At 72.7% G+C, this 56,637-nt stretch carries 52 protein-coding genes and 2 riboswitches (1 of these 54 running past the window's edge); of the genes, 31 read left to right on the forward strand and 21 right to left on the reverse strand.

Annotated elements, in window-relative coordinates:
* Positions 1-55: 55 nt before the first annotated feature.
* Both ACFWU6_RS06685 and ACFWU6_RS06690 read left to right on the forward strand, forming a co-directional pair.
* The gene (locus tag ACFWU6_RS06685) at positions 56-736 is read left to right on the forward strand and encodes a hypothetical protein (protein ID WP_383802616.1); all 681 of its coding nucleotides are present in this window, start codon (positions 56-58) and stop codon (positions 734-736) included.
* Between the two features lie 125 nt (positions 737-861).
* Positions 862-1,077: a DUF6458 family protein gene (locus tag ACFWU6_RS06690; RefSeq protein ID WP_383802618.1), complete on the forward strand. Its 216-nt coding sequence runs from the start codon at positions 862-864 to the stop codon at positions 1,075-1,077.
* A 36-nt stretch (positions 1,078-1,113) separates the two neighbouring features.
* Here the strand turns inward: ACFWU6_RS06690 and ACFWU6_RS06695 are convergent, their stop codons facing one another.
* Together ACFWU6_RS06695 and ACFWU6_RS06700 are read right to left on the reverse strand one after the other, a co-directional pair.
* Entirely contained in the window at positions 1,114-2,232 is a 1,119-nt protein-coding gene (locus ACFWU6_RS06695; protein ID WP_383978953.1) for a glycosyltransferase, read from the reverse strand.
* Positions 2,229-2,768 carry a WcaF family extracellular polysaccharide biosynthesis acetyltransferase gene (locus ACFWU6_RS06700; RefSeq protein ID WP_383978956.1) on the reverse strand — a complete coding sequence of 180 codons (540 nt, stop codon included), beginning with the start codon at positions 2,766-2,768 and terminating at the stop codon, positions 2,229-2,231. The genes ACFWU6_RS06695 and ACFWU6_RS06700 overlap by 4 nt, the downstream gene beginning before the upstream one ends.
* A gap of 95 nt (positions 2,769-2,863) precedes the next feature.
* On the opposite strand from ACFWU6_RS06700, the gene ACFWU6_RS06705 reads away from it, so the two are divergent.
* On the forward strand, positions 2,864-4,372 hold the full coding sequence (locus ACFWU6_RS06705) for a hypothetical protein (RefSeq protein WP_383802624.1): 1,509 nt from the start codon (positions 2,864-2,866) through the stop codon (positions 4,370-4,372).
* A 27-nt stretch (positions 4,373-4,399) separates the two neighbouring features.
* On the opposite strand, the gene ACFWU6_RS06710 is transcribed toward ACFWU6_RS06705, so the two are convergent.
* From ACFWU6_RS06710 to ACFWU6_RS06720, 3 genes are read right to left on the reverse strand one after another with little or no spacing between them, the layout of a single operon-like run.
* Positions 4,400-5,629, reverse strand: a complete 1,230-nt coding sequence (locus tag ACFWU6_RS06710) for a hypothetical protein (protein WP_383978959.1) — start codon at positions 5,627-5,629, stop codon at positions 4,400-4,402.
* Positions 5,626-7,365, reverse strand: coding sequence for a lipopolysaccharide biosynthesis protein (locus ACFWU6_RS06715; protein ID WP_383802627.1), 1,740 nt, complete (start codon positions 7,363-7,365; stop codon positions 5,626-5,628). The genes ACFWU6_RS06710 and ACFWU6_RS06715 overlap by 4 nt, the downstream gene beginning before the upstream one ends.
* The gene (locus tag ACFWU6_RS06720; protein WP_383802728.1) at positions 7,362-8,567 is read right to left on the reverse strand and encodes a glycosyltransferase family 4 protein; all 1,206 of its coding nucleotides are present in this window, start codon (positions 8,565-8,567) and stop codon (positions 7,362-7,364) included. The genes ACFWU6_RS06715 and ACFWU6_RS06720 overlap by 4 nt, the downstream gene beginning before the upstream one ends.
* Positions 8,568-8,739: 172 nt before the next feature.
* Here ACFWU6_RS06720 and ACFWU6_RS06725 point away from each other — a divergent pair, with 172 nt between their 5' ends.
* Complete coding sequence (locus ACFWU6_RS06725) at positions 8,740-9,228, forward strand: adenylyltransferase/cytidyltransferase family protein (protein WP_383802730.1); 489 nt, start codon at positions 8,740-8,742, stop codon at positions 9,226-9,228.
* Here the strand turns inward: ACFWU6_RS06725 and ACFWU6_RS06730 are convergent.
* Both ACFWU6_RS06730 and glgX read right to left on the reverse strand, forming a co-directional pair.
* Positions 9,209-9,931, reverse strand: coding sequence for a CDP-alcohol phosphatidyltransferase family protein (locus ACFWU6_RS06730; RefSeq protein ID WP_383802629.1), 723 nt, complete (start codon positions 9,929-9,931; stop codon positions 9,209-9,211). The genes ACFWU6_RS06725 and ACFWU6_RS06730 overlap by 20 nt on opposite strands.
* 207 nt (positions 9,932-10,138) lie before the next feature.
* Positions 10,139-12,277: a glycogen debranching protein GlgX gene (gene glgX / locus ACFWU6_RS06735; RefSeq protein WP_383979068.1), complete on the reverse strand. Its 2,139-nt coding sequence runs from the start codon at positions 12,275-12,277 to the stop codon at positions 10,139-10,141.
* Between the two features lie 436 nt (positions 12,278-12,713).
* On the opposite strand from glgX, the gene ACFWU6_RS06740 reads away from it, so the two are divergent.
* From ACFWU6_RS06740 to ACFWU6_RS06770, 7 genes are all read left to right on the forward strand, one after another.
* Positions 12,714-13,934 (forward strand): Ig-like domain-containing protein, encoded by a 1,221-nt coding sequence (locus ACFWU6_RS06740; RefSeq protein ID WP_383979071.1) that lies wholly within the window; start codon positions 12,714-12,716, stop codon positions 13,932-13,934.
* A 139-nt stretch (positions 13,935-14,073) separates the two neighbouring features.
* Positions 14,074-16,281, forward strand: a complete 2,208-nt coding sequence (locus ACFWU6_RS06745) for a choice-of-anchor A family protein (RefSeq protein WP_383978962.1) — start codon at positions 14,074-14,076, stop codon at positions 16,279-16,281.
* A 253-nt stretch (positions 16,282-16,534) separates the two neighbouring features.
* Complete coding sequence (locus tag ACFWU6_RS06750) at positions 16,535-17,773, forward strand: Ig-like domain-containing protein (RefSeq protein ID WP_383978965.1); 1,239 nt, start codon at positions 16,535-16,537, stop codon at positions 17,771-17,773.
* A 140-nt stretch (positions 17,774-17,913) separates the two neighbouring features.
* Positions 17,914-18,681 carry an enoyl-CoA hydratase/isomerase family protein gene (locus tag ACFWU6_RS06755; protein WP_383978968.1) on the forward strand — a complete coding sequence of 256 codons (768 nt, stop codon included), beginning with the start codon at positions 17,914-17,916 and terminating at the stop codon, positions 18,679-18,681.
* A 242-nt stretch (positions 18,682-18,923) separates the two neighbouring features.
* The gene (locus ACFWU6_RS06760; protein ID WP_383978971.1) at positions 18,924-19,436 is read left to right on the forward strand and encodes an ATP-binding protein; all 513 of its coding nucleotides are present in this window, start codon (positions 18,924-18,926) and stop codon (positions 19,434-19,436) included.
* 401 nt (positions 19,437-19,837) lie between these two features.
* Positions 19,838-20,626, forward strand: a complete 789-nt coding sequence (locus tag ACFWU6_RS06765) for a polysaccharide deacetylase family protein (protein WP_383802641.1) — start codon at positions 19,838-19,840, stop codon at positions 20,624-20,626.
* Complete coding sequence (locus tag ACFWU6_RS06770) at positions 20,623-21,801, forward strand: YncE family protein (protein ID WP_383802642.1); 1,179 nt, start codon at positions 20,623-20,625, stop codon at positions 21,799-21,801. Before ACFWU6_RS06765 ends, ACFWU6_RS06770 begins: the two co-directional genes overlap by 4 nt.
* 83 nt (positions 21,802-21,884) lie before the next feature.
* Here ACFWU6_RS06770 and ACFWU6_RS06775 read toward each other — a convergent pair whose 3' ends face one another.
* Together ACFWU6_RS06775 and ACFWU6_RS06780 are read right to left on the reverse strand one after the other, a co-directional pair.
* A complete protein-coding gene (locus tag ACFWU6_RS06775; RefSeq protein WP_383978974.1) occupies positions 21,885-23,144 on the reverse strand; it encodes a cytochrome P450 in 1,260 nt (419 codons plus the stop codon).
* Positions 23,125-23,916: a tRNA-dependent cyclodipeptide synthase gene (locus ACFWU6_RS06780; protein ID WP_383978977.1), complete on the reverse strand. Its 792-nt coding sequence runs from the start codon at positions 23,914-23,916 to the stop codon at positions 23,125-23,127. The genes ACFWU6_RS06775 and ACFWU6_RS06780 overlap by 20 nt, the downstream gene beginning before the upstream one ends.
* Positions 23,917-24,171: 255 nt before the next feature.
* On the opposite strand from ACFWU6_RS06780, the gene ACFWU6_RS06785 reads away from it, so the two are divergent.
* Entirely contained in the window at positions 24,172-24,384 is a 213-nt protein-coding gene (locus tag ACFWU6_RS06785) for an EF-hand domain-containing protein (RefSeq protein ID WP_383802648.1), read from the forward strand.
* Positions 24,385-24,445: 61 nt separating this feature from the next.
* Here ACFWU6_RS06785 and ACFWU6_RS06790 read toward each other — a convergent pair whose 3' ends face one another.
* The 10 genes from ACFWU6_RS06790 to gcvT all read right to left on the reverse strand — a co-directional run bounded on the left by ACFWU6_RS06790 (position 24,446) and on the right by gcvT (position 33,350).
* A complete protein-coding gene (locus ACFWU6_RS06790; RefSeq protein ID WP_383802650.1) occupies positions 24,446-25,003 on the reverse strand; it encodes a PadR family transcriptional regulator in 558 nt (185 codons plus the stop codon).
* An 81-nt stretch (positions 25,004-25,084) separates the two neighbouring features.
* Entirely contained in the window at positions 25,085-25,906 is an 822-nt protein-coding gene (locus ACFWU6_RS06795) for an ATP-binding cassette domain-containing protein (RefSeq protein WP_383802652.1), read from the reverse strand.
* Positions 25,903-26,652: a cobalt ECF transporter T component CbiQ gene (gene cbiQ, locus ACFWU6_RS06800; protein WP_383802654.1), complete on the reverse strand. Its 750-nt coding sequence runs from the start codon at positions 26,650-26,652 to the stop codon at positions 25,903-25,905. The genes ACFWU6_RS06795 and cbiQ overlap by 4 nt, the downstream gene beginning before the upstream one ends.
* 3 nt (positions 26,653-26,655) lie before the next feature.
* Entirely contained in the window at positions 26,656-26,988 is a 333-nt protein-coding gene (locus ACFWU6_RS06805; RefSeq protein ID WP_383802656.1) for an energy-coupling factor ABC transporter substrate-binding protein, read from the reverse strand.
* Positions 26,985-27,683, reverse strand: coding sequence for an energy-coupling factor ABC transporter permease (locus ACFWU6_RS06810; RefSeq protein ID WP_383802658.1), 699 nt, complete (start codon positions 27,681-27,683; stop codon positions 26,985-26,987). Before ACFWU6_RS06810 ends, ACFWU6_RS06805 begins: the two co-directional genes overlap by 4 nt.
* Positions 27,684-27,711: 28 nt before the next feature.
* A riboswitch (cobalamin riboswitch) is annotated at positions 27,712-27,907 on the reverse strand.
* Between the two features lie 254 nt (positions 27,908-28,161).
* Positions 28,162-28,695: a hypothetical protein gene (locus tag ACFWU6_RS06815; protein ID WP_383978980.1), complete on the reverse strand. Its 534-nt coding sequence runs from the start codon at positions 28,693-28,695 to the stop codon at positions 28,162-28,164.
* A gap of 133 nt (positions 28,696-28,828) precedes the next feature.
* On the reverse strand, positions 28,829-30,211 hold the full coding sequence (locus ACFWU6_RS06820; protein WP_383802662.1) for an L-serine ammonia-lyase: 1,383 nt from the start codon (positions 30,209-30,211) through the stop codon (positions 28,829-28,831).
* Between the two features lie 264 nt (positions 30,212-30,475).
* Complete coding sequence (gene glyA, locus ACFWU6_RS06825; RefSeq protein ID WP_383802664.1) at positions 30,476-31,732, reverse strand: serine hydroxymethyltransferase; 1,257 nt, start codon at positions 31,730-31,732, stop codon at positions 30,476-30,478.
* A 17-nt stretch (positions 31,733-31,749) separates the two neighbouring features.
* Positions 31,750-32,133 (reverse strand): glycine cleavage system protein GcvH, encoded by a 384-nt coding sequence (gene gcvH, locus ACFWU6_RS06830; protein WP_383802666.1) that lies wholly within the window; start codon positions 32,131-32,133, stop codon positions 31,750-31,752.
* Positions 32,134-32,234: 101 nt separating this feature from the next.
* Positions 32,235-33,350, reverse strand: a complete 1,116-nt coding sequence (gene gcvT / locus ACFWU6_RS06835) for a glycine cleavage system aminomethyltransferase GcvT (protein ID WP_383978983.1) — start codon at positions 33,348-33,350, stop codon at positions 32,235-32,237.
* 140 nt (positions 33,351-33,490) lie between these two features.
* A riboswitch (glycine riboswitch) is annotated at positions 33,491-33,594 on the reverse strand.
* Positions 33,595-33,790: 196 nt separating this feature from the next.
* Here gcvT and ACFWU6_RS06840 point away from each other — a divergent pair.
* The 11 genes from ACFWU6_RS06840 (at position 33,791) to ACFWU6_RS06890 (ending at position 45,833) form a co-directional block, all read left to right on the forward strand.
* Positions 33,791-34,456 carry an AAA family ATPase gene (locus tag ACFWU6_RS06840; protein ID WP_383802670.1) on the forward strand — a complete coding sequence of 222 codons (666 nt, stop codon included), beginning with the start codon at positions 33,791-33,793 and terminating at the stop codon, positions 34,454-34,456.
* 82 nt (positions 34,457-34,538) lie between these two features.
* Positions 34,539-35,273 carry an enhanced serine sensitivity protein SseB gene (locus ACFWU6_RS06845; protein WP_383978986.1) on the forward strand — a complete coding sequence of 245 codons (735 nt, stop codon included), beginning with the start codon at positions 34,539-34,541 and terminating at the stop codon, positions 35,271-35,273.
* Between the two features lie 83 nt (positions 35,274-35,356).
* Positions 35,357-36,097 carry an enhanced serine sensitivity protein SseB C-terminal domain-containing protein gene (locus ACFWU6_RS06850; protein ID WP_383802674.1) on the forward strand — a complete coding sequence of 247 codons (741 nt, stop codon included), beginning with the start codon at positions 35,357-35,359 and terminating at the stop codon, positions 36,095-36,097.
* Between the two features lie 442 nt (positions 36,098-36,539).
* Positions 36,540-37,535 (forward strand): ABC transporter permease, encoded by a 996-nt coding sequence (locus ACFWU6_RS06855; protein WP_383802676.1) that lies wholly within the window; start codon positions 36,540-36,542, stop codon positions 37,533-37,535.
* A gap of 74 nt (positions 37,536-37,609) precedes the next feature.
* Positions 37,610-39,388, forward strand: coding sequence for an ABC transporter substrate-binding protein (locus tag ACFWU6_RS06860; protein WP_383978988.1), 1,779 nt, complete (start codon positions 37,610-37,612; stop codon positions 39,386-39,388).
* An 85-nt stretch (positions 39,389-39,473) separates the two neighbouring features.
* Entirely contained in the window at positions 39,474-40,472 is a 999-nt protein-coding gene (locus ACFWU6_RS06865; protein WP_383802680.1) for an ABC transporter permease, read from the forward strand.
* On the forward strand, positions 40,469-41,563 hold the full coding sequence (locus ACFWU6_RS06870; RefSeq protein ID WP_383978991.1) for an ABC transporter ATP-binding protein: 1,095 nt from the start codon (positions 40,469-40,471) through the stop codon (positions 41,561-41,563). The genes ACFWU6_RS06865 and ACFWU6_RS06870 overlap by 4 nt, the downstream gene beginning before the upstream one ends.
* Complete coding sequence (locus tag ACFWU6_RS06875) at positions 41,560-42,678, forward strand: ABC transporter ATP-binding protein (protein ID WP_383978994.1); 1,119 nt, start codon at positions 41,560-41,562, stop codon at positions 42,676-42,678. The genes ACFWU6_RS06870 and ACFWU6_RS06875 overlap by 4 nt, the downstream gene beginning before the upstream one ends.
* A gap of 267 nt (positions 42,679-42,945) precedes the next feature.
* Positions 42,946-43,602 carry a trimeric intracellular cation channel family protein gene (locus ACFWU6_RS06880; RefSeq protein WP_383802686.1) on the forward strand — a complete coding sequence of 219 codons (657 nt, stop codon included), beginning with the start codon at positions 42,946-42,948 and terminating at the stop codon, positions 43,600-43,602.
* A gap of 70 nt (positions 43,603-43,672) precedes the next feature.
* Positions 43,673-44,530 carry a thioesterase family protein gene (locus tag ACFWU6_RS06885; RefSeq protein ID WP_383802687.1) on the forward strand — a complete coding sequence of 286 codons (858 nt, stop codon included), beginning with the start codon at positions 43,673-43,675 and terminating at the stop codon, positions 44,528-44,530.
* A 139-nt stretch (positions 44,531-44,669) separates the two neighbouring features.
* Positions 44,670-45,833 carry a cysteine desulfurase family protein gene (locus ACFWU6_RS06890; RefSeq protein ID WP_383802689.1) on the forward strand — a complete coding sequence of 388 codons (1,164 nt, stop codon included), beginning with the start codon at positions 44,670-44,672 and terminating at the stop codon, positions 45,831-45,833.
* Positions 45,834-45,900: 67 nt separating this feature from the next.
* Here the strand turns inward: ACFWU6_RS06890 and ACFWU6_RS06895 are convergent, their stop codons facing one another.
* Positions 45,901-46,596 carry an N-acetylmuramoyl-L-alanine amidase gene (locus ACFWU6_RS06895; RefSeq protein WP_383802691.1) on the reverse strand — a complete coding sequence of 232 codons (696 nt, stop codon included), beginning with the start codon at positions 46,594-46,596 and terminating at the stop codon, positions 45,901-45,903.
* A 68-nt stretch (positions 46,597-46,664) separates the two neighbouring features.
* Here ACFWU6_RS06895 and mnmA point away from each other — a divergent pair, with 68 nt between their 5' ends.
* Entirely contained in the window at positions 46,665-47,798 is a 1,134-nt protein-coding gene (gene mnmA / locus ACFWU6_RS06900) for a tRNA 2-thiouridine(34) synthase MnmA (RefSeq protein WP_383978997.1), read from the forward strand.
* A gap of 11 nt (positions 47,799-47,809) precedes the next feature.
* Here the strand turns inward: mnmA and ACFWU6_RS06905 are convergent, their stop codons facing one another.
* Complete coding sequence (locus tag ACFWU6_RS06905) at positions 47,810-48,733, reverse strand: NADP-dependent oxidoreductase (protein WP_383802695.1); 924 nt, start codon at positions 48,731-48,733, stop codon at positions 47,810-47,812.
* A 124-nt stretch (positions 48,734-48,857) separates the two neighbouring features.
* Here ACFWU6_RS06905 and ACFWU6_RS06910 point away from each other — a divergent pair, with 124 nt between their 5' ends.
* From ACFWU6_RS06910 to ACFWU6_RS06940, 7 genes are all read left to right on the forward strand, one after another.
* Complete coding sequence (locus tag ACFWU6_RS06910) at positions 48,858-49,832, forward strand: GlxA family transcriptional regulator (RefSeq protein ID WP_383979000.1); 975 nt, start codon at positions 48,858-48,860, stop codon at positions 49,830-49,832.
* 89 nt (positions 49,833-49,921) lie between these two features.
* A complete protein-coding gene (locus tag ACFWU6_RS06915) occupies positions 49,922-50,266 on the forward strand; it encodes a DUF1330 domain-containing protein (RefSeq protein ID WP_383802699.1) in 345 nt (114 codons plus the stop codon).
* 1 nt (position 50,267) lies between these two features.
* Positions 50,268-51,212 (forward strand): hypothetical protein, encoded by a 945-nt coding sequence (locus ACFWU6_RS06920; protein WP_383979003.1) that lies wholly within the window; start codon positions 50,268-50,270, stop codon positions 51,210-51,212.
* A gap of 43 nt (positions 51,213-51,255) precedes the next feature.
* Complete coding sequence (locus tag ACFWU6_RS06925; RefSeq protein WP_383979006.1) at positions 51,256-51,945, forward strand: SDR family oxidoreductase; 690 nt, start codon at positions 51,256-51,258, stop codon at positions 51,943-51,945.
* A complete protein-coding gene (locus ACFWU6_RS06930) occupies positions 51,942-52,925 on the forward strand; it encodes a methionine synthase (RefSeq protein WP_383802705.1) in 984 nt (327 codons plus the stop codon). Before ACFWU6_RS06925 ends, ACFWU6_RS06930 begins: the two co-directional genes overlap by 4 nt.
* A 30-nt stretch (positions 52,926-52,955) precedes the next feature.
* Positions 52,956-55,157: an NAD-dependent DNA ligase LigA gene (gene ligA / locus ACFWU6_RS06935; RefSeq protein ID WP_383979009.1), complete on the forward strand. Its 2,202-nt coding sequence runs from the start codon at positions 52,956-52,958 to the stop codon at positions 55,155-55,157.
* Positions 55,158-55,543: 386 nt separating this feature from the next.
* On the forward strand, positions 55,544-56,637 hold the 5' portion of the coding sequence (locus ACFWU6_RS06940) for a putative bifunctional diguanylate cyclase/phosphodiesterase (RefSeq protein WP_383802708.1). Its footprint extends 1,090 nt past the window's final position; the window shows 1,094 of its 2,184 coding nt (coding positions 1-1,094); the start codon lies at positions 55,544-55,546; the stop codon falls past the right edge of the window.

Genomic DNA, 56,637 nt, shown 5'->3' on the forward strand with positions numbered 1-56,637 from the left:
CTTCCCGGCCGGGCCCCGCACCCCTGTCCCACCCAGCAAGTACGGGAGCCATCCGATGTACCGACGCCCCGCAGCGGCTGCTGTTCTGCTGGCCGCCGCACTCACGCTGACCGCCTGCAGTTCCGGCGGCGACAAGGCCGGCTCCGGTTCGCAGGCGAAGGCGAAGCCGCCGGCCTCGTCGGCGGTCCCCGACCCGGCGGACACCCCCGCGACGGCGGAGGCCCCGCCCGAGGCCAAGCCGACGGGCTCCATGCTCCCGGACGCCCGGCTCACCCCGAAGACGGGCAGCTTCACGGCGCAGGAGAAGAAGTACCTGAGCGGCCGCGTGCCGGAGAAGATGGACCCGGCCGCCGTCCTGCAGACCGGACACGAGTCCTGCCAGCGGGTGGAGCGCACCGCGAAGCGGGACAAGGACGCGGCCGTCGGGTCCGTCATCGCCGGGGAGATCGCCGGCGCCAAGGACGCGATCAACCTGCTGTGCCCGGAGCAGAAGCCGATCCTCGCGGCGGCCGAGAAGGGCTTCCCCGAAGGCCCCCGGACCTCGCCGGCGCCCGGCACGTACCGCGCGCTGACGCAGGCCGCGAACTGCACGTGGGAGGCGAAGGGCAAGGACGGCTCCGTCCTGGCCTCCGGCCCGGAGACCCCGCCCAAGGCGGGGGAGAAGACCACCGCGACGGTCCCGGGCGGCACCGCCACGTTCAACTCGACGGGCTGCTACGCCTGGGTGCCCGCGTAGCCCGCGCGCCCCACGGACGCCCCCGCAGCCAACTACCGGCCCGCGGGGGCGTTTTCGCGTCCGGACCGGGGGTACCCGCGGAGCCAGAGCGCGAAGACGACACCGACTTTTCGGAGGCGAGCCCTATGACCGGCCTTGGTGGCTGCATCGGTCTGATCGTGGTGGGGGCGATCCTCACCTTCGCGACCGACTGGGAGATGGAGAGCGTCGACGTCGACCTGGTCGGCCTGATCATGATGGCGGTGGGCGCCATCGGCCTCGCCGTGTACACGAGCGTCCTCAAGCGCCGCCGCACCCTGGGCGCCGTCCCGGTGGTCGAGGAGCGCCGGGACGTCATCTGACGAACCGCGGCACCCGAGGAACCGCGGCGCGGGCCGTCAGCCCCGAAGGGCTCCCTCGTACACCGGCAGCAGGGTGTCCAGGACCGAGTCCATCGAGAAGGACCCGGCCGCCAGGGTGCGGGCCGCCGCCGACGCCTTGCGGTTCGCGGCCGGCTCCAGCAGCGCCAGGACCGCCGCCGCCACGCCCGCCGGGCCGGGCGCGACCGCATGACCCGCGCCGGCCGCCGCGATCTCGCGGGCCAGGCCGTTGGAATGGGTCACCACCGCGGGAACGCCCACGGACAGCGCCTCCAGCACCGACATCGGGAACGGCTCGTCCACGGACGGCAGTACGTAGACGTGCGCGCGCCGCAGCTCCCGCAGCACGTCCCGCCCGCTCAGCGCCCCGGGGACGTGGACCCGGTCCGCCAGCCCCAGCTCCGCGATCCGGCGCAGCACGGCGGCCCGCTCGCCCTCGTCGGGGCCGGCCACGACGAACTCCGCGCCCGGGTGCGCCGCCAGGACCGCCGGGACGGCGTCCACGAAGTCCACCGGCCGCTTGCGGGCCTGCAGCCGCGCCGCGTACAGGATGCGCGGCGGCCCCTCCAGGGGAGGCCGCTCCTCCTGCGCCGGGGTGCCGTTGACGAGTCGTACGGCGCGGGCGAGCGGGGCGCCGGCCACCGCGTCGAGGCCCTCGCGCTCGTGCGGGGTCAGGTACAGCACCGCGTCCGCGGCACGCAGCAGCCGGCGTACCGCCACCGCGTCGAGCACCTTGGCCAGCAGCCGTCCGCTCGGGTCCACCATGCCGTGGGTCTGGAGCACCAGCGGCTTGCCGGCCCGCAGGGCCGCCAGCGCCACCGGCAGGGTCACCAGGTCCCGCGCGAGGTGGACGTGGACCACGTCCGCCTCCCGCACCAGGCGGCCCGCCGAGGCGAGCAGCGCCGGGGACGTGATCCCGCTGAAGCCCAGGGGCAGCAGCCGGCGTGCGGGGAAGAGCCTGGCGGGAACCCCCTCGACCTCGGTCGGCCAGGGCTCCTCGAAGCCCTCGCCCAGAGCCAGCAGCCGGGCCTCGTGGCCGCGGGACCGCAGCCCCTTCGCCAGGTTCAGGGCGACCCGGACCGGCCCGCCGAAGGCGTGCGAGGGGGAGTGCAGGGTGACGGCGTGCAGGACTCTCACTTGGGCTCCTCCACCGGGCGGCGACGCCCGTCCTGGGTCTGCAGGGTCAGCTCCGGCAGGTCCTTGTGCACGACGGCCCCCGCGCCCGCGACCGCGCAGCGGCCCAGGGTCACCCCGGCCAGGACGGTCGCCCGGACCGCCACCCACGCGCCGTCCCCGACGGTGATCGGGGCGTTGCGGTAGCGGAAGTCGGCGGCCCGGTGGTCGTGCGAGCCGGTGCACAGCATCGCCTCCTGCGAGAGGCACGCGTGCGAACCGATCACCACCGGCTCCAGGTTGAGCAGCCAGACGCCCTCGCCGATCCAGGTGTGGTCCCCGACGGTGAGCTTCCACGGCCACAGCACGCGCACGCGGTGCCGGATCAGCACGCCCTCGCCGATCTTCGCGCCGAAGGCCCGCAGCAGCGCCACCCGCAGCCGTGCCGGGCAGAACCAGCTCGTGAACAGCGTGTTCATCACGGCGAACCAGAGCGCCTGGGTCAGCAGCCCGCGCCCCTTGTCGTATCCGGCCAGCGTGAAGGCAGGAAGATCCCGCACCCGAGTCCCCTTCGTCCACCCCCGACGGCGCCTCCCCGTGCGCCGACGGCTCAGACTAGACTGCGCCCGGATCAGGCACGTCGGGCGGGGGCGCAGTGGCAACGGACATACGCAGGCCCGCCGTCGCGCCCGTGGCGCACCCCGCCGAGGACGAGGCCCAGTGGGGCAGGGTCACCACCCCGCGCACCCTGCTCTCCCGTGCCCTGTCGGTCCCGCTGGCCCTCGGGTTCACCGTCTTCCTGCCGCTCTTCGTCGCCGTCCAGACCGGCGACGGCCAGCGCGACGCGGCCTTCTGGCTCCAGCTCCTGCTCACCATGTACGCGGGGGCCCGGCTGTCCGCGATGGTGCTCACCAGCCGCCGCAAGCTGCTCCAGGGCTCCTTCTGGCTCTTCGTCTACATGGCCATGGGCGTCGCGCCCCTCGCCCAGGCCGTCCTCGGCCGGGTGCCGACCCCCGTCGTCGGCCCGCGCTCGGACCTGACCCTCGCCATCGGCCTGGTCCTGATCGGCTGCCTCGCCTTCGACGTGGGCGTCCTGCTCGCCCGGCACCGGCCCACCGTCCGCGCCGCCGGCTCCCGCAAGGAGCAGCGCCCCGTCATGGCCCACCGGCGGCGGCTGCAACTGCTGACGGTCCTGTCCTTCGTGTGCAGCGCGGCCTTCGTCGTGAAGCTGGGCGGGCCCGCGGTCTTCTTCTCCAGCCGCCAGGAGATCATCGCGGGCATCGAGGAAGCGGGGCTGTCCAGCGACGGCCAGGCGAGCCAGGCCCTGCTGCGCGGCTTCGGCACCGTCCCGGCGCTGCTCTCCCTGCTGCTCTACACGCGCTGGCTGATCACCTCGAAGTTCGCCCGCCGCAAGGTCTCGATCATCGTGACCTGGTGCGCGCTGGCCGCGCTGAACCTGGTCGTCAACAACCCGATCTCCAACCCCCGCTACTGGTTCCTCACCGTCATGTTCGCGCTGCTCTTCACCGTCTTCCCGGTGAGCGCCGCGATGTACCGGGTGGCGCTGTCCATGGCCGTGGTGATCGCGCTCCTGGTCTTCCCCTTCGCGGACCGCTTCCGGTACGACGAGAAGAACTACAAGCCGGTCGAGACCACGTCCTTCCTGGAGCCGATGGCGCTCAAGGACTACGACCAGATCGGCATGTTCGCCAACACCATCACCTACGCCGAGTCGGGCCCCGGCCACTCCTACGGGCGCCAGCTCGCCGGATCGGTCTTCTTCGCGGTGCCGCGCTCGATGTGGCCCGGCAAGGCACGCGACACCGGTGTGATGGTCGGCCAGTGGATGGGCACGGTGAACACCAACCTCTCCTCCCCGATCTGGGCGGAGCTGTGGATCGACTTCGGCCCGCTCGGCATGACGGCCGGGCTGCTCGGCCTGGGGTACGCCGCCGCCCGCGTCGACCGCCGGTACGCCAAGCGCGCCACCCGCCGGTCCCCACCGGGCAGCCTGATCTCCGTGGTGGTGCCGCTGGTCGCCGGCTACTCCTTCATCCTGCTGCGCGGACCACTGCTCCAGGCCTCGGGCCGCGTGGCCATCGCGGCCATCTGCCTCGCGCTGGTGGCCACGTACCGCCAGGACAAGGGCACCACCCTGCGCTGAGGGCCTGCCGCGCCCCGGGGGCGGTGCTCAGGCGCGGGTGACGGACCGGTCCGGTCCGGCGGCCGGTACGGGGACCTCCAGCCGGGCCGCGCGGAGCCAGCCCGCGGCCGCCTTGGCGGCGGAGCCCAGCGCCAGCCCCCAGGCGGCGCCGACGACCCCCCACAGGGCGTAGCCGCCCAGCAGCAGGCCCACCGAGAGCAGCGAGAACACCACCTGCAGGGACAGCGTGGCCTTCGGGTTGAGCACCCGCAGGGTCAGCAGGGCGCAGGTGCCGAGCCCCATGACCGCGTACTGGGCGCCCGTGGCCGGCAGCAGCGCGGACGCCGCCTGCCAGGTGTCGCCGAGCAGCGAGGAGCCCACCCGGTCGGGGAGGGCGTACAGCACGGCGCCCCAGCCGGCCCCCAGGAACGCGAGCACGCCGCCCAGGAGCGCGGTGAGCCGGATGACGCCCCGCTTGCCCGCGGCCCGGCCCACCACCGGCGGTCCGAAGGCGCCGGCCGAGGTGAACAGCACGTTCAGCGGCCCGAAGAGGGTCGTCGCACCCCGCAGCGCTCCGACGGCCAGCGGGGTCGCGAAGACGCCGAGGCCGAGCACGGCGAGCTGGCTGGAGCCGTTGCCCACCGCGAACTCCACGGCGAACCGCTGTCCGAGGTGTCCGCGGCGCAGGTACGGCCGCAGGTCGGCGCGCACGCCCCGGACGTACGGGCGCAGCAGCCACAGCCCGAGCGCCAGCGCCGGCAGTGCGGACAGGCCCCACACCAGGACGAGGCGCCCCGCGGAGGCCCCCCGGGGCTGCAGCGCCAGCGCCGCCAGGACGCACACCAGCCGCAGCGCGTCGGCGGCCAGGGCCCGTTCGGGAGCGCGCAGCGCGGAGAAGCAGTACCGCAGCCCGTCCTGGAGCAGCACCGCCGGCAGCACGAGGCCCAGGCAGAGGAAGGCCCGTCCGGCGGCGCCGGGGAGCACCAGTCCCACCAGGGCCAGCAGTGCGCCCGCCACCGCAGAGGCGGCCGCCGTGAAGCCGACGGCGGACCGGCAGACCGCGCCGAGGCCCGCGCCCTTCTCCAGGACCACGCTCTGGCCCACGTAGGCCATGTTCAGCCCGAGCAGCACGCTGAACGCCACGTACACCATCGAGAAGTCGGCGAAGCCGGCCGCCGAGGAGAGCCGGGCGGCCAGCACCAGCACCAGGATGTTCGTGGCGCTGGACGCCGCCTGGTCCAGGACCGACGCGACCGCCGAGAGGCCGCGCCGGCTCACCGCCGGCCCGTGCGGACGGTGCGCAGGGCGACCGTGTCGGTGCCGTCACCGGGGATGTGCTGCTCGGCCTCGGCGACCTCGTACGGGATCGGCTGGGGCTCCGGCCGCGGCGCGGGTCCGGCGGGGGCGTCCGGGCCCGGACCGGCCGAGCCGCCCTTGCCCTTGCGCTTCTCGCCGGGCAGCGGCGCGTGCAGCACGGCGCCGAGGACGGTGCCGCCGGCGCCGCTGATCAGCTCGCGGATGCGGGACAGGTCGGTGCGGTGCACCGCCCGCGGGTCGCAGACGACCAGCACCCCGTCGACGCGGTCGACCAGGGCGAGGGCGTCGGCGTAGGAGAGCACCGGCGGCGCGAGCACGATGACGGTGGAGTTGGGGGAGTCGGCCTCGGAGATCAGCTGGGTGGCGCGGGCCGAGGTCAGCGCGCGGGGCACGTTGCGCGCCCGCTCGCCGGGGATCAGGTCGAAGGAGCCGGACTCCCCGGCGTCCACGACGAGCTGGCGCCCGTCGGGCCACTCGGAGTCGCCGTGGCGCCCGGTCGGCTTGCCGCCCGGGGTCCGGCTCCAGCGCGGCCGGCCGCCGGCGTCCGTCGGCAGCTGGCTGGCCAGGACCGGGGTGCGCAGGTCGGCCTCGATGAGCAGGACGTCCTTGCCGGTCTCCGCGAAGGAGGCGGCCAGGTTCACGGCGACCGCCGCGGCCGTCTCGCTGCTGCCGCGCGGGGCGACGACGAGCAGCCGGCGCCGGTCGGCGAAGCGGGCGTCGTAGGCGAGCCGGAAGGCCACCGAGCGGTACTCCTCGGCGAGGCGCGGATCGGCCTCGCCGGCCGCCAGCAGCGGTCCGCCGCCGGTCTTGTCCCGGGGCAGGTAGCCCAGTACGGGTGCCCGCAGGGCGCGGGCCACGTCGCCCTCGGAGCGGGGCGCCGGGTCGAAGACGAGCCGGACCCAGGCGGCGAGCAGGCCGAGCGCGAGGCCGACGGCCGCGCCCAGCGCGAGCGACATCAGGATGCCGGGGCCGTCGGTCGAGGTGGGCGCGGTCGCGGCGCTGGTGACCCGGCCCGGCGTCATGTCCAGGGCCTGGAGCTTGGTGATCTTGCCGTTGTAGCCGCCGACCTCGCTCTGCAGGTCCGTCTTGCTGGAGGTGGCGGCGTCGCGCGCGGCGCCCGCGGGCATCCGCGCGATCTCCTTGGCCAGCTCGTCGAGCTGCTTGGCGACCGGGTCGCGCTGCTCCTGGTAGCCCTTGACCATCTTGTCGCGGGTGGCGTCGAGGGACTCCTGCCGCTTGAGCAGGTAGGCGCCGGTCATCGCGTTGGCCCGCTTCGCGGCCTCCTTGGGGGAGGACGCGGTGTAGGTGAACCGGAGCACCATGGTCTGCGGCGGGTTGGTCACCTGGAGGCCGCTGCGCAGGGCGCCGAAGTCCTTGGCGGACACGCCGAGCTTCTTCGCGGCCTCGTTGGCTATGGAGGAGCTGAGCGCGACCTGCCGCTCGGAGCCGATGTTGATCGCCTTGTCGGGGGCGAGGCTCGGGTTGAACGGGTCGTCGGTCGGGGCGCGCAGCACCACGTCGGCGGTCGCGACGTAGGTGTCGGCCGTGGACACGCCGAGGTAGACGCCGCCCAGCAGGCCGATCCCGATGCCCGCGCCGATGAGCCTGCGGTAGCGCAGGAGCTGGCGGAACTGGTCTCTGAGGAGGTCGGGCTCGTCGTCGGCCGGGGCCGCTGCCGGGCGGTTCGTCTCGATCACGTCCGGGGACCCCCAAGTGCTTCGTCTATCAGTGCGTCGATGCGGGCCAGGCCCGCCTCGCGGCTCAGGTGCGCCGCCACGTGGCGGGGCCCGGCCGCGCCCAGCGCGTCCGCGCCGTCCGGGTCCTCGGCCAGGGCCCGTACGGCCTTCAGCAGGGCGCCGGGGTCCTCCGGCGGTACGAGGACCCCTGCGCCCGAACGTTCCACCTCCTGGGCGGTCCCGCCCTGCGCCGCCACGGAGGCGACGACGGGCCGGCCGGCCTGGAAGTAGGAGGTGAGCTTCGACGGCACGCTCATGTCCAGTACGGCGGCGTGCTGCGTGACCGCCAGAACGTCCGCCGCCGCGAGGATATCCGGGAACTCGCCGTCAGCGGCAGGGGGGATGATGTCAAGGTTCGGTACGTCGGCCGCGAGGTCGGCGAGGGCCGAGCGCTGGCTGCCGTCGCCCATCAGGACGAACCGGACGTCGGGGTCCAGCCGGGCGGCGCCGACGAGGACTTCCAGCCCCTGCTTGAGGCCCATGTTCCCGGAGTGCAGGACGACCGTCTGGCCGGGGGCCCAGCCCAGGTGGCGGCGGGTCTCCCCGCGCGGCTTGGTCGGCACCGCCACGTGGGACCAGTTGGGCACGAGGCGGATCTTCGCGGGGTCCACGCCCATGCCGACGACGCGGTCCACGAAGGTCTCGTGGATGACGCCGACGAGGGTGGCCCGCTTCAGGGCGTAGGCCTCGGCGCGGCCCGCCACGGCGGCCGCCTTGTCGCCGCCGCTGATCCCGCTCTGTGCGGCGGCGGCCCCCATCAGGTCCTGGACGACCGGGACGTACGGGACCTTCCACTTCGCCGCGAGCCGTGCGGCCAGGACCCCGCCGGCCAGGCTGGGCATCTGGGCCAGGACCGCGTCCGGCTTCGGCATCCGCGGCGGAGCCACGGCGCCGTGCAGCAGAATCGATCCTTCGAAAAGCGCCCGCTTCACGGCGGTCTGACGCGCCGGCACGGTGTGCGCACGCCGGTGCACACGCACCCCGGCGCGCTCCTCCGTGCGCCGGAGCGCCCCCCTGTACTCCGGTTCGAGCGACCACGCCGGGTAGTGCGGCATGCCCGCCAGGACGTGAGTCTCGTGGCCGAGATCCGCCCAGTGCTCCGCGATCTGCGTCGCGTACGGGCCGATGCCCGCGTGCTCGGGAGCGTAATTGGTGGAAACCAGCAGCAGGCGCCGGTGACCGGATCTGGACACTGAGCGTCCCCTCTTCCCCTGGATGATGCGCACGTCACCCTATTCGTTCACCGACACGGTGGGGAACGTGCACGCTATTGTCTGCTGATCCGCCACACCGGGGGGTGTGGTCGCTGGGGGGTAACAGATGACGGAGCAGGACATGTCCGACGTTGGCGCGTCTACGCGCAGGCCGTACCGGGTCGGCTATGCGCCAGGTGCGTACGATCTGTTCCATATAGGACATCTCAATATCCTCCGGCACGCCCGGAGCCGCTGCGACTACCTCGTGGCCGGGGTGGTCTCCGACGAGATGGCGGAACTGGCCAAGGGGCGCCGCCCGATGATCCCGCTCGTCGAACGGCTGGAAATCGTCCGCAGCGTCAAGTACGTCGACGCCGCCTTCGTGGAGACGGTCCCGGACAAGGTGGAGACCTGGAAGCAGGTCCGCTTCGACGTGATCTTCAAGGGCGACGACTGGCGCGGCACGCCCAAGGGCGAGCGCCTGGAGAAGGACTTCGCCGTCCACGGGGTCGACGTCGTCTACTTCCCGTACACGGTGCACACGTCCAGCACCCAACTGCGCCGGGCACTGGACGCGCTCGCCGAACCCCTCGGGGGCCCGGCCCCCCTCACCGCGGAACGGCGCTGAGCTCCCGGTACCACTTCGCGAGGAACGCCAGCAGGAACAGCACGGCGGCCGCGCCCAGAACCGCGTAGCCCCAGCGGAACAGCTCCCCGCCGCCGAGCAGCAGGAAGACCAGGCAGAACACCCCGTAGTCCACGGGCAGCAACGCCACCGCGCGCACGGTCGACGGCGCGGCGGCGGGGCTCCCCGGAGCCGGCTTCGGCTTGAGCTTCTCGGTCAGCAGCCCGCCGAAGAAGGTGACGACCGCGGCGAACTGGAAGGCCAGCGGCACCAGCAGCCAGCCGGCCGAGCCCGTCCCGTACTCGGCCGGGAACCGGTGGAAGGCGATCAGTACGCAGGTGTGCAGCGCGGTGAGCTTGGCGCAGTCCACGACGTGGTCGAGCCACTCGCCGGCGGCGCTGCCGCCCCCGCGCAGCCGCGCCAGCTGGCCGTCGGCCGAGTCGAAGGCGAAGCCGAGGGCGAGCAGGGCCCAGACGGCCGCCCCCAGTCCCCAGGAGGGCGCGACCAGCGCGACCGCCGCGGCGCCGGCGAAGCTGAGGGCGGCGCTGACCAGGGTCACCTGGTTCGGGGTGAGCCCGAGCGCGTACGACCCGGCGGCGAGGTAGCGCCCGGCGGGCCGGTTGGCGAACCTCGAATACAGCGACACCCCCTTCGCCGGCTTCTGCGCCCCGCGCAGCTCCCTCAGCGCGGTCCCGACACTCGCCATGCGTACCCCTGACCTCCTCGATGGCACGCGTGTGCAGGTGCACGCGTGTACGACGGCCACATCATCGCAGGGCCGCCGGCGGGCCCCGCTCCCGATCCCGCACCGCGTCCGGAAGCCGCCGCGGGACGGCCCGGAGCGGTCCCGGCCCACCCCGGGCCCGGCTCCCGAGCCCGGCTCACCCCGAGCCCGGCTCACCCCGGTTCCGGCTCAATCCGCCACCCGGAACAGCAGGACCGACCGGGCCGGGACGGTGAGGACCTCCCCGCCCCGGTGGCAGGTGCCGGGGGCCGCCTCCTGGCCCTCGCACGAGGTGTCCAGCACCAGCTCGTACCGTTCGGCCCACGGAGCCCCCGGCAGGATCCAGTGCGCCGGCCGGTCGCCGACGTGCAGCAGCATCAGGAAGCTGTCGTCCGTCACCTGCCGGCCCCGCTCGTCGCGGCCCGGGATGTCCCGCCCGGAGAGGTACATGCCCAGCGCGGCCGCCGGCGCGTACCAGTCCCGCTCCGTCATCTCCTCGCCCGCCGGGGTGAACCAGGCCAGGTCCCGCAGCCCGTCCGCCCCCTGCGGACGCCCCGAGAAGAACGCCCGCCTCCGCAGCACCGGGTGGGCGTGCCGCAGGGCGATGAGCCGCCGGGCCAGGGCGAGGAGCTGCTGCCACGACGGCTCCTCCAGCAGCGACCAGTCCACCCACCCCGTCTCGTTGTCCTGGCAGTACGCGTTGTTGTTGCCGCCCTGGGTACGGCCGAACTCGTCGCCCGCGACCAGCATCGGCACCCCCGTGGACAGCAGCAGGCTCGTCAGCAGGTTGCGCAGCTGCCGCCGGCGCAGCGCGGCGATCCGCGCGTCGTCCGTCTCGCCCTCGGCGCCGCAGTTCCACGACCGGTTGTCGTTGGTCCCGTCCCGGCCCGCCTCGCCGTTGGCGTCGTTGTGCTTGCGCTCGTACGTCACCAGGTCGCGCAGGGTGAAACCGTCGTGCGCCGTCACGAAGTTCACCGAGGCGTACGGCCGCCGCCCGCCCCACGCGTACAGGTCGCTCGACCCCGACAGCCGGTACCCGAGGTCCCGCACGTCGGGCAGCGCGCCCCGCCAGAAGTCCCGTACGGCGTCCCGGTAGCGGTCGTTCCACTCCGTCCACAGCGGCGGGAACGCCCCCACCTGGTAACCGCCCGACCCCACGTCCCAGGGCTCGGCGATCAGCTTCACCCGGCGCAGCACCGGATCCTGGGCGATCACCGCGAGGAAGGGGGACAGCATGTCCACGTCGTGCATGGAGCGGGCCAGGGCCGCCGCCAGGTCGAAGCGGAAGCCGTCCACCCCCATCTCGGTGACCCAGTAGCGCAGCGAGTCCGTGATGAGGCGCAGCACGTGCGGGCGTCCGGCGTGCAGGGTGTTCCCGCAGCCCGTGTAGTCGGAGTAGCGGCGCTGGTCGTTCTGGAGGCGGTAGTAGCCCCGGTTGTCGATGCCGCGCAGCGAGAGCGTGGGGCCCAGCTCGCCCGCCTCCGCCGTGTGGTTGTAGACCACGTCGAGGATGACCTCGATCCCGGCCGCGTGCAGGGCCTTGACCATCCGCTTGAACTCGCCGACCTGCTGCCCGGCCGTGCCGCTCGAGGAGTACCCGGCGTGCGGGGCGAAGTAGCCGACCGAGTTGTAGCCCCAGTAGTTGCGCAGCCCCCGGCGCAGCAGGTGGTCCTCGTGCGCGAACTGGTGCACCGGCAGCAGCTCCACCGCCGTCACGCCCAGGCCCGTCAGGTGCTCGATCGCCGCGGGGTGGGCCAGCCCCGCGTAGGTGCCGCGCAGCTCCTCGGGGACACCCGGATGGCGCATCGTGAAGCCGCGCACGTGCAGCTCGTAGATCACCGAGTCGGCCCACGGGGTCTTCGGCCGGACGTCGTCCGCCCAGTCGTCGTCATCGTGGACGACCACCCCCTTCGGGACGAACGGCGCCGAGTCGCGGTCGTCGCGGACGGTGTCCGCGATGTACTGCTGCGGCCAGTCCCGGACGTGCCCGTACACCTCCGGCGGAAGGGTGAAGTCGCCGTCCACCGCCCGTGCGTACGGGTCCAGGAGCAGCTTCGCCGGATTGTGCCGGGCGCCCGTCCACGGGTCCCAGCGGCCGTGCACCCGGAACCCGTAGCGCTGCCCGGGGCGCACGCCCGGCAGGAAGCCGTGCCAGATCTCGTGCGTGAGCTCGGTCAGGGGGCAGCGGGTCTCGGCCCCGTCCCCGTCGAACAGGCAGACCTCCACGGCCTCCGCGCCCTGCGCCCACAGCGCGAAGTTGGTGCCCGCCGTCCCGCCCGGACCGGTGTGGAAGCGGGCCCCCAGGGGGTGGGAGGACCCGGGCCACACGGGTGGGCCGGGACGCCCGGGGGCGGTGGCCGCCGCGCCCCTGGCCCGGGTGTCCGGCTGCGTGCCCGGCCTCCCGTTCGCCCTCCCGTTCGCCGTCCCGTTCGGCTGTCCGCCCGGCTGTCCGTCGGGCTGTCCGTCGGGATGGCTCTCGGGATGCGGTGCGGGTGCGGTCCGGCCGCCGCTCCGTACCGTGCCCACGCCGTCCGCGGCGTTCCCGACGGCTTCCACCGCCTCTTGCTCGGCTGCGCTCGACACTGCCCGCCTCCACGGCTCCTGGGACCCGGCGGGGGTGGGGGAGAGTGCGGCCCCGGCGTCCCGGCCCGGGCCCGCCCCCGTCTGGTCCTTCCCACTGTTCTGCCCGGAGTGTTCTGCCCGGAACGTGGCCCGCGCTCACGTTTCCCCCGGAGGAAACGGTCGTTGGAGGGACGTGACACTTCTGACGAGGCGGGCAGTGGCGGGCTTGGCGGCCGTGGCGGCATGGGCGGGCCTGCTGGGCGGCCTGGCCGGATGCACCGGGGACGGCAGGTCGCCCATCGAGATCGAGCTGCCGGGAAAGCCGCGGACGCCGGACGACGCGATCCGGATCACGCCCGAGGACAACGCCGAGGGGGTCCGGGCCGACGGACGGCTGGCGGTCACCGTGCCCGAGGGCCGGCTGGAGCGGGTCGTGGTCACCAAGGTCGAGGACGCCCAGGAGGAGCGGGTCCCGGGCTCCATCGCCGCCGACGGGCTCAGCTGGAGCCCCGACCCCGCGGCCGGCCGGCTCGCGCTCGCGGCCAAGTACACCGTGGACGCCGTGGCCCTGGACGGGCACGACCGCCGCCAGGCCCGGCACACCACCTTCACCACCTACGTCCCCGAGGAGCGCTTCATCGGCTACTTCAAGCCGGAGCACCGCTCCACCGTCGGCACCGGGATGATCGTCTCCTTCAACTTCAACCGCTCCATCGCACGGCGCACGGAGGTGGAGCGGGCCATCACCGTGACCTCCGTGCCGCCGGTGGAGGTCGTCGGGCACTGGTTCGGCGACGAGCGCCTCGACTTCCGGCCCAAGGCGTACTGGAAGGCCGGCACCGTGGTCACGGTGAAGGTGAACCTCCGCGACGTCGAGGGCGCCCCCGGGTCGTACGGCATCCAGGACAAGACGATCACCTTCACCGTGGGCCGCTCCCAGATCTCCACCGTGGACGCGGCCGCCCACACCATGGAGGTCCGCCGGGAGGGGGAGCTGCTGTCCACCGTGCCGATCAGCGCGGGCGCGCCCAAGACCACCACCTACAACGGGAAGATGGTGGTGATGGAGATGTTCGACGTCACCCGCATGAACGGGCAGACCGTCGGCTTCGGCGGCGAGTACGACATCCCCGACGTCCCGCACGCCATGCGGCTCACGTCCTCGGGGACCTTCCTGCACGGCAACTACTGGCTCAGCCCGGACACCTTCGGCTCCTCCAACATGAGCCACGGCTGCGTCGGCCTGCGCGACGACAAGGGCGGCGGCTCCGACACCCCGGCCGGCTGGTTCTTCGACCGGACGCTGATCGGGGACGTGGTCGAGGTCGTGAACTCGCAGGACAAGGTCGTGGCCGCGGACAACGGACTGGGCGGCTGGAACATGTCCTGGGCGGACTGGGTGGCCGGCTCCGCCCTCGGCTGAGCGGGTCCGTGCGCTCATACGAGTGATTCGTGTGATCGCAATGCCGTAGCGCACGAGTGTCCTCGCGGTGGCCCGCCGGGCCCTGCCCCCAGCCTGTCACAGCACATCAGGCCAGGCGGCAGGCAACGGACGGAGCGTCATGTCAGCTAGGAAATGGGCCCTCGGGGTGGCGATCGGAGCCGTGCTGGCGGCTTCGGCGCCCACGGCCCTCGCAGCGGGCCCCGGCGCGGGCCCCGGCGCCGGTCCGGCCGCCGGCCGGCCGGCGGCGGCCCCGAGGGCGCTGCTGCCCGGCGGGCTCGGGCCGTGCGTCCCCGCACCCCCGGACGTCTGCCCGGACCCGTACCCGCCCATCGGCAGCAACGGCGTCCCCGCCGGCCGGGACAACGGCATCAACATCTTCGTCGGTGGCGACTTCCGGGTCCGCGAGCGGGCCTCGGAGGCCGAGGGCCGCCTCGTCGTCCTCGGCGGCTTCGACCAGGACAAGGCCGCCGGCGCGGACAGCCGCTACAACGTCGGGATCGTGGGCGCCGGTTCACTGGTGCCGCCGCCGGCCGGAGCGGACTTCCTCACCACCGGCGGCGACGTCACCGTCGCCGCGGGCGAGCGGCTGCTCGCCGACGGGGGCGTGGTCCGCCACGCCGGCACCGTCACGGGCACCGTGACCGGCACCCTCCGGCCGGACCCCGACGCGGTCGCCCCGTACGCCGCCCTGCGCGACCGGCTCAGCGCCGCCAGCGAGTGCTACGCCCGCGTCGACGGGCAGCCGCGCCCATCGACGGGAACCGCCGTCAACAGCGGCTTCGCGACGGTCTTCCGCGGCGACGGCACCTCCCGGCTCCAGGTCTTCACCGTCGACGCCGACCTGGTCGGAGCCCGCGGCGTCCAGCAGGGCATCACCTTCGAGCGGATTCCGCCCGGCGCGACGATCCTGGTCAACGTCCTCGGCACCGTCCGCACCGTCAACACCTACAGCGGCGGCATCTCCGACGACGACCCGCTCAACGCCCACCGCGACCGGCTGCTGTGGAACTTCCCGGACGCCACGACGGTCGACCTGAACGGCACGGGCCAGTTCCAGGGCAGCTTCCTGATGGGCGAGCAGGCCTCGCAGACCACGGTCCGGCTGCCCGGGATCAACGGCCGGTTCTTCACCACCGGCTCGGTCACCCACACCGGCGTCCCCGGGGCCGGCGGTGGGCAGGAGTTCCACGCGTACCCCTTCAACGGGGACCTGCCCGCCTGTGGACGGCCGCCCGTGACGACGGGTCCGGTCTCCGTGCTCAAGCGCGACGAGACGGGCGCGCCGCTGGCGGGCGCCGTGTTCGAGCTGTGGCGGGAGTCGAACGGCGCCCCGGGGCTGCAGACGGAGGGCGCGGCGCCGGACACCCGGGTCGCCGAGTGCACCACCGCGCGCAGCGGCGTCTGCGAGCAGCGGGCCGAGCCCGGCACGTACTACTGGCGCGAGACGGCCGCCCCCGACGGCTACGCACTGCCGGCCGACCCGGTCCACCGGCTCACCCTGACCGAGGAGAACGCCGCGGCCGGGGTTTGGGTCCAGGCGGACAACCAGCGCGTCCCCGTACCCGGGGCGGAGGTGCTGCTGCGCAAGACGGACCGGGAGACCGGCCGGCCGCTGGCCGGGGCGACGTTCGAGCTGTGGCGGGAGGAGAACGGCCGCGACGGGCTGCAGACGGACGGCCGGGACCCGGACGCCCGGCTCGCCGACGGGACCTGCACGACCGACGCCCGGGGCACCTGCACGGTCCAACTGCCGATCGGCGCGACCTACTACTGGCGGGAGACCGCCGCCCCGGCCGGCTACGACCTGCCGGCGGATCGGGTCACCGCGTTCACGCCGGGCCCAGGCGACGTGGCCGAGGGCCTCACGCTCACGGTCGCGAACCGCAGGACCCCGGTGCCGCCCGTGGACGGGGGCTCGATCCAGGTACTGAAGAAGGACGCGAAGACCGGGCGGCCGCTGCGCGGAGCGGTCTTCGAGGTCTGGAAGGAGGCCAACGGCACCGCGGGCCTGCAGACCCGGGGCATCAACGCGGACCGCAGGGCCCAGCCCGGCTGCGCCACCGACCGGCGGGGCTCCTGCACCTTCGACGGGCTGGAGGAGGGCGCGTACTACCTGTTGGAGACGGACGTCCCCGAGGGCTACGTCCTGCCCCGCGACCGGGTGACCGGGCCGCTGGTGCTGGACGGGCGGACCCCGGACGGACGGCTCGTGGCCACGGTCCGCAACGAGCGTGACGACCACGGCGAGCACGGCAAGGGAGGCAAGGGCGGGAAGGGCGGCAAGGGAGGCAAGGGCGGCGGGCAGGGCCACGGCCCCCGCGGCTGATCCGCCTCCGCGTCCGGGTGTGCCGGCGGAGTGACCCGCCCACCCCGCCGGCGCACCCGCGCGGCGGCCCTGGCAGTCACGGCCCGCCGGGACCCCAACCAGGCGGGCGGCTGCCCCGTCCGCTCGCCCCCTCCCGTCCCAAGCCGGGCGGCTTCCGGCACTTGGGACGGAACGGTGACAAGACCGTGCCTTTTCGTGATTCACCCGTGTGATTTCCTGTCGACATGCGCGCGACTGTCCGCGCGCGGGGGACATGGGGAGAACACGAGTGAACCTGCAGCCGATACGCGGCCGGGGCCGCACCGGCCTGCCGGCCCTTCTGCTGGGTGCGGCCCTGCTGTTCACCACCGCGTGCAGCGGCGGGAGCGGCACCGGGGGGAGCGGCGGCGGCGGTGACGCCGGCGGCGGCGCGAAGACCGGCACCGAGGCGTCCAAGGCCGTGGTGAGCATCAAGCCGGACGACGGCGCCAAGGAAGTCGCCACCAGTGGCGTCCTGAAGATAACGAGTACGGGCGGCAAGCTCTCCGCGGTGACGGTCGCCGACACCAAGGGCAACGCCGTCGAGGGCAAGATCGGCGCCGACGGCGCCAGCTGGGAGCCGGGCCGGCACCTGGCCTCCGCCACCGAGTACAAGGTGCACGCGGTCGCCAAGGACGAGGCGGGCCGCGAGTCGGCCAAGGACACCACCTTCACCACCCTCACCCCCGCGAACACCTTCATCGGCCAGTACACGCCCGAGGACGGCTCGACCGTCGGCGTGGGCATGCCGGTCTCGGTCACCTTCTCCCGCGGCATCACCAACCCCGAGGCCGTCGAGAAGGCCATCACGGTGACGGCCGAGCCGTCCGTGCCGGTCGAGGGCCACTGGTTCGGCAACGACCGCATCGACTTCCGGCCCGAGAAGTACTGGGCCGCGGGCACCAAGGTCACCGTGAAGCTCGCCCTCGACGGCGTCGAAGGCCGCCCGGGCGTCTACGGCAAGCAGACCCGTACGGTCAACTTCACCGTCGGCCGCTCGCAGGTCTCCACGGTCGACGCGAGCGCGCACACCATGGAGGTCGTCCGGGACGGCCAGGTGCTCAAGAACGTCCCCATCACCGCGGGCGCCCCGTCGACGACCACGTACAACGGACAGATGGTCATCAGCGAGAAGTACAAGGTGACCCGGATGAACGGCGCGACCGTCGGCTTCGGCGGGGAGTACGACATCTCCGACGTCCCGCACGCCATGCGGCTGTCCAACTCGGGCACCTTCGTCCACGGCAACTACTGGGCCTCGTCGGGCACCTTCGGCTCGGAGAACGTCAGCCACGGCTGCATCGGACTGAAGGACGTCCGCGGCGCCGGCGACAACGGCCAGCCGGCCGCGTGGTTCTTCAACGAGTCGCTGATCGGCGACGTGGTCGTCGTGAAGAACTCCAAGGACAAGCAGATCGCCCCGGACAACGGCCTCAACGGCTGGAACATGGACTGGGCGGAGTGGATCAAGTAGTCGCCCCGGCGGCGTCCCGCGGGCGCTCCCGCCCGTAGTTCCGGGCGGCCCGGTGCTGTGACACACGGCACCGGGCCGCTTCGCGTGCTGTGCCCCGTCCGGGGGAGACCCCCGGGCCCCCGGCCCCTAATCTGGCCCCCATGACCATCTCTCTCGAAGTCTCCGAAGGCGTCGGCACCATCCGTCTGGACCGGCCGCCGATGAACGCCCTGGACATCGCCACCCAGGACCGGCTGCGCGAGCTCGCGGTGGAGGCCACCGACCGCGCCGACGTCCGCGCGGTGGTCCTCTACGGCGGTGAGAAGGTGTTCGCGGCCGGCGCGGACATCAAGGAGATGCAGTCGATGGACCACGCGGCCATGGTCGCGCGCTCCCGCGGGCTGCAGGACGCCTTCACCGCCGTGGCCCGCATCCCCAAGCCGGTCGTCGCGGCCGTCACCGGCTACGCGCTGGGCGGGGGTTGCGAGCTGGCGCTCTGCGCCGACTACCGGATCGCCGCCGACAACGCCAGGCTCGGCCAGCCCGAGATCCTGCTCGGCCTGATCCCGGGTGCCGGCGGCACCCAGCGGCTGTCCCGGCTCGTGGGCCCCTCCCGGGCCAAGGACCTCATCTTCACCGGACGCATGGTCAAGGCCGACGAGGCGCTCGCCCTGGGCCTGGTCGACCGGGTCGTCCCGGCCTCCGAGGTGTACGGGCAGGCGCACGCCTGGGCCGCGAAGCTGGCGCAGGGCCCGGCCCTGGCGCTGCGCGCCGCCAAGGAGTGCGTGGACGCGGGCCTGGAAGCCGACATCGACACGGGCCTGACGATCGAACGCACCTGGTTCGCGGGCCTGTTCGCCACCGAGGACCGCGAGCGCGGCATGCGCAGCTTCGTCGAGGAGGGCCCCGGCAAGGCGAAGTTCGTCTGAGCGAGGACCGCCCGTCCTCCCTGCGGGTGGATTAGCCAGGCCTTAAGGGAGCCTTAAGCCCACCTGGTGATCCACTCGCTGTGATCGTCGCAGTGCGCTGCGTCAACACAGGTCAGGGCGGGTCTCGCAGGCCTCCGTTTGCCGAACGCATATGACGGGACACCCTTCGGAATCAGCGATTCCGGGGGGTGTTTTCCTGCGGAACGGCCCGGGGCGGCGACGCGGCCGTCCATGATGGGTGCATGGCGGGCCTTGAGGGTGTGGAACAGCCGCGGCAGCGCAGCGGCGCTTCCGCCGTGCGGCTCACGGCGGCTCTCGAGGAGCAGCAGGGCCTCGACGCGGTGGAGTCGCACGGGAATCCGGCCGAGGCGGAAGTGACGCTGCCGTCCATGCCGGAGTCGGCCGGGACGGCCCGCCGGCTCGCCCAGTGCGTGGTGATCCGCCTGTGGGGCCTCTCGCCGCAGGTCGCCGAGCACACCGTCCTGCTGGTCTCGGAGCTCGTCGGCAACGCGGTCCGGCACACCGGGGCCCGCTCCTTCGGCTTACGCATGCTGCGGCGGCGCGGCTGGATCCGGGTGGAGGTGAGCGACCCCTCGCGCGGGCTCCCCTGCCTGATGCCGGTCCACGAGCTGGACACCACCGGCCGCGGCCTCTTCCTCGTCGACAAGCTGTCCGACCGCTGGGGCGCCGACCTGCTGCCGCGGGGCAAGATCACCTGGTTCGAGATGCGGGTCGCCGACCGGCAGAACCCCTGACTCCCCGGTGCGGCCGAACCCCTCCCCGAAACGCCCGAAGCCCCCGGCTCGCCGTGGTGGGCGGTGTGGGGGCTTCATGGGTGCGCCGAGGATCGAAGGGGGTGTGATCCTCGGCGTGCAGACTTCGCTCGGGTCAACGGGAAGCCGTGGTTCCGACTATGGCAGACGAGGCCGCCAACACCAAAAGTCCCTACTCGGACATAAGTGTGCAAATCATAAGACTTTCTAGCTAAATCCTAGGTGAGGTGGGCCACTCGCCTCGTAATCAGCGAATAAATATCGACCGTTGTGCGTGATTCGTTGATCGAATAGCGAACGGAACCTCCTGTCGCCCGTTCGGCCCGAGGTCCCGAATTGGGTCAATCATTACCAACCGTGCCATCCACCCCTTAAATGGGCAGGTGCACTCACCTCCAGGCCGCCGCGCGGCCCTGCGCGCAGCCGGTCTCGGGGCGGTCGGTGCCGCGGCGGCCGGACTCGCCTCCGCCTGCGGCCCGGGCCGCCCCGCCCCCGCGCCCTCCGCCCCGCCCCCCGGACCGGCGCGCGCCGCCACACCGGCCCGCGCGGCTCCCCGCCGGTTCGCCGGACAGCCCGTCGAAATCGCCCACGGGTCCCGCGACCGCGACCGCGTCGCCCTCACCTTCCATGGCAACGGCGACCCGGCGACCGGCCGGGCCGTGCTGGCCGAGGCGGAGCGGGCGGGCGCGCGGGTGACCGTACTGGCGATCGGCGGCTGGCTCGACACGCACCCGGACATGGCGCGACGCGTCCTGGACGGAGGCCACGAACTCGGCAACCACACCCAGCGCCACCTCGCGATCAACGACATGGCCGAGGCCGAGGCCTATGCCGAGATCACCGGCTGCGCGCAGCGCCTCAAGCGGCTCACCGGCTCCATCGGCACCTGGTTCCGGCCCTCCCAGACCCAGCACGCGACCCCGCTCGTCCAGAAGCTGGCCCAGCGGGCCGGCTACCCCCACGTCCTGTCGTACGACGTGGACTCCCTCGACTTCACCTCGCCCGGCGCCGCGGCCGTCATCCGCAACGTCACCGGGACGATCCAGGGCGGATCGGTGGTGAGCCTGCACTTCGGCTACGCGGACACGGTCGACGCGCTGCCGCCCCTCCTCGAAGAACTCGCGCGCCGAAAACTGCGCGCGGTGACCACCACGGAGCTGCTGACCCCATGACCCCCACCCGCCTTACCCGGAAGGCCGCCGTGCTGCTGGCCGGTCTGGTCCTCGCCGCCCTGGCCGGCTGCGGATCCGCCGACAAGGGCCCCGCCGAGGCCCTCGGCTCCAAGGGCCCCGCCGAGCCCGTCAAGGCCGTCCCGCCGGGCCTGCCGGGCATGCCCCCGGTCCTCGACCCGAAGGACGTCTACGCGGCGAACCGTCCGGGCCGGCTCTCCCCGGTGGTCAAGGACTTCCCGTCCCGGGTCTACGTGCCGAACACCGGCTCCAACACGGTGTCCGTCATCGACCCGGTGACCTACCAGGTCATCGACACCATCCCGGTGGGGGTCCAGCCCCAGCACGTGGTCCCCTCCTGGGACATGAAGACCCTGTGGGTCAACAACAACCGGGGCCACACGCTCACCCCGATCAACCCGGCCACCGGCGAGGCCGGAAAGCCCGTCGAGGTGCACGATCCGTACAACCTCTACTTCACGCCGAACGGCAAGTACGCGATCGTCATGGCCTCGCTGGACAAAGAGCTGGTCTTCCGCGATCCGCACACGATGGACCGGGTGAAAACCGTCCCGGTGACCTGCTTCGGCGTCAATCACGCGGACTTCTCCGCCGACGGCCGCTACTTCATCGTGAGTTGTGAGTTCTCCGGGGAACTGCTCAAGGTCGACACGGAGAAGATGGAGGTCGTCGGCCAGCAGAAGCTGCCCTTCGAGGGCGCGATGCCGCAGGACGTCAAGGTCTCCCCGGACGGCAAGACCTTCTACGTCGCCGACATGATGGCGCACGGCATGTGGGTGCTCGGCGGCGACACGTTCGAGACGCCCAAGCTGCTGCCGACCGGAAAGGGCTGCCACGGCCTGTACGTGAGCCGCGACTCCAAGGAGATGTACATCTCCAACCGCGGAGAGGGGACCGTCTCCGTCTTCGACTTCCCGCGGAACAAGCTGACCAAGAAGTGGGAGCTGCCGGACGGCGGCAGCCCCGACATGGGCGGCGTCTCCGCCGACGGCAAGGTGCTGTGGCTCTCGGGCCGCTACGACTCCGAGGTCTACGCGATCGACACCACCACCGGCAAGCAGCTGGCCCGCATCCCGGTCGGCGGCGGCCCGCACGGGCTCGCCGTCTACCCGCAGCCCGGCCGCTACTCGCTCGGCCACACCGGCATCTTCCGGTAGGCCGGGCACGGCGGTGCCCCGGGAGCTCGCACAGCCCCCGGGACACCGCCGCCCGCCCCCGCCCGCCGGCGGGTGGCCGTCCGCTACCAGGCGACCGGCAGTCGCTCGGGCAGCCGCTTGATGAAGCCCGTACGCCAGACCAGGTTCTCCGCCGGCACCGCGAGGCGCAGCCCCGGCAGCCGCTCGACCAGCACCTCCAGCGCGATCTCGGCGTGCGCGCGGCCCAGGGCCGAAGCCGGGCAGAAGTGCCGGCCCGCGCCGAAGGCGAGGTGGGCGTTGCGGCTCTTGCGCTCCAGGTCCAGCTCCTGCGGGTTCTCGAAGGCCTCCGGGTCGAAGTTGGCCCCCTCCAGCAGGACGAGCACCAGCTCGCCCTCCTTCACCAGGACGTCGCCGACCCGGACGTCCTCCGTCGCGATGCGCGGCAGGCCGTCGCCGACCGACAGGTTCCAGCGCAGCAGCTCGTCGACGGCCGCGCCCATGCGCTCCGGGTGTGTGCGCAGGTACCCGATCAGCTCCGGCCTCTGGAGCAGCGCGAGGACCGCGAGCACCAGGAACGCGGAGGTGGAGACGGCGCCCGCCCCGAAGAGCGAGACGGCGACGGTCGCGAACATCTCGTCGGTCAGGTGCGCCGACTCCGGGTCCTGCTCCCTGAGCCCGGCGAACGTGCCGAGGAGCCCCGTACGCTCCTCGGCCTCCAGCGCGAGCTGGGCCCTCAGCTGCCCGGCGAAGTAGCCGACGTCCTTGTACCAGTTGAGCGCCGAGTCGGCGAACGGTTCGCGCGCGGTCATGAACGCGACGTCCAGCCCCGACATCAGCCGGCGCCAGTCCTCGAAGGGCACCCCCAGGACCAGGGCGTGCAGCGCCGCCGAGAAGGGGTCGGCGAACCCCGCCCGGAGGTCGGCCGGAGCGCCCTCGGCGACCAGCTGGTCGAGGAGCTCGCCGGCCTGGGCGCGCAGCCGGCCCCGCAGGCCCCTCTGGCGCGGATTGAGGGCCTTCATCACGGCGTTGCGCAGGCCCGCGCTGTTGATGTTCCCCATGTTGTCGACGACCTCGGGCGGGATCGTCAGCGCGTACTGGCGCGGGACGCCGGGGTTGGCCGTGTCCTTGAGGCTGAACCGCTCGTCCTCCAGCACCTGCCTGGCCAGCGCGTAGCTGCTGACCAGCCAGGCCGGGTCCCCGGTGAGGGTGCGGACCCGGGCCACCGGCGCCGTCTCGCGCAGCCGGGTGCACTCCTCGGGCAGTACGTCGCCGCGCCGGGAGAGCGGGAAGTCGAGGAGGGGCTGCCGCTCGGGGCTCTCCCGGCCGTCCCGGCTCTCCCGGCCCTCAAGCTGCTCGACGCTCATCGACGGTCCCTTCGGTCGGTGCACTGTCCTGCGGTGCGCTGCTGCGGTCAGCCGTGTCCGGTGCCGGTGCCGGAGCCGCCGCGGCCTCCGGCCGTACGACGGCGTACGCCTGGTTGCGGGTCGCGCGCAGGCCCCCGCCGCGCGCGAAGAGGACGTCCGTCAGCGGCATCCTGACGTGGTAGGCCGCCACCGAGGACGGGACGTCGAGAATGCTCGGAGTGTCCACGAAGAACGGCAGCTCGGCCGCCATGTAATCGAAACAGACCTGCAACTGCGCGTCTGTGATGGATTCACCTTCCGGTACCTTGGAACCGACGAAGTGCAGCGCCATTTCCTCGCAGCCCTTGCGGAAGTCGTCGTCGGTCTCCAGAAAATGCAGCACGCGTCGGTGCAGGAGTTGGTAGACGGGGTTCGACTGGAACTCCGAAAGTGCCCTCACGCGGATATCTGCCTGAGGAGGTCCTGATTCCTCCACGCCCTTGAGAATCCGTCGCCGTACCGCCTTTATCTCCTTCGCGGCGCGTTTCTGCGCGTGTTCCCGGGAGTAGCCGAAAGCGGCGAACATCCGGTCCACGTGCAGATCTGCGTAGACGAAGTCAACCTGCGCGAAGCGGGTCGTGGCCCACTGGGCGAGACTCGTGATGCGCTCGGAGCTGAAGTAGCTGTTTCCGGGACTCACTCCGATGAGCACGTGGTCGCCGTCTTCCCAGATATGGCGGCAGGTGCGGGTGAAGGGCAGAACTTCGAATGATGCGTCAGCTGTGATCGTCACCTGTGTGATCGCCCTTGTTGCCGCATGTCCCTGGGAGCCCTGCGCTCCCGGTGTGGCGGCAATGTCAGTACGTTATGCCGTGGTGCCGGAGCGTGACAAGGGCGGGCCGGATTTCTTGGCCGGAATTCTCGTTTCCGCCTTACGGAAGGGTAATTTAAATATCTTTCTGCCGCTCGAACGGGACCCCCGGCGGAAGGTGCCCCGGACGGCCGCTACCCTGGGCCGGTCAACAAGCACCAAGAAGGGGTGGACCCAGTGGCGGACATCGAGAGCGCGCGGGCGACGTTCAGCAAGTTCGACGTGAACGGTGACGGCTTCATCACGGCCGACGAGTACAGCGCGGCCATGAGGGCGATGGGCGACGCCTACGTCACCGGCTCCGTCGCGGACGCCGTCGTCGCCTCCAAGGACGCGAACCGCGACGGCCTGCTGAGCTTCGACGAGTTCTGGGCCGCCCTGAACAAGTAGGACCGCAAGGACCGCACCGGCTCCCTGCGCGCCCTGCCCCGCCTGCCGGGGCGGGGCGCCGTCAGTCCCCGGGGCGGGGAGGGTCCTCCATCGCGCCGACCTCGGCCAGCGCCTCCTCCAGCCAGGTCAGCCAGAAGGTCTCCAGGGCGATCCCGCCGTGCAGGACGAGCCGGCGCAGCCGGTCCTCCACCGCGTCGCGCCCCGGCGGGAAGTCCCGCTCCTCGATGGCCTCGTACTGCTCCAACTGGCGTCGGTGCAGCTCCAGATGGCGTCGCAGCTCGGGGCCGAGCCCCTGGGGCCCCACGACCCCCGCGGCGCGGATGCGCAGCAGCAGCGGGTCGCGCACCGGCTTGGGGTCCTGGCTCTCGCCGATCCACCGGGCGAGCTCCGCGCCGCCGGCCGGCAGGACCTCGTACTCCTTCTTCTGCCCCCGCACGGGCACCTCGGCGGGCAGCTCCCGGATCAGGCCGGACTCCTCCAGCCGGCCCAGCTCGCGGTAGATCTGCTGGTGCGTCGCGGACCAGAAGTACCCGATCGACCGGTCGAACCGCCGGGTCAGCTCCAGCCCCGACGAGGGCTTTTCGAGCAGGGCCGTGAGGATGGCGTGCGGGAGCGACATGGCGCCATCCTAGGTTTGCCCCGGCCGCGGCAGCGCCCGCCCCGGCATCCGCCCCCGCGCGGGGCGCCGGGCGCGCCCCCGCTACCGCCAGGCGGCCAGCGCCTCCGGGAGCCGCGGCCCCGGGGCGTCCGCGGCGAGGAACCCGTGCGCGCGCAGGAAGGCCGCCACCGCCGGGGACCAGGCCTGGCGCAGGCCCGCCGAGGCCAGCAGCGCCGGATCGGACAGGAGCGCCGGCGCGGGGCCCGTGCGGATGCCCGACGGGGTCAGGACGGCCGCGTCGTCGGCCCACCGGACCGCCAGCTCCACGTCGTGCGTGGCCATCACCACCGTGGTGCCCGAGCGGCGCAGGCCCGCCAGGACCTCCAGCAGCCGCTCCTGGCCGTCCGGGTCCAGCCCGGCCGTCGGCTCGTCCAGGATCAGCACGCGCGGGGCCATCGCCACCGCCCCCGCGATGGCGGCGCGCTTGCGCTGCCCGTACGAGAGCAGGTGCGTCGGGCGGTCGCGGAGCGCGGTGATGTCCAGGGCCGCGAGCGCCGCGTCGACCCGGGCGCGGACCTCGGCGGCCGGCAGGCCGAGGTTCATCGGGCCGAAGGAGACGTCCTGCTCCACCGAGGCGGCGAACAGCTGGTCGTCCGGGTCCTGCACGACCAGCTGGACCGCCGTGCGCAGCCGGGTCAGCCCGGCGCGGTGGTACGCCACCTCGGCGCCGTCCAGGAGCAGTGCGCCCGAGCCCGGCCGCAGGCCCCCGCTCAGCAGCCGCATCAGGGTGGTCTTCCCGCTGCCGTTGCGGCCCAGCAGGACCAGGGCGCGGCCCTCGGTGATCGCGAAGTCCACGCCGGAGAGCACCTCGGGCCCGTCCTCGTAGGCGTAGCCCGCTCCGGCCAGTTCCACCAAGGGCGTCACAGGTACAGCTCCTTCAGTACGAGGGTCGCGGCGACCAGGGAGGTCAGCAGGGCGGCGGTCCAGGCCAGGAACCGCCAGGACAGCGCCGACTCGGGGACCAGCACCCGCAGCGTGCCGTCGTAGCCCCGCCCGGCCAGGCCCGACTGGAGCCGCGCCGCCCGGTCGAAGGCCCGTACGAACGACGTCGCGGCGAGGCCGGCCACCGAGCGCCAGGCCGCGGCCCGGCCGGTGTTCCCCAGCCGGGCCGCCTGCGCCTGGCGGATGCGGGACTGGGAGTCGAGCAGCAGGAAGCCGATCCGGTACATCACCAGCGCCACGTCCACGACCGGCGCCGGCACCCCGGCCCGGACCAGCCGCGGCAGCACGTCCGAGACGGGGGTGGTGAAGGCGAACAGCAGCAGTCCCAGCGAGGCCGCCGAGGTCCGCAGCAGCAGCTCCACCGCCTGCCGGGGCCCGTCCGGGGCCATCGAGACCCACCCGGCCGGGCCGCCCACGGCGAACAGCAGCGGCAGGGCGCCCGTGAAGCAGAACCCGAGCGGGAGGCGGAAGGCCCGCCACAGGCGGCGCCCCGGCACCCCGGCGGGGCCGAGGAGCACGGCGAGGGTGGCCGCGGCGACCAGCGGTCCGCCGGGCCATGGAGGCAGGCACACCGCCGTGACCGTCAGCCCCACCCCGAGCAGGGCCTTCTCCAGCGGATGGCGGCGGCGCCAGCGGCTGCCGTGCGCCGCCGCGTCGATCGGCAGCACCGGCTACGACTCCGCGCCCTTGCCCGCGGTGGCCGCGGCGGCGGCGCCCTGGCGGCGGCCCGTGCGGACGCCGAAGTAGTAGGCGAGCACGCCCGCGCCGAGCGCCGCCTGCAGGGCGAACAGCGCCGACTCGATCTCCCCTGAGGGGGGTTCGTACAGCGGCGAGAACCAGGGCTCGTAGTCCGGCTTCAGCTCGCTGATCGCCGACTCCGCCTGCGCGTCGGCGCCCGCGAACGGCTCCTCCTTGCCCTCGCCCAGCCCCAGCGCCAGCGGGAGCACGGCCAGCGCCGCCACCAGGAGCAGCAGCAGGGTGTTGATCTTCGCGTTGCGGCTCATCGGGCGGTCGCCTCCTGCTGGGCCTTGCCGGGGGTCAGCTTCGCGACACCGAGCCGGACCAGGTCCGTCTTGCTGGACTGCATCAGCAGCCGCATGACGAGCACGGTCAGCAGGCCCTCGCTCACCGCGAGCGGGATCTGGGTGAGCGCGAAGATCTCGCCGAACTTCACGAGCGAGCCGGCGAACCCGGACGCCTGGTCGGGGAAGGCCAGCGCCAGTTGGACGGAGGTCACGCAGTAGGTGATGAGGTCGGCGAAGAAGGCGCCGCAGAAGACCGTCACCATCAGCGGGACGCCCCACGCGCGCAGCAGGCGGTAGACGCCGTACCCCGCCCAGGGCCCGGCGATCGCCATCGAGAAGACGTTGGCGCCGAGGGTGGTGAGCCCGCCGTGCGCCAGCAGCAGCGCCTGGAAGAGCAGGGTGATCGTGCCGAGCACCGCCATGATCGGGGGCCGGAAGAGGATGGCGCCGAGCCCCGTTCCGGTGGGGTGGGAGCAACTGCCGGTGACCGAAGGGATCTTCAGGGCGGACAGGACGAAGGTGAACGCCCCGGACGCACCGAGCAGCAGGGTGCTCTCCGGGTTGGCCTTGACCTCGCGGGTCAGGGCGCGGACCCCGTGTACGACGAAGGGAGCGGACGCGGCGCCCCAGGCGACCGCGTGCAAGGGGGGTAGAAACCCCTCGGCAATATGCATGAGTAGGGAGACCTCTCCAGCACCTCGTGGATGGACGACGCGCCTCGGCCGGTCTCCTGGCTCACGGGTGCTGATGCCCGGACTCCGCCTTCCCGGGGCCGAGCGGTCACCCGCGTGGTCCCAGTGGCTTCCCGCAGGAGTGGAGCCGGACTTCCCGATCACAGTGGCGAGGGCCGCACCGGTTTTCCACCGGTTTCCCGAACACCAAGGCCCGCTGACCCTAGTCGGCCGCGCGGACCGGTCACAACCCGGCCCTGACGCGCCGGGCGGGGACCGCATTCCGCTTGACGGCGACGGACCGTCGCCCGACCGCCACCGTGCGCATCAACCACCCCGGCCGGGCGGGGGGTTCGGCGTGTTCCGGACTCGCCGGGGGACGCGCCGCGGGCCGCGGGCGCCGTTCCGCAGCGGCGTCCGCGGCCCGGAGCGGGCGCGGCCCGGGGGAGCCGCCGGGCGGCACCCCCGGGCCCCGTCCCGCTCAGCACACGTTGGGGTGCGCGATGTCCAGGACCAGCCGCTCGGGCGAGTGCAGGACGGTGGTGGAGTAGGCGGGCTTGGTGTCGAAGGCGGCGCCGAAGGTCACGTAGCCCTCGTAGTCGCCGGTCAGGGCGACGCCCTTGAGCTTGCTGAGGTAGATCTTCTGCAGGCGCGGGCCCTGGTAGACGTTCTGGCCCGCGTCGTCGTGCCCGGCGGCCGGGTTCAGGCGGACTTCCAGGAAGTACTTCCCGGCCAGCGGGACCGGCTTGCCGGACCCGTCGTAGAACAGCTGGGAGACGGGCGTGACGGTGACCCCGGGGACGTAGCCCTGGAGGTCGATGACGAGCCGGTCGTACGTGCAGTGGCCGCCCCAGCGGGCGTTGACGACGAGCGGCGTCTGGGTGCGGGCGGCGGCCTGTGCGGCGGAAGCCGGCGCGGCCAGGGCGATGCCGGCGGTGAGCAGGGCGCCGGTGGCCAGGGCCACGAGCTGCCGGCGGCGCAGACGAAGTGACGGACGTGGACGTGGGTGGTTCATGGCGTCCCCCCGATTCTCCAGAGACGGGGACAGAACTGTCACTCCCGAGGACGCCGCCCGGCCGCGGACGGTTCCCTGCGAGGGGCGCACGCGGCCGGGCCCGCCCTGCGGGGAGGGCGGGCCCGGGTCCGGATCAGCACTCGATGACGTTGACCGCGAGGCCGCCGCGGGCGGTCTCCTTGTACTTGACCTTCATGTCCGCGCCGGTCTCCTTCATGGTCTTGATGACCTTGTCGAGGGAGACCTTGTGGGAGCCGTCGCCGCGCATCGCCATCCGGGCCGCGGTGACGGCCTTGACCGCCGCCATGCCGTTGCGCTCGATGCACGGGATCTGCACCAGGCCGCCGACCGGGTCGCAGGTCAGGCCGAGGTTGTGCTCCATGCCGATCTCGGCCGCGTTCTCCACCTGCTCCGGGGTGCCGCCGAGGACCTCGGCGAGGGCGCCGGCCGCCATCGAGCAGGCCGACCCGACCTCGCCCTGGCAGCCGACCTCGGCGCCGGAGATCGAGGCGTTCTCCTTGAACAGCATGCCGATGGCGCCCGCCGCGAGGAGGAAGCGGACCACGCCGTCCTCGTCCGCGCCCGGCACGAAGTTCATGTAGTAGTGCAGGACCGCCGGGAGGACGCCGGCCGCGCCGTTGGTGGGGGCCGTCACGACCCGGCCGCCCGCCGCGTTCTCCTCGTTGACGGCCATCGCGTAGATCGTCGCCCACTCGCTGCGGTGCTGCAGCGGGTCCCCCTCGGTGCGCAGCTGGCGCGCCGTGGAGGCGGCCCGGCGCTTGACCCGCAGGCCGCCCGGGAGGATGCCCTCGCGGGACATGCCGCGCGCGACGCAGGACTGCATGACGCGCCAGATCTCCAGCAGGCCCTCGCGGATCTCGTCCTCGGTGCGCCAGGCCTTCTCGTTCTCCAGCATCAGGGACGAGATCGACAGGCCGGTCTCGTTCGCCAGGCGGAGCATCTCGTCACCGGAGCGGAAGGGGTACTTCAGCACCGTGTCGTCGAGCTTGATCCGGTCCTCGCCGACCGCGTCCTCGTCCACGACGAAGCCGCCGCCGACCGAGTAGTAGGTCTTCTCCAGCAGCGGGGCGCCGGCGGAGTCGTAGGCGAAGAGGGTCATGCCGTTCGCGTGGTAGGGGAGCGAGCGCCGGCGGTGCAGGATCAGCTGGTTCGGCTCGTCGAAGGCGATCTCGTGGACATCGCCTATCTCCGCACCGAGCAGGCGCAGCCGCCCGGTCTGCCGGATCCGCTCGACCTCCGCGTCGGCCGTCTCCACGTTCACCGTGCGGGGGGAGTGGCCCTCCAGGCCCAGGAGCACCGCCTTGGGGGTGCCGTGGCCGTGCCCGGTCGCGCCGAGGGAGCCGAACAGCTCGGCGCGGACGGACTCGGTCTGGGCGAGGACGCCGTCCTTCTTCAGCCGGGTCACGAACATGCGCGCCGCCCGCATGGGGCCGACGGTGTGGGAGGAGGACGGGCCGATGCCGATGGAGAAGAGGTCGAACACGGAGATGGCCACTGGCGGACTCCCTTGTCTGCTCGTGGGGTGGGAGGGGGCAGGAGGTGGGATTGGGCGGATTTTGTCCGGCAGTCGAGCGTAACGCGTGCAGATGAACGATTCGTCTGCCGGAGGGGGCGGCGGGCTTGCCGTCGTGCGTGCGTCAGCTCACGTTCCGCCTCTCCGGCGCCGGGCCGCGGGGGCCGCGGGTCCGCGGCGGGGCTCCGGCCATGGGAAGGGCCCGGTCCTGCGCGGGAGCAAGGCCGGGCCCTTCGGAGGCGCTCCCTAGAGGGAGGGGTACAGCGGGAACTTCGCGGCGAGCGCGGAGACGCGCGCCTTCAGGGCCTCGCTGTCGTACGCCGGCTTCAGCGCGGCCGCGATGATCTCGGCGACCTCGGTGAAGTCCTCGGCGCCGAAGCCGCGCGTGGCCAGGGCCGGGGTGCCGATCCGCAGGCCCGAGGTGACCATGGGCGGCCGCGGGTCGTTCGGGACGGCGTTCCGGTTGACCGTGATGCCGACCTCGTGCAGGCGGTCCTCGGCCTGCTGGCCGTCCAGCTCGGAGTTGCGCAGGTCGACCAGGACCAGGTGGACGTCCGTGCCGCCGGACAGGACGGAGACGCCGACCTCGGTGACGTCGGGCTGCACCAGGCGCTCGGCGATGATCCGGGCGCCCTCCAGGGTGCGCACCTGGCGCTCCTTGAAGTCCTCCGAGGCCGCGATCTTGAACGAGACCGCCTTGGCCGCGATCACGTGCTCCAGCGGGCCGCCCTGCTGACCCGGGAAGACCGCCGAGTTGATCTTCTTGGCCAGCTCCTGCGTCGACAGGATGACACCGCCGCGCGGACCGCCGAGGGTCTTGTGCGTGGTGGTGGTGACGACGTGGGCGTGCGGCACCGGGTTCGGGTGCAGGCCCGCGGCGACCAGGCCGGCGAAGTGCGCCATGTCGACCATCAGGTACGCGCCGACCTCGTCCGCGATGCGGCGGAAGGCGGCGAAGTCCAGCTGGCGCGGGTAGGCGGACCAGCCCGCGACGATCAGCTGCGGCTTGGACTCCTTGGCGAGGCGCTCGACCTCGGCCATGTCCACCTGACCGGTCTCGTCGACGTGGTACGGGACCACGTTGTAGAGCTTGCCGGAGAAGTTGATCTTCATGCCGTGGGTCAGGTGACCGCCGTGGGCCAGGTTCAGGCCCATGATCGTGTCGCCCGGCTTCAGCAGCGCGAACATCGCGGCGGCGTTCGCCTGCGCACCCGAGTGCGGCTGGACGTTCGCGGCCTCGGCGCCGAACAGCGCCTTGATGCGGTCGATCGCGATCTGCTCGACGACGTCCACGTGCTCGCAGCCGCCGTAGTAGCGGCGGCCCGGATAGCCCTCGGCGTACTTGTTGGTCAGGACCGAGCCCTGGGCCTCCATGACGGCGACGGGAGCGAAGTTCTCCGACGCGATCATTTCCAGGGTCGACTGCTGGCGCACGAGCTCGGCGTCGACGGCGGCGGCGACGTCCGGGTCGAGCTCGTGGAGGGGGGTGTTCAGTACAGACATCGAAATCCCCTGGGGTGTCAGTTGTCGGAGTGGGTGAGCGCGGCGTACTCCTCGGCGGAGAGCAGGTCGGCCGGCTCCTCCGCGACGCGCACCTTGAACAGCCAGCCGCCCTCGAAAGGAGCCGTGTTCACGAGCGCCGGGTCCTCCACGACGTCCTGGTTGGACTCGACGATCTCGCCGGTGACCGGGGAGTACAGGTCGCTGACCGACTTGGTCGACTCCAGCTCGCCGCAGGTCTCGCCCGCGGTCACCGTGTCGCCGACCTCGGGGAGCTGGGCGTAGACGACGTCACCGAGCGCGTTGGCCGCGAACTCCGTGATGCCGACCGTCGAGACGCCGTCCTCGGCGACCGACAGCCACTCGTGCTCCTTGCTGTAACGCAGCTGCTGGGGGTTGCTCATGGCCTGATTCTCCTGGATGCGGGGGAGTGGGAACGAACTGCGGTCTCGGGTGCTGAGACAGCGCCGCACGGCTGCCCGTGCGGCTGAGGCCTACGACAGGGTTACTTCTGCCGCTTGTAGAACGGCAGGGCCACGACCTCGTACGGCTCATGCGTACCGCGAATGTCGACGCCGACGCCGGAGGTGCCGGGCGCGGCGTGCGCCGCGTCCACGTACGCCATCGCGATCGGCTTGCCCAGCGTCGGGGACGGGGCGCCCGAGGTGACCTCGCCGACGACCTGGCCGCCGGCGACGACGGGGAAGCCGGCCCGCGGGACGCGGCGGCCCTCGGCGATCAGCCCGACCAGCTTGCGCGGCGGGTTCGAGGCGGACTTCTCGGCGGCGGCCTCCAGAGCGGCGCGCCCGACGAAGTCCCCCTCCTTCTCGAACTTCACGACCCGGCCCAGCCCCGCGTCGAAGGGGGTGAGGGAGGTGGTCAGCTCGTGCCCGTACAGCGGCATGCCCGCCTCCAGGCGCAGCGTGTCGCGGCAGGACAGGCCGGCCGGGACCAGTCCGGCGCCCGCGCCCGCCTCGGTCAGCGCCTGCCACAGCTCCACGGCGTGCGCGGGGGAGACGAACAGCTCGAAGCCGTCCTCGCCGGTGTATCCGGTACGGGCGATCAGCGCGGGCACGCCCGCGACGGTGCCCGGCAGGCCCGCGTAGTACTTCAGCCCGTCGAGGTCGGCGTCGGTCAGCGACTTCAGGATGCCGGGGGACTCCGGCCCCTGCACCGCGATCAGCGCGTACGCGTCGCGGTCGTCGCGGACCTCGGCGTCGAAGCCGGCCGCGCGCTCGGTGATCGCGTCGAGGACCACCTGGGCGTTGGAGGCGTTGGCGACGACCATGTACTCGCTCTCGCCGAGGCGGTAGACGATCAGGTCGTCGAGGATGCCGCCGTCCTCCCGGCAGATGTGCGTGTAGCGGGCGCGGCCGACGCCGACCGTGGAGATGTTGCCGACCAGCGCGTAGTCCAGCACCTTCACGGCCTCCGGGCCGGTCAGGGTGATCTCGCCCATGTGGGACAGGTCGAAGAGACCGGCCCGGGTGCGTACGGCGTTGTGCTCGTCGCGCTCGCTGGCGTACCGCAGCGGCATGTCCCAGCCCGCGAAGTCGGTCATGGTCGCACCGAGGGAACGGTGCAGCGCATCGAGGGCGGTCAGACGGGGGGCAGTGCTCATGGGTGTGGCTCCCGAGTCCCAGGGCATGACATGACGAGGAGGGTCCTCCCCATCTGTCATCGGAACCTGAGAGGTTCGCCGAGAGTTCCTCGGCTTGCACCTTGGGTGGAGCTGTCGAACAGCTCGCTTTTCAGATCTGCCTCATCCACGCGGTACGGGGCCTGAGAGATTCAAGGGAGGTACTTGCTCCTTCGGCGCCCGCGCACGGCCTTGCGGCGTGCCGGGACTCTCCCGCGCGGATTCAAGCGGCCGGTATGCAGTTGGTCCAGATGGCGCACATCATTGCACGCCACCGCGGTGATCGGGCGTGGGGCCCCGAAAGTCCGTGCGGGGCCCGAGCGGCCCGAGCGGCCCGACCGGAACCGGGACCATCGGATTACCGTCTCTTTACACTCAGTGGGCAAGGGTCCTGGCGACCCGATTCGGGGGAGGCGAACACTGTGCGGAGATTCGGAGCGGCGGCGGCAGCGATCGTGGAGGAGGTGCCGGCGCAGCGGCGCGAGCGGGTGCGCGGCGGCGCCGCGCCGATGGGTCCCGTACGGGACCTGCGCGGGCCGGCGGTGCGCGGTCCCCGGCGGCTCGGCTTCGCCGCGGGCGACATCGTCGTGGTGTCCGGCCTGCCCGGCGGCGGCAAGAGCACCCTGATCAAGCGGGCGGCCGCCGAGGGCGGCTCCGTCGACTCCCAGGACACCCGCGAGCGCTGGGAGCGCCGGATGCCCGGGGCCCTGCCGTACGGCGCGTACCGGCCGCTGGTCCGCGCCGCGCACTACTGGGGGCTGTGGCGGATCCTGCGCTCCGGCGCCTCGGTGGTCGTCCACGACTGCGGCACCCAGACCTGGGTGCGGCGACTGCTCGCCGCGGCGGCGCGCCGCCGGGGCCGGGCGCTGCACCTGCTGCTCCTGGACAGCAGCCCCCAGGAGGCGCTCGCCGGGCAGGAGGCCCGGGGCCGGCGCGTGTCGGCGTACGCCTTCTCCCGCCACCGGGGCGCGGTGGCCCGCCTGCTGCGCGACGCGGAGGGCGGCCGCCCCCCGGCCGGCTGCGCCTCGGTGACGCTCCTGGACCGCCGCTCGGCCGCCGCGGTGACGCGGATCGCGTTCCACGGCTGAGCCCGGCAGCGGTCGCGCACCCGTCGGAGCGGCCGGATAGCCTCGGCACCAGACACCGCGGGACCACACGGAGGCAGGGCACATGCAGGGCAGCGGCTGGCCGGAGAACGAACTGGAGCAGGTGCTCGGGGCGGCGTTGGGACAGCCGGACGCCGGGGCGCGAATCCTGGAGGTGCTCGGCCGCAGCCGCGTCTGGGTGCCCCTGCCCGAGGGCGGCTCCCCCGACGCGGCGAACCTCTCGCTGCCCACCATGGACATCGCCGGGGCGGCGTACGTCCCGGTCTACAGCTCGTCATCGCAGTTCCGCTTCTGCGCCGGGCCCGCCATGGACTTCGCCGTGGCCCCCGCGGTCGAGTTCGCCCGCGGCCTGCCCCCGCAGCTGGGCATCGCCCTGAACCCCGAGGGCGCCGTCGGCGTCCCCCTCCCCCCGCAGGCCGTCGCCGAGCTCTGCCGTACCGGGCGGACCCCCCTCGACGGGCCCGTCACCGGCGGCCGCGTCCGGCTCTACGAGCCCGACTGGCAGGAGGACCCGGTGGACTTCCTGGCCGCCGCCTCCGAGGAGTTCCGGGCCGCCGGCGTGGTGACGGCCGCGTACCGCTGCCTCGCCAGCGTCGAGGGCGGGGACCCGCAGCTGTTCATCGGTGTCCGACTGGTGGGATGGGAAGCCGGAACGCAGAACGCCCCCATGGAGGCCCTCGGCCGGGCCCTGGCCCGCGTCCCGGCCCCGTGGCCCGTGCAGTTGATCCTCCTGGACGCGGCGGAAGACCCGGTCACGGACTGGATTCGTGCGCGCGTACGCCCCTTCTACCTTCCGTAGGGCCGCATAAGCTGGTGGCGTCTCCGGGCCGCACGCGCGGCCCGGGCACGCGTGGACGACGGGCGGACGAAGAGGGGTACCGGGTGAGTGCGTCAGGCACGGCCGCGGCCGGGCAGGTCGAGCACATGCTGCGCCAGGTGACTCCCGGGCGCTATGAGAGCTATGAGTCACTGCTGCACGCCCTCGCCGAGGGCCGGCTGTGGATGCTGCTCTGGCAGGGGCAGCCGGGTTCGCCGGACGCCCAGTACGGCGGCATGGAGGTCGAGAGCCTCGGTTACGCGCCCTGCGTGACCTCCCCGCAGGAGCTGGCCGCGAGCGGGTGGAACCGCGGCTACGAGGTGGTCACGGGCCGGGACGTCGCCCGCGCCCTCTACCCGGACCGCTGGGGGCTGTGGCTCAACCCGCACGCCCAGGGCGGCGGACTCGGCGTGCCCTGGGCCGACCTGCGCCGGATCGCGACCGGCCTCGACCGGATGCCGGCCGGACCGCTGCGGCTGTCGGAGCCCGCCATCGAGCTGCCGCAGTTCTACGGGCTGCTGACCCAGCACGCGCACCGGACGCCCGCCGTCCGCTCGCTGCGCCGCGCCTGGGTGCAGCCCGCGCTGGGCTCCCCCTACCTCGCGGTCGGGCTCGACCTGTACGACGCCTCCGCGCCCGCGCTGGAATCCGTACGGGAGATGATGCGGCAGTCGGTCGGCGTGGTCCCCGAGGGCGTCCCCGTGTGCACGGTCGCGCTGGCGGACGAGCACGATCCGGTGGCGATGTGGCTGCGCGCGCAGACCCGCCCGTTCTACGACCGGGAGGGGCAGGCGCCGGGCTACTGACCCGGTCCCGGCTCTGCGCCGAAACCACGTCCGCCCACCGGGACATCCCTCGCGAAGGCCGCACCGTACCCATCGGTGCGGCCTTCGGCATATCCGCCGAATCCACCCAAGAACCGCGTCCGACATGGCAGTTGGGCCGGATGTCCGTTCCGCGCCGAACGGGCGGTCTTTCACCGCTCAACAGATCCGCCGGTTCGGATAACGGAAGGTGTAGACGCAGATCACGGTTGCGCATCACATCCCCGGCAGGTCTGGCGGGCGGCTCAGACGCCGTTGAAGACTCCCCCCACCGAAGGCAGGCCAATCCCGCAAGCACCTGCTCTTCACGTGCACTTCAGGCGCATTTCGTGCCGATCGCACCATCAGCGACGCCGATAGAACCAAGCCGCCACAGCGGCGGGCATGGGCCGGCCACCGTCGGCCGAGAGGGGTCCCCACCACGATGACGGCACCACTGCACGACACCGGCGCGGCCCAACCCGCGGCCGTGGCAGCGCCCGCACTCCCGCAGAAGGCGATCGAGGGGCGCTCGCCGTGGCAGATCGCCTGGCTGCGCCTCAAGCGTGACAAGGTCGCCCTGGCCGGCGGTGTCGTCGTGCTCCTGCTGATACTCGTCGCACTCTTCGCGCCGCTGATCGTCAAGGCCCTCGGCCACCCGCCGGAGGAGCTGCACGAGGACCTGCTCGACCCGCTGCTCGGCCTGCCGGCCGGGGACTGGGGCGGCATGAGCGGCGACTTCCTGCTGGGCGTCGAGCCGGTCAACGGCCGCGACGTCTTCAGCCGGATCGTCTACGGCGCCAGGATCTCGCTGCTGGTGGCCTTCCTGTCCGCCTTCGTCGCGGTCGGACTGGGCACCTTCTTCGGCATCATCGCCGGCTACTTCGGCGGCTGGATCGACGCGGCCGTCAGCCGTGTCATGGACCTGCTGCTGGCCTTCCCGCAGCTGCTGTTCATCATCGCGCTGATCTCCGTGATCCCCGGCAAGCTGTGGGGCTTCGAGGGATCGGGGCTGCGCATCGCCGTACTCGTGCTGGTCATCGGCTTCTTCGGCTGGCCGTACATCGGCCGCATCGTCCGCGGCCAGACCCTGTCGCTGCGCGAACGCGAGTACGTCGAGGCCGCGCGCAGTCTCGGCGCCGGCCGGATGTACATCCTCTTCCGCGAACTGCTCCCGAACCTGGTGGCGCCCATCACCGTCTACTCGACGCTGATGATCCCCACCAACGTGCTGACCGAGGCCGCCCTCAGCTTCCTCGGAGTCGGCGTCAAGCCGCCCACGCCGTCCTGGGGAGAGACCCTCTCCACGGCCGTGCGGACCTACGAGGACGATCCGCTCTTCATGATCTTCCCCGGCGTGGCGATCTTCATCACCGTGCTGGCCTTCAACCTCTTCGGCGACGGCGTCCGCGACGCCCTCGACCCGAAGGGGTCCCGCTAGCCACCGCAGGGCCAACCAGGAACCGGCTTCCAGCCGTACGTACACCGGAACTACAACGGAGGGTTGCGAGCATCGTGACTACCCATCGCACGTCGAAGCGCAGGCTTGCCGCTGGCACGGCCGTCGTGCTCGCGGCCATGCTGACCGCGACCGCCTGTGGCGGAAGCGACGCCAAGGACGACAAGGCAGCGGCCGGCGGCGCCGGCTTCAACGCGGCCATAGGCAAGATCGCCAACGTGTCGGACAAGAAGGGCGGCGAGCTCAAGTTCGTCGGCACCCAGGAAGCCGACTCGTGGGACCCGCAGCGCGGCTACTACGGCTTCATGTGGGACTTCTCCCGCTACTACGCCCGCCAGCTGATCAGCTACAAGGCCGCGCCGGGTGAGCAGAGCACCGAGCTGGAGCCCGACCTCGCCACCGCGAAGGCCGAGATCAGCGACGGCGGCAAGACGTACAAGTACACCCTCAAGGACAACGTGACCTGGGAGGACGGCACCCCCGTCACCGCCCAGGACGTGAAGTACGGCATCGAGCGCACCTGGGCCCAGGACGTCATCTCCGGCGGCCCGGTCTACCTGATGCAGGTCCTCGACCCGAAGACCGAGTACCCGGGCCCGTACAAGGACACCGCCCCGGACAAGCTGGGCCTCAAGGCGATCGAGACCCCGGACGCGAAGACCATCATCTTCAAGCTCCCGGCGCCCAACGGTGACTTCGAGCAGATGCTGGCCATGCCGGCGGCGAGCCCGGTCAAGCAGGAGAAGGACACCGCGGCCAAGTACGGCCTCAAGCCCTTCTCGAACGGCCCGTACAAGATCGACTCGTACGAGCCCAACAAGAGCATGAAGCTCTCGCGCAACACGAACTACAAGCCCGAGTCGGACACCATCCGCAAGGCGCTCCCGGACACCATCTCGGTCACGTTCATGGCGAACGCGGACGACATGGACAAGCGCCTGATGAACGGCGAGTTCGACCTCGACATCAACGCGACCGGCATCGGCCAGGCGGCCCGCGCCACCGCGCTGAAGGAGCACAAGGACAACCTGGACAACGGCCAGACCGGCTTCATCCGGTACGCCGTCTTCCCGCAGACCGTCGCGCCCTTCGACAACATCGAGTGCCGCAAGGCCGTCATCTACGCGGCCGACAAGAAGTCCCTGCAGACCGCCCGCGGCGGCCCGCAGGCCGGTGGCGACATCGCGCCCAACATGCTCCCGCTGGGCGTCAAGGGCTCCGACGCCAAGTACGACCCGTACGAGGTCCTGAAGAACGACGGCAAGCCGAACGTCGAGAAGGCCAAGGCCGCCCTCGCGGCCTGCGGCAAGCCGGAGGGCTTCAAGACCACCATCGCGGTCCGCAACAACAAGCCGGTCGAGGTCGCCACGGCCGTCTCGCTGCAGAACGCCCTGAAGCAGGTCGGCATCGAGGCCGACGTCGACCAGTTCGACGGCGCCCAGACCTCCGGGATCATCGGTTCGCCGAAGGTCGTCAAGGAGAAGGGCTACGGCATCATCATCATGGGCTGGGGCGCCGACTTCCCGACCGGGCAGGGCTTCTCCCAGCCGCTGGTCGACGGCCGCTTCATCCTGCAGAGCGGCAACAACAACTTCTCCGAGCTGAACGACCCGGCGATCAACACCCTGTTCGACCAGGCCATCGCGGAGACGGACCCGGTCAAGGCCGGCGACATCTACAAGCAGATGAACCAGAAGGTCTCCGAGGCCGCCGTGTACCTGCCCTTCGTCTACGACAAGACGATCAGCTGGCGCAGCACCCGGCTGACGAACGCGTACACCTCCGACGCCTACAACGGCCGGTACGACTACGCGTCGCTCGGCGTCATCAAGTAACCGTCCGTCAGTCCCGTTCCAGTGTTCCAGTGCCACACCCGCTAGGCACGAAGGGCAGGTGATGGCCGCGGCCAGGCCGAGCGCAGTGCTTGCATATCTCATCCGGCGGTTCTTCGCCGTCATCGTCATGCTGTTGGTCATCACGCTGGTGACCTTCGGAATCTTCTTCCTCTTCCCGAAGATGATCGGGACGGATCCGGCGCTGTACTTCGTCGGCAAGCAGTCCGACCCCGCCGCCATCGAGGGCATCCGGCAGAAGATGGGTCTCGACGACCCGATCCTCGTCCAGTTCGGCAAGTTCGTCGTCGGGCTGGTGGCGGGTCGCACGTACGCCAACGGCTCCGACGTCACGCAATGCGCCGCGCCCTGCTTCGGCTACTCCTTCAAGACCGAGCAGGAGGTCTGGCCGCTGCTGACCGACTGGCTGCCGGTCACCCTCTCGCTCGCCGCCGGCGCCGTCGTGCTCTGGGTCATCGGCGGTGTCGCCACCGGCGTCATCTCCGCCCTCAAGCGCGGTACGGTCCTGGACCGCTCGGCCATGGGCATCGCCCTCGCCGGCGTCTCCCTGCCGATCTACTTCACGGGCATGCTCGCCATCGCCCTCTTCTCCGACCAGCTCGGCTGGTTCGGGCGCCCCGAGGCGGGCTTCGCCGACGATCCGGTCAAGTGGTTCAACGGCATGGTCCTGCCGTGGGTCTCGCTCGCCTTCCTCTACGCGGCGATGTACGCGCGGCTCACCCGCGCCACCATGCTCGAAGTCCTCAACGAGGACTACATCCGCACCGCCCGCGCGAAGGGGCTGACGGAACCGGTCGTCATCGGCAAGCACGCGATGCGCTCGACGATGACGCCCATCCTCACCGTCCTCGGCCTGGACCTCGGCGCCCTGATGGGCGGCGCGGTGCTCACCGAGTACACGTTCTCGCTGCACGGCCTCGGCTACAGCGCGGTCCGCGCGATCAGCGAGCACGACCTGCCGGTCATCCTGGGCATCACCCTGATCTCCGCCTTCTTCGTCGTCGCGGCGAACCTCATCGTTGACCTCATGTACGCGGTGATCGACCCCCGAGTGAGGCTGTCATGACCGATCTGACCCGGGCCGGAGCCCTCAACCAGCCCGTCGACACGGCCGTGCCGTCCACCGCCTTCCTGGAGGTCCGCGACCTCAAGGTGCACTTCCCGACCGAGGACGGCCTGGTCAAGTCGGTCGACGGACTGTCCTTCACGCTGGAGAAGGGCAAGACCCTCGGCATCGTGGGCGAGTCCGGATCGGGCAAGTCGGTCACCTCGCTCGGCATCATGGGCCTGCACCGGGTCGGCCAGTACGGCCGCCAGCGGGCCCGCATCTCCGGCGAGATCTGGCTGAACGGCATGGAGCTGCTCTCCGCCCCCGAGGACGGGGTGCGCAAGCTGCGCGGCCGGGAGATCGCGATGATCTTCCAGGACCCGCTGTCCGCGATGCACCCGTACTTCACCATCGGCAAGCAGATCGCCGAGGCCTACCGGGTCCACAACAAGGTCGACAAGAAGGTCGCCCGCACGCGCGCCGTCGAGCTCCTGGACCGGGTCGGGATCCCCGAGCCGCACAAGCGGGTCGACAGCTACCCGCACGAGTTCTCCGGCGGCATGCGCCAGCGCGCGATGATCGCGATGGCGCTGGTCAACAACCCCGAACTGCTCATCGCGGACGAGCCGACGACCGCCCTGGACGTCACCGTCCAGGCCCAGATCCTCGACCTCATCCGGGACCTGCAGAAGGAGTTCGGCTCCGCGGTCATCATGATCACGCACGACCTGGGCGTGGTCGCCGAGATGGCCGACGAACTCCTCGTGATGTACGGCGGCCGGTGCGTCGAGCGCGGCACCGCCGAGAAGGTCTTCTACGAGCCCCGACACCCCTACACCTGGGGCCTGCTGGGCTCGATGCCCCGCATCGACCGCGAGCAGACCGAGCGCCTCATCCCGGTCAAGGGCTCGCCGCCCAGCCTCATCAACATCCCCGGCGGCTGTGCCTTCAACCCGCGCTGCCCGTACGCCGACGTCCCCAAGGGCAACGTGACGCGCACGGTCCGGCCCGAGCTGACGCAGGACGACTCCCGCCACTGGTCCGCCTGCCACATGTCGCAGGACGAGCGGAACCGGATCTGGACCGAAGAGATTGCGCCGAAGCTGTGACCGAGACCCCCGACACGAAGAAGACGGCCACGGCCACCATCCCGCAGCAGGCCACGGACTCTCCCGACGTGCTGCTCAGGGTCGCCGGCCTGACCAAGCACTTTCCTTTCACGAAGGGGCTGCTGCGGCGCCGGGCCGGAGCGGTCAAGGCCGTCGACGGCATCGACTTCGACGTCCGGCGCGGTGAGACCCTCGGCATCGTGGGCGAGTCCGGCTGCGGCAAGTCGACCATGGGCCGGCTGATCACGCGGCTGCTGGAGCCGACCGGCGGCAGCGTCGAGTTCGAGGGCACGGACATCACCCACCTCGGCGTCGCCGCGATGCGCCCGATGCGCCGCGACATCCAGATGATCTTCCAGGACCCGTACGGGTCGCTGAACCCCCGCCACACCGTGGGCACGATCGTCAGCGCGCCGTTCAAGCTGCAGGGCGTACAGCCCGAGGGCGGGCTCAAGGCGGAGGTGCAGCGGCTGCTGTCGCTGGTGGGCCTCAACCCCGAGCACTACAACCGCTATCCGCACGAGTTCTCGGGCGGCCAGCGCCAGCGCATCGGCATCGCGCGGGCCTTGGCCCTCAAGCCGAAGCTCGTGGTCGCGGACGAGCCCGTCTCCGCCCTGGACGTGTCGATCCAGGCCCAGGTGGTGAACCTGCTGGACGACCTCCAGGACGAGCTCGGCCTCACGTACGTGATCATCGCGCACGACCTGTCGGTCATCCGGCACGTCTCGGACCGCATCGCGGTCATGTACCTCGGCAAGATCGTCGAGCTGGCCGACAACGCCTCGCTGTACCGGGCGCCCATGCACCCCTACACGACGGCGCTCATGTCGGCCGTGCCGGTGCCGGACCCGCGGCGGCGCGGGGCCAAGAGCGGCCGCATCCTGCTCAAGGGCGACGTGCCGTCGCCGATCTCGCCGCCGAGCGGCTGCCGCTTCCACACGCGGTGCTGGAAGGCGACGCAGATCTGCACCACGCAGGAACCGCCGCTGCTGGCGCTGAAGACGGGCCACCAAGTGGCCTGCCACCACCCGGAGAACGCCCCCGACCAGGCGCCGGGCGACCGGCCGCTGCCGGGCGCGGCCGACGCGGTGGCCACGGTCACGGTCGTCGAGTAGCGCACCGAGCCCCGCCGCAGACCCGCCCACCCGGGCCCCGCGGCGGGGCCGGGGTGGGCGGGCCATCTCCGGCCCGGGGGGGTGGGGCAGCCCCGGCGGGAGCCGTCCGGCAGATTCAGCCCCGCCGGCGTGTGAGGCGCGGGGTCCGGGGCGGAGCCCCGAGTCCTGGAGCCGCACGGGCCGCCGGCACCGCGCCGCCCACCACCCGGCACCCCCGGCGGGAGCCGTCCGGTGTTCGCGGCCGTCCCCGCAGGTGACAATGGCCCGGTGCTCCACGATCTCTTCCCGCCCGGGGTCCAGCATGCGCTGGACCTCGCGGGCATCTTCGTCTTCGCCACCGCCGGGGCGCTCCTCGCCGTACGCAAGAACTTCGACGTCTTCGGCATCGCGGTCCTCGCCCTGGTGACCGCCCTCGGCGGCGGACTCTTCCGCGACCTCGTGATCGGCGCCGTCCCGCCCGCCGCCTTCGGCGAGCTCAGCTTCTTCATCACACCGCTGATCGCCGCCGCGATCGTCTTCTTCCTGCACCCCGAGGTCCAGCGGATCAACCGCGCCATCAACGTCTTCGACGCGGCCGGCCTCGGGCTCTTCTGCGTGACGGGCACGACCAAGGCGTACGAGTACGGCCTCGGCCTCACCGCCTCGGCCTCGCTCGGGCTGGCCACGGCGGTCGGCGGGGGCGTCCTGCGCGACGTACTGGTCAACGAGGTGCCCTCGCTGCTGCGCGACCGCGAGATGTACGCCGTGCCGGCCATGGTCGGCGCCTCGATGGTCGCCGTCTTCATCGCCCTGGACGCCCTGAACGCCTTCACCACGGCGCTGGCGATCGTCACCACCTTCCTGCTGCGCCTCTTGGCCATCAAGTACCACCTGCGCGCTCCGCTGGCCTGGAACCGGCGCTCCTCGGTGCCCGAGGAGCCGTAGGCCGGGCCCGGAGGAGCCGGGGAAAAAATTAAGCTACCGCTTAGTAGATCGTCGGTGTACCGTCGTTTTCATGTCACACGCAGCTGCCCAGGCATCCATCGGCGACAGCGAGTTCGACCGCGACACCACCATCACCGCCCGCGCGGGCGAGCCCGGGGTGTACGACGCGGAGCTCTCGGCCGGCTGGACGATCATCACCGCCGTCAACGGCGGCTACCTGCTCGCCCTGGTCGGCAGGGCCCTGTCGGCGGCCCTGCCGCACCCGGACCCGTTCACGGTCTCGGCGCACTACCTGACCTCCTCCGTGCCCGGGCCCGCCGTGATCCGCACCCAGGTGGTCCGCATCGGCCGCACCCTCTCCACCGGCCAGGCCTCGCTGTTCCAGTACGACGAGAGCGGCGCCGAGGTCGAGCGCCTGCGCGTCCTCGCCTCATACGGCGAGCTGGCCTCCCTGACCGACGACGTACGCACCACGGCCCTGCCGCCGGCCATGCCCGCGTACGAGGACTGCCTCGGCCCCGAGGCCGGGCCCGCCCCCATCCCCGGCAGCTCGGCGATCGTGGACCGGCTCCGGCTGCGGCTGGACCCGGCGACGGCGGGCTGGGCGGTCGGCCGCCCCTCCGGCAAGGGCGAGATGCGGGCCTGGTTCGAGCTGGCCGACGGCCGCGACGCCGACCCGCTGTCGATGCTGCTGGCGGTGGACGCGCTGCCGCCCACCTCCTTCGACCTCGGCCTGATCGGCTGGACCCCCACGGTGGAGCTGACCACCCACGTCCGCCGCCGCCCGGCCCCGGGCCCGCTGCGGGTCGCGATCACCACGCGCAATCTGGCCGGCGGCTTCCTGGAGGAGGACGCCGAGGTGTGGGACTCGGCGGACCGCCTCGTGGCCCAGTCCCGCCAGCTGGCCCGGGCGCCCCGCCAGGCCTGATCCGCCCGTGCCGCCGGATCCGCCCCGCGCCCGGGGCGGGTCCGGGGCGGCCGCGCGCGCGGTCCGGACGCGCGGTCCGGGCGCCGGGGGAGCACCGCCGGAGTGACGGCGCCCGGCGGACTCGTAGAATCGGGGGATCATGGCCTACCTCGACCACGCCGCCACCACCCCGATGCTGCCGGAGGCCGCCGCGGCGATGACCGCGCAGTTCGCCGCCACGGGGAACGCCTCCTCCCTCCACGCCGCCGGCCGCCGGGCCCGCCGCACCGTCGAGGAGGCCCGCGAGGCCCTCGCCGAGGCGATCGGGGCCCGCCCGAGCGAGGTGGTCTTCACCGCCGGCGGGACGGAGGCCGACAACCTCGCCGTCAAGGGCCTGTACTGGGCCCGCCGCGACGCCGCCCCGGACCGCACCCGCATCCTGGCCAGCCCCGTCGAGCACCACGCGGTCCTCGACGCCGTCCACTGGCTCGCCGAGCACGAGGGCGCGCGCGTCGAGTACCTGCCGGTGGACCGCTACGGCCGCGTGCACCCGGAGGCCTTCCGCGAGGCCGTCGAACGCAGCCCGGACGACGTGGCCCTGGCCACCGTCATGTGGGCCAACAACGAGATCGGCACCGTCATGCCGGTCCGGGAGCTGGCCGCCGTCGCGGGCGAGCACGGCATCCCGCTGCACTCCGACGCCGTCCAGGCCTTCGGGCAGCTCGACGTCGGCTTCGGCGACAGCGGCCTCGCCGCGATGACCGTCAGCGGCCACAAGATCGGCGGCCCCTACGGCATCGGCGCCCTGCTGCTCGGCCGGGACCAGAGCCCGGTCCCCGTCCTGCACGGCGGCGGCCAGGAGCGGCACGTCCGCTCCGGCACCCTCGACGTACCGGCGATCGCCGCCTTCGCGGTGGCCGGGGTCCTCGCCGCCGAGCGGCGCGAGCGGTTCGCCGCCGAGGTCGGCGCCCTGCGCGACGAGCTGGTCGCGGCCGTCCTGGCGGCCGTCCCCGACGCCGTCCTCGGCGGCGACCCGCAGGACCGGCTCCCCGCCAACGCGCACTTCGCCTTCCCGGGCTGCGAGGGCGACTCCCTGCTGCTCCTGCTCGACGCCCAGGGCATCGAGTGCTCCACCGGCTCCGCCTGCACCGCCGGGGTGGCCCAGCCCAGCCACGTCCTGCTCGCCACCGGGACCGACCCGCAACTGGCCCGCGGCACCCTGCGCTTCTCCCTGGGCCACACCTCCACGAAGGCGGACGTGGCCGCGCTGGCCGCGGCCATCGGCCCGGCGGTCGACCGGGCCCGTACGGCAGGCCTCAGCTAGTCCGTCCCGATCGGATCGCGCCGGGCCGAACGGGACGGCCCGGTACCTCCGCGCCCCGGTCACCGCACTAGCCGGCCGCACCACCGGGCGCCGCGGGGGCCCGCAGCGCCTCGCCGACCATCCGGACGTAGCGGTCCCAGTCCCAGTGCCGCCCAGGGTCCGTGTGGTCGGCGCCCGGGACCTCGGAGTGCCCGAGGATGTGCTCGCGGTCCGCCGGTATGCCGTACCGGCGGCAGACGTCGGCCGCGAGCACCGCCGAAGCCGCGTACATCGCGTCCGTGAAGTCCTGCGGGCGGTCCACGAAGCCCACGTGCTCGATGCCGACGCTGCGCTCGTTCATCGAGCGGTTGCCCGCGTGGAAGGCGACGTCCAGCTCGCGCACCATCTGCTCGACGTGCCCGTCCTGGCGGACTATGTAGTGCGCCGACGCCTTGTGCCACGGGTTCCGGAACGCGTCCACCGACGACGCGAACCCGCCCTGTGTGACATGGACGACGATGCGGTCCACGCGGTAGTCGTCCGGCCGGTCCGCCAGCCGCCAGTTCGCCGGGGACGCCGCCGTCCAGCCCGCCCCGGCGTGGTCGAGCTCGCCCTCCTTGCGCGGCTTGGACACCCCCGGCAGCAGCCACCAGGCACGGCTCAGCTCGTCCCGGCCCACGACCGCCGCCGCGGCGACGACCCCGAGCCCGCCGAGCAGCACCGCCCTGCGGCTCCGGCCCGGCCTCGCCGCGGCCTTCCCGCCCTCCGCACCCTCGCCCACCATGTGATCCACCCCCTGACCCCGACAACGCGCCGTGGCCCCTCGCGGTTCCCCGTACCCTGGACGGTGCTATGACTGAGAACCTGCCGCGCACCGCCCGCCCCCTCCGCGTCCTGGCCGCCATGTCCGGAGGCGTGGACTCCGCCGTCGCCGCCGCCCGCGCGGTCGAAGCCGGGCACGAGGTGACCGGCGTCCACCTCGCGCTCTCCGCGAACCCGCAGTCCTTCCGGACCGGCGCCCGCGGGTGCTGCACCATCGAGGACTCCCGCGACGCCCGCCGCGCCGCCGACGTCATCGGCATCCCCTTCTACGTGTGGGACCTCGCCGAGCGCTTCCGCGAGGACGTGGTCGACGACTTCGTCGCCGAGTACGAGGCCGGCCGCACCCCCAACCCCTGCCTGCGCTGCAACGAGAAGATCAAGTTCGCCGCGCTGCTCGACAAGGCCCTGGCCCTCGGCTTCGACGCGGTCTGCACCGGCCACTACGCCACCGTCGTGCTGAACGAGGACGGCTCCCGGGAGCTGCACCGCGCCAGCGACATGGCCAAGGACCAGTCGTACGTCCTCGGCGTCCTCGACGAGCGGCAGCTCGCGCACGCCCTCTTCCCGCTCGGTGACACCCTCACCACCAAGGAGGAGATCCGGGCCGAGGCCGAGGAGCGCGGCCTGGCCGTCGCGAAGAAGCCCGACAGCCACGACATCTGCTTCATCGCCGACGGCGACACCCAGGGCTTCCTCGCGAACCGCCTCGGCAAGGCCGAAGGCGACATCGTCGACGAGACCGGCGAGAAGGTGGGCACCCACGAGGGCGCCTTCGGCTTCACCATCGGCCAGCGCAAGGGCCTGCGCATCGGGCACCCCGCCGCCGACGGAAAGCCGCGCTACGTCCTCGACATCTCGCCGGTGGACAACACCGTCACCGTCGGGCCCGTCGAGGCCCTCGACGTCAGCGCCCTCACCGCCATCCGCCCCCGCTGGTGCGGCTCCACGGCCGCCGCCCCGGGCACGTACACCGCGCAACTGCGCGCCCACGGCGGCGAGAGCGAGGTGTTCGCCGAGCTCGTGGACGGCGAGCTGCGCGTCTCCTTCACCGAGCCGGTCCGCGGCGTGGCCCCCGGCCAGGCGATCGTGCTCTACGACGGCACCCGCGTCGTCGGCTCCGCCACCATCGCGACGACGACGCGCGCCACCGCCGCGTCCGTGTAGCTCCGGCCGGGTCAGGCCACCGTCAGGACGATCTTGCCGGTGGTCCGGCCCCGCTCGCCGATCTCGTGGGCCTCCGCGGCCCGCTCCAGCGGGAGCACCGTGTCGACCAGCGGCTTCAGCAGGCCCTGATCGGCCAGGGCGGCGATCTCCTGGAGGCCCTTGAGGTCCGGCTCGACCAGGAGCCACACGGCGTGCACGCCCTCGGCGCCGTCCGGGACGCCGTCCGGGCCCGGCAGGGTCACCAGGTGGCCGCCCGGCTTCAGCACCTTCAGCGAGCGCCGCCCGTGGTCCCCGCCGACCGCGTCGATCACGACGTCCACCTCGGCGACGGCGTCCTCGAAGTCCGTGGTGCGGTAGTCGATCAGCTCGTCCGCGCCCAGCTCGCGCAGCAGCGCGTGCTTGCCGGCGCTCGCGGTGCCGATCACGTACGCGCCGCGGGCCTTGGCGATCTGCACGGCCAGGTGGCCGACGCCGCCGGCCGCCGCGTGCACCAGCACCCGCTGCCCGGCCGTGACCCCGGCGGTGTCCACCAGCGCCTGCCAGGCGGTCAGCGCGGCCAGCGGCAGCGCGGCCGCCTGCACGTGGTCCAGCGAGGCGGGCTTGCGGGCGAAGTGCCGGGCGGGAGCGGTCACGTACTCGGCGTACGCGCCGGCCTGCTGCGGGAAGCGGGGCATCCCGTACACCTCGTCGCCCGCCCGGTAGAGGGTCACCCCCGGGCCGACCGCCTCGACGGTGCCCGAGACGTCCCAGCCGACCATCGGGACCTCGCCCCAGCCGATGAGGGCGCCGCTGGCCCGGGTCTTCCAGTCGGCCGGGTTCACGCCGGCCGCGTGGACCCGTACCAGGATCTCGTTCAGCCCCGGCTCGGGCCGCTCGGCCTCGACCTCGCTGAGGACCTCGGGTCCACCCCACTGACTGACGACGACCGCACGCATGAGTGTCTCCTTCGTAGTGCTCGGCTGTGCTCCGGACCGGTTCTCCCGGCCGACCGCACCAGCTTGGTGCCGTCCGCCCGCGCGTGGGGATGGCCAGACGGCCACCATGTGACAGGATCTGGCCATGCACCGTGTAGCCGTACTCGCCCTCGAAGGCGTCGCCCCGTTCGAGCTCGGAATGCCGTCCCGGGTGTTCGGCAACGCCCGCGCGCAGGACGGCAGCCCCTTGTACGAGGTCACGGTCTGCACCGCGGACGGCCTGCCCGTGGCCAGCGACGCGGGCTTCACCATCGGGGTCGCCGCCGGCCCCGAGGCGCTCGCCGCGGCCGACACCGTGATCGTCCCGCCGGCCCACGCCCTGCCCGCGCTCCTGCGCGGGGAGCCCCTGCCGCAGGCCCTGGCCGCGGCCCTCGCCGGCATCCGCCCCGGCACCCGGATCGTGTCCATCTGCACCGGCTCCGAGGTGCTCGCCGCCGCCGGCCTGCTCGACGGCCGGGCCGCGACCACCCACTGGGTGCACGCCCCGGAGTTCCGGCGGGCCTTCCCCCGCGTCCGGCTCGACGAGGAGGTCCTGTTCGTCGACGACGGCGACATCCTGACCTCCGCCGGGGTGGCCGCGGGCATCGACCTGTGCCTCTACCTGATCCGCCGGGACTACGGCACGGCCGTCGCCAACCGCGCCGCGCGGCTGTGCGTCGTACCGCCGTGGCGCGACGGCGGGCAGGCCCAGTACATCGACCGGCCGGTCCCGGAGCCCACCGTAGCCGCCACCACCGCCACCCGGGCGTGGGCCCTGGAACGCCTCGCCGAGCCGATCAGCCTGGCCGAGCTCGCCGCCCACGCGCGGATGAGCCTGCGCACCTTCACCCGGCGCTTCCGCGACGAGGTCGGGATGACCCCCGTGCAGTGGCTCACCGCGCAGCGCCTGGAGGTGGCCCGGCACCTGCTGGAGTCCAGCGACCTGCCCGTCGACCTGGTCGCGCACCGCTCCGGCTTCGGCTCCGCCAACTCGCTGCGCCAGCACATGCGCAGCGCCCTCGGCGTCTCGCCGATCGGCTACCGCCGCACCTTCCAGCCGGGCAGCCCGGCCCTGGCATGACCTCCGGGGTAATCGACCCGCAGGCGGCCGTTCGGCAGGATCTTCCCGACGGCCCGGAACACCCGGGCCGACCGACCGGGGAGACGACCATGACCGCGTACGCCATCGCCCACCTGCGCCCCGGGACGATGAACGAGGACGTCCTGCGCTACATCGAGGAGATCCAGGCCACCATGGACCCCTTCGGCGGCCGCTTCCTCGTCCACGGCAAGGAGGTCGAGGTCCTGGAAGGCCCCTTCCCCGGCACGGTCGTGGTGATCGGCTTCCCGGACATCGACAGGGCCCGCGCCTGGTACGCCTCGGCCGCCTACCAGGAGATCCTCCCGCTGCGCACCGGCCACATCGCGGGCGAGGCCGTCCTGGTCGAGGGTGTCGCCCCCGACTACGACGCCGCGAAGACGGCCGCCGACCTCCGCGCGGCCGCGGGTCTGTGACATGAGCGACTACGCCACGTACGTCCTCGGCGGCCCCGACGGCTACACCGGCTACGCCGACGAGTGGGGCGCCATCGGCCTGGACCTCGACCTGCTGGCCGGCCCCGACGTCCTCCTGCCGTTGCTGGACGCCGGGACTTATGCGCCCGTGGACTGGGGTGCGGACGACTACGTGCAGTCGGGCGTCCTGGCCGACCCCGACCGCAAGGCCCTGCTGTTCTTCGCGGTCGAGGGCCCGGCCGCCTCGTCGCGCACCCGCGCCGCCTTCTTCGCCATGCTGGGTCACGCCTGGCCCGGCTGGGACGTGCGCTGGGTCAGCGACGGCCAGGCCGACCTGCGGAGGTACCTCGGTGAGCCGGTGGAAGACCACGGCCACCCGGTCTCTTCCTTCGTGGGCTCCGCCATCGGCCCGGACGACCGGACCCTGACCCGGGCGGACCCGCCGGCGATGGTCGTCACCATCGGCGCGGACCGCTGTCACGTACTCACCGGCATCGTCGACCTCGCCTTCGCCGAGGGCTCCGGCCTGCTCGGTCGGCTGGACGGCGCCCCCCGGCACGACGCGTACCGGACGCACGCGCAGGGCGGGATCCACATCGATCCGAAGCACCGGCGGGTCGGCTGGTGGCTCAGCGGCACGCTCGAGTACGTGCGTACCCCGGCCGCGGCCTGGGAGGGCTGGACGGTGGAGTTCTGGGAGGACCGCTGGTGGGAGCAGACCCGGGCCTCGGGCGGCCGCTTCGATCCGCCCGTGCCGGACCGGGCGGCCGCGCTGGCCGAGGTACGGGACGAGGCCCTGCGGTACTGGACCGGACCGAGGAGCGGCGATCCGGCCGGGGTCACCGCCCTGGCCGGGCTCAGCCAGGTCGCGGGCCTCACCGCCCGGCAGGCCCCCGCCGCCCGAGCCGCGATCGAGCGCGCCTACGCGGCGGCCGCGGGACTCTGACCTCCGGGGCAACGGCAGCCCCAGGAGTGCGAGCATGGGCGGTATGGCTACTCACCTGATCACCGGTGCCGGATCCGGCATCGGCGCCGCCGTCGCCGCCCGCCTGCACGCCCGCGGCGACGACATCGTCCTGCTCGCCCGGGACGCGGGCCGCGCCCGCCGGCTCACCGACCGCTACCCGGGCGCCACCGCCCTCGTCGGCGACCTCGCGGACCCCGACCGGCTCTCGTGGGCCTTCTCCAAGCAGGCCGTCCCCGAGCGCATCGACTCCCTGCTGCACATCGCCGGGATCGTCGACCTCGGCCCCGTCGGCGACCTGCGCCCCAAGACCTGGCACCAGCAGCTCAACGTGAACCTGGTCGCCCCCGCCGAGGTCACCCGGCTGCTGCTGCCCACCCTGCGGGCCTCGCACGCCGACATCGTCTTCGTGAACTCCGGCGCCGGGCTCCACGCGCACGCGGACTGGAGCGCGTACGCCGCCTCCAAGCACGGGCTGAAGGCCCTCGCCGACTCGCTGCGCGCCGAGGAGAAGCCGAACGGCGTCCGCGTCACCTCCGTGTACCCCGGGCGCACCGCCACCCCCATGCAGGCCAAGGTGCACTCCCAGGAGGGCAGGGAGTACGACCCGGCCGCCTGGATCGACCCCGAGTCGGTGGCGACGACCATCGTCATGGCCATCGACCTGCCCCGCGACGCCGAGGTCAACGACCTGACCGTCAGGCCCGGCCGATGAGCGCGGGCGCCACCGGAGTCGGCTCGCTGCCCGGCGGCGACGCCCGCGAGGCCGCCAAGACCGTGACGGGCTCCTTCGAGGACTTCCCGTACCTCGCCGAGCTGCCCGCCCGCGGGCCCGGCGCGGACATGGTCGGCCGGTCCCTCGGACTGCTGGTCGACCTGTACGCGCACGTCGAGCCGAGCGGCTGGCGCATCAGCGACCGCCCCGGCCGGGACACCCGCCGGGCCCGGTCCTGGCTCGGCGAGGACCTGGACGCCCTGGAGGAGTTCACCCAGGGGTACACCGGGAAGCTCAAGGTCCAGGCCGTAGGACCGTGGACGCTGGCCGCCGCCCTGGAACTGCACGGCGGCGAGGCCGTGCTCCAGGACGCGGGCGCCTGCCGGGACCTGGCCGGCTCGCTCGCCGAGGGACTGCGGGAGCACCTGGCCGACGTGCGCAGGCGCATCCCCGGCGCCGAGATCGTGCTGCAGATCGACGAGCCCTCCCTGACCGCCGTCCTGCTCGGCCGCGTGCGGTCGGCGAGCGGCTACCGCACCTACCGCGCCGTCGACCGGCAGGTCGTCGAGGGCACCCTGCGCGACCTCTTCTCCGTCCACGACGCGGACGTGACCGTGCACTCCTGCGCGCCCGAGGTCCCCTTCGCCCTGCTGCGGCGAGCCGGTGCGACGGGCGTGTCGTTCGATTTCTCCCTGCTCACCGAGCGCGAGGAGGACGCCATCGGCGAGGCCGTCGAGAGCGGCACGAAACTCTTCGCCGGAGTGGTGCCCGGCACCGACGGCCCGTTGTCCGACCCGGGCGGTAGCGTCATGGGTGTCAGGAAGCTTTGGCGCAGGTTGGGGCTGGCCCCGGGGACTCTGGCGGAGTCCGTCGTGGTCACTCCCTCGTGCGGTCTGGCGGGCGCTTCGCCCGCCTACGCCCGCGCGGTGCAGGCGCATTGCGTCAGGGCGGCGAGGTCGCTCGCCGACAACCCTGAGTGACGATCGGGACGGGCCACGGGAGGACACGGCATGGCAGCCGAACAGCAGGACACGGCAGTACCGGCGGCGGTGCGTGAGCAGCACGCCCTGCTGGCCGAGCAGATCGAGGAGCACCGCTTCCGGTACTACGTGAACGACCAGCCGGTCGTCAGCGACGCCGAGTTCGACACGCTGCTGCGCTCGCTGGAGGCACTGGAGGAGCAGTATCCGGAGCTGCGCACGCCCGACTCGCCCACCCAGAAGGTGGCCGGGGCGTACGAGACGGACTTCGCCTCCGTCGAGCACCGGGAGCGGATGCTCTCCCTCGACAACGCCTTCGACGACGAGGAACTGGCCGCCTGGGCCGAGCGGGTGGCCCGGGACGTCAACACCTCCGACTACCACTACCTGTGCGAGCTGAAGGTGGACGGCCTCGCCGTCAACCTCACCTACGAGAACGGCCGCCTCACCCGCGCCGCCACCCGCGGCGACGGCCGCACCGGCGAGGACATCACGCCCAACGTCCGCACCATCGCCGAGATCCCTGACCGCCTCAAGGGCGACCGGATCCCGGCGCTCGTCGAGATCCGCGGCGAGGTGTTCTTCCCGATGGAGAAGTTCGAGGAGCTCAACGCCCGGCTCGTCGAGACGGAGGGCAAGCCCTTCGCCAACCCGCGCAACGCGGCGGCCGGGTCGCTGCGCCAGAAGGACCCGAAGGTCACCGCGAGCCGGCCGCTGCACATGGTCGTGCACGGCATCGGCGCGCGCGAGGGCTTCGAGATCCAGCGCCAGTCGCAGGCGTACGAGCTGCTCCGCGAGTGGGGCCTGCCCACCGGCGGGCACAACAAGGTGGTCTCCTCGCTCGCCGAAGTCCGGGAGTTCATCGCGTACTTCGGCGAGAACCGGCACTCGGTGGAGCACGAGATCGACGGCGTCGTCGTCAAGCTCGACGAGGTGTCCCTCCAGGGCCGGCTCGGCTCCACCGCGCGTGCCCCGCGCTGGGCCATCGCCTGGAAGTACGCCCCCGAAGAGGTCAACACCAAGCTGATCGACATCAAGGTCGGCGTCGGCCGCACCGGGCGGGTGACCCCGTACGCGCAGGTGGAGCCGGTGACGGTGGCGGGCTCCGAGGTCGAGTTCGCGACCCTGCACAACCAGCAGGTCGTCAAGGCCAAGGGCGTCCTGATCGGGGACACCGTGGTGCTGCGCAAGGCGGGCGACGTCATCCCCGAGATCCTCGGCCCCGTGGTCGACCTGCGGGACGGCGGCGAGCGGGAGTTCGTGATGCCGGCCGAGTGCCCCGAGTGCGGGACGGAGCTGCGGCCGATGAAGGAGGGGGACATCGACGTCCGGTGCCCCAACGCCCAGACCTGCCCCGCCCAGTTGCGCGAGCGGCTGTTCTACCTCGCCGGCCGGCAGAGCCTGGACATCGAGAACTTCGGCATGGTGGCGGCGGCCGCGCTGACCGGACCGCTGGAGCCGGCCCGGCCCCCGCTGCTGGACGAGGGCGACCTCTTCGGCCTGACCATCGAACAGCTGCTCCCCATCAAGGCGTACGTCCTGGACCAGGACAGCGGACTGCCCAAGCGGGACCCCAAGACCGGCGAGGAGAAGGTCGTCACGGTCTTCGCCAACCAGAAGGGCGAGCCGAAGAAGAACGCCCTGGCGATGCTGGAGAACATCGCGGCGGCCAAGGACCGGCCGCTGGCGCGCTTCATCAACGGCCTGTCGATCCGGCACGTCGGCCCGGTGGCCGCCGAGGCGCTCGCCCGCGAGTTCCGTTCGGTCGAGCGCATCGAGCAGGCCACCGAGGAGGAACTGACGGCGACCGAGGGGGTGGGCGCGATCATCGCGGCCTCGCTCAAGGAGTGGTTCGCCGTCGAATGGCACCAGGAGATCCTGCGCAAGTGGCGTGCGGCCGGCGTCCGGATGGAGGAGGAGGGCTCCGACGAGGAGCAGGGGCCCCGACCGCTGGAGGGGCTCACCGTCGTCGTCACGGGCACCCTGCAGAGCCACACCCGGGACGGGGCCAAGGACGCCCTGCAGAGCCGGGGCGCCAAGGTCACCGGCTCGGTGTCGAAGAAGACCTCGTTCGTCGTGGTCGGCGACAACCCGGGCTCCAAGTACGACAAAGCCGTGCAGCTGAAGCTCTCCATCCTCGACGACGCGGGCTTCGCCGTCCTGCTGGAGCAGGGGCCCGACGCGGCCCGGGAGGCGGCGCTCACGCCGGACGGGGACACCGGAGCGGAGTAGGGCCCGGAAGGGAACCCTTCCGGGGCAGCGGCGCGGGCGAACGGATGCGTGGCGTGCGTCCGTACGGGCGGGCGCACGCCAGGCGCGGCGGGCGGTGGCAAACGGCCGGTACAGGGCTGTTCGCAGGGCGGTGACCTGTCGGATCATCGGATGGACGACCGGGGGTCCTGGTCCGAACTCACCCGTTCGGCGGATACCGTACTGATGAGGATGGCTGGGTCGCATTCGGGCAACCACCGCCGACCGCTGCCCCTGGAAGGCTCCCGCGTCCTACTGTTGAGGGGTGCGCCTGTCGTGCACGGCAGCGGGACGCGATTCCGGCCGTGATGGCATGACATCGGGGCCATCGCGTGACATCGGCATCGCCGGCTGTGAGAGGGACGGGCATGAAACCCACCGAAAGCGCCGACCCGTCACCTGAATTCGGCGGGGAACCCCCGTCCATGCGGGCGGGCCGGTTCGGTGTCCTGGGCGCCAGGACACCGGAGACCCGACCGCTGGACACCGGTGCGTGCACGACAGGACAGCGGCGCGGCGCGCTGCCCTTCGTCATCGTGGGCCTGTCCGCCGCGCTCCTCGCGGCCGGCGTCGTCTCCGCACTGACCGGCCGTCAGGCGCTCTTCCCCGGCGGCGCGGTGGGCTGGGCGCTCGCCCTGCTCACGGGGATCATCGTCGGCCACCTCGTCGCACTCGGCCGCGACCGCTGGTGGGGCGGGACCGGATCCGGCGCGGCCCTCACCCTCGGCGTCCTCATCCTCTACGGATGGCTGCCCGCCGGCCTCGTCTCCCTCGCCGTGGTCTCCCTGGTCGGGGCCGCGCGCCGGCACCGCTGGCGGCAGGGGCTGCTGCACGGCTCCGTGGACATCCTCGGCATCGGCGCGGGAGCCCTGGTGCTCGGCGCGTTCGGCCAGGCGCCGTCCGTCGAGACGCCGTGGCGGCCCGACACCTGGGACCTCGAGGCGCTCCCCGCGGTCGTCCTCGTCGCCGTCTCCTACCTGCTCGTCACCCGGGCCCTGCTCTGGCTCGCCCTGTCCCGGCGCGGTGGCGGCCTGCCCACCGCGGCCCGCACGGCCCTGGTCCGCCAGGCGTTAGTCGCGGTCGCGCTGCTCGGCATCGCCCCCCTGATCTGCGTCGTCGCCGTCGCCCAGCCGGTGCTCCTGCCGCTGTTCGCCGTACCGCTGATCGCGCTGGACTCCACCCTGTGGATCGCCCGGGCGCGCGCCGAGGAGCAGCTGCGGGACCCGCTCACCGGGCTGCCGAACCGGCAGTGGCTGCTGGAGCGGACCTGGAGCGCCCTGGACGAGGCCGAACGCCTGGGCACCCGGACCGCGCTCGTCCTGATCGACCTGGACCGCTTCCGGGCGGTCAACGACACCCTGGGCCACCTCGCCGGAGACCGGCTGCTGCTCCAGATCGCCGACCGGCTGCGCCAGGCGCTGCCGCAGGACGCGGAGGCCGCGCGGCTCGGCGGCGACGAGTT

Source organism: Streptomyces sp. NPDC058674 (assembly GCF_042716505.1).
Lineage (GTDB): Bacteria > Actinomycetota > Actinomycetes > Streptomycetales > Streptomycetaceae > Streptomyces.

Excerpts from the sequence above, each read along its gene's own strand:
- ACFWU6_RS06685 (WP_383802616.1), top strand. The coding sequence starts at position 56 with ATGTACCGACGCCCCGCAGCGGCTGCTGTTCTGCTGGCCGCCGCACTC.
- ACFWU6_RS06690 (WP_383802618.1), top strand. The coding sequence starts at position 862 with ATGACCGGCCTTGGTGGCTGCATCGGTCTGATCGTGGTGGGGGCGATC.
- ACFWU6_RS06725 (WP_383802730.1), top strand. The coding sequence starts at position 8,740 with ATGTCCGACGTTGGCGCGTCTACGCGCAGGCCGTACCGGGTCGGCTAT.
- ACFWU6_RS06730 (WP_383802629.1), bottom strand. The coding sequence starts at position 9,931 with ATGGCGAGTGTCGGGACCGCGCTGAGGGAGCTGCGCGGGGCGCAGAAG.
- ACFWU6_RS06745 (WP_383978962.1), top strand. The coding sequence starts at position 14,074 with ATGTCAGCTAGGAAATGGGCCCTCGGGGTGGCGATCGGAGCCGTGCTG.
- ACFWU6_RS06750 (WP_383978965.1), top strand. The coding sequence starts at position 16,535 with ATGGGGAGAACACGAGTGAACCTGCAGCCGATACGCGGCCGGGGCCGC.
- ACFWU6_RS06755 (WP_383978968.1), top strand. The coding sequence starts at position 17,914 with ATGACCATCTCTCTCGAAGTCTCCGAAGGCGTCGGCACCATCCGTCTG.
- ACFWU6_RS06760 (WP_383978971.1), top strand. The coding sequence starts at position 18,924 with ATGGCGGGCCTTGAGGGTGTGGAACAGCCGCGGCAGCGCAGCGGCGCT.
- ACFWU6_RS06770 (WP_383802642.1), top strand. The coding sequence starts at position 20,623 with ATGACCCCCACCCGCCTTACCCGGAAGGCCGCCGTGCTGCTGGCCGGT.
- ACFWU6_RS06775 (WP_383978974.1), bottom strand. The coding sequence starts at position 23,144 with ATGAGCGTCGAGCAGCTTGAGGGCCGGGAGAGCCGGGACGGCCGGGAG.
- ACFWU6_RS06790 (WP_383802650.1), bottom strand. The coding sequence starts at position 25,003 with ATGTCGCTCCCGCACGCCATCCTCACGGCCCTGCTCGAAAAGCCCTCG.
- ACFWU6_RS06805 (WP_383802656.1), bottom strand. The coding sequence starts at position 26,988 with ATGAGCCGCAACGCGAAGATCAACACCCTGCTGCTGCTCCTGGTGGCG.
- ACFWU6_RS06810 (WP_383802658.1), bottom strand. The coding sequence starts at position 27,683 with ATGCATATTGCCGAGGGGTTTCTACCCCCCTTGCACGCGGTCGCCTGG.
- ACFWU6_RS06815 (WP_383978980.1), bottom strand. The coding sequence starts at position 28,695 with ATGAACCACCCACGTCCACGTCCGTCACTTCGTCTGCGCCGCCGGCAG.
- glyA (WP_383802664.1), bottom strand. The coding sequence starts at position 31,732 with ATGTCTGTACTGAACACCCCCCTCCACGAGCTCGACCCGGACGTCGCC.
- gcvH (WP_383802666.1), bottom strand. The coding sequence starts at position 32,133 with ATGAGCAACCCCCAGCAGCTGCGTTACAGCAAGGAGCACGAGTGGCTG.
- gcvT (WP_383978983.1), bottom strand. The coding sequence starts at position 33,350 with ATGAGCACTGCCCCCCGTCTGACCGCCCTCGATGCGCTGCACCGTTCC.
- ACFWU6_RS06845 (WP_383978986.1), top strand. The coding sequence starts at position 34,539 with ATGCAGGGCAGCGGCTGGCCGGAGAACGAACTGGAGCAGGTGCTCGGG.
- ACFWU6_RS06855 (WP_383802676.1), top strand. The coding sequence starts at position 36,540 with ATGACGGCACCACTGCACGACACCGGCGCGGCCCAACCCGCGGCCGTG.
- ACFWU6_RS06870 (WP_383978991.1), top strand. The coding sequence starts at position 40,469 with ATGACCGATCTGACCCGGGCCGGAGCCCTCAACCAGCCCGTCGACACG.
- ACFWU6_RS06885 (WP_383802687.1), top strand. The coding sequence starts at position 43,673 with ATGTCACACGCAGCTGCCCAGGCATCCATCGGCGACAGCGAGTTCGAC.
- ACFWU6_RS06890 (WP_383802689.1), top strand. The coding sequence starts at position 44,670 with ATGGCCTACCTCGACCACGCCGCCACCACCCCGATGCTGCCGGAGGCC.
- ACFWU6_RS06895 (WP_383802691.1), bottom strand. The coding sequence starts at position 46,596 with ATGGTGGGCGAGGGTGCGGAGGGCGGGAAGGCCGCGGCGAGGCCGGGC.
- mnmA (WP_383978997.1), top strand. The coding sequence starts at position 46,665 with ATGACTGAGAACCTGCCGCGCACCGCCCGCCCCCTCCGCGTCCTGGCC.
- ACFWU6_RS06905 (WP_383802695.1), bottom strand. The coding sequence starts at position 48,733 with ATGCGTGCGGTCGTCGTCAGTCAGTGGGGTGGACCCGAGGTCCTCAGC.
- ACFWU6_RS06910 (WP_383979000.1), top strand. The coding sequence starts at position 48,858 with ATGCACCGTGTAGCCGTACTCGCCCTCGAAGGCGTCGCCCCGTTCGAG.
- ACFWU6_RS06915 (WP_383802699.1), top strand. The coding sequence starts at position 49,922 with ATGACCGCGTACGCCATCGCCCACCTGCGCCCCGGGACGATGAACGAG.
- ACFWU6_RS06920 (WP_383979003.1), top strand. The coding sequence starts at position 50,268 with ATGAGCGACTACGCCACGTACGTCCTCGGCGGCCCCGACGGCTACACC.
- ACFWU6_RS06925 (WP_383979006.1), top strand. The coding sequence starts at position 51,256 with ATGGCTACTCACCTGATCACCGGTGCCGGATCCGGCATCGGCGCCGCC.
- ACFWU6_RS06930 (WP_383802705.1), top strand. The coding sequence starts at position 51,942 with ATGAGCGCGGGCGCCACCGGAGTCGGCTCGCTGCCCGGCGGCGACGCC.
- ligA (WP_383979009.1), top strand. The coding sequence starts at position 52,956 with ATGGCAGCCGAACAGCAGGACACGGCAGTACCGGCGGCGGTGCGTGAG.